This window comes from Paenibacillus sp. OK060 (assembly GCF_900101205.1).
GTDB lineage: Bacteria > Bacillota > Bacilli > Paenibacillales > Paenibacillaceae > Paenibacillus > Paenibacillus marchantiae.
In genome coordinates, this window is sequence record NZ_FNFR01000005.1 from 230,687 (window position 1) to 288,357 (window position 57,671).

Annotated in this window: 51 protein-coding genes and 1 pseudogene (2 of these 52 running past the window's edge); 13 read left to right on the top strand and 39 right to left on the bottom strand. The window is 47.4% G+C overall.

The window, feature by feature from the left end:
- The 7 genes from BLS14_RS19655 to BLS14_RS19685 form a co-directional block, all read right to left on the bottom strand.
- Positions 1-1,029: the 5' portion of a SpoIIE family protein phosphatase gene (locus BLS14_RS19655; RefSeq protein ID WP_090809859.1), read on the bottom strand. 816 nt of this gene lie to the left of the window's left edge; the window shows 1,029 of its 1,845 coding nt (coding positions 1-1,029); it begins with the start codon at positions 1,027-1,029; the stop codon falls past the left edge of the window.
- A gap of 40 nt (positions 1,030-1,069) precedes the next feature.
- Complete coding sequence (locus BLS14_RS19660) at positions 1,070-1,951, bottom strand: PP2C family protein-serine/threonine phosphatase (RefSeq protein ID WP_256336598.1); 882 nt, start codon at positions 1,949-1,951, stop codon at positions 1,070-1,072.
- Positions 1,936-2,469, bottom strand: coding sequence for an FHA domain-containing protein (locus BLS14_RS19665; RefSeq protein ID WP_090809857.1), 534 nt, complete (start codon positions 2,467-2,469; stop codon positions 1,936-1,938). The genes BLS14_RS19660 and BLS14_RS19665 overlap by 16 nt, the downstream gene beginning before the upstream one ends.
- A 42-nt stretch (positions 2,470-2,511) precedes the next feature.
- Positions 2,512-3,063, bottom strand: a complete 552-nt coding sequence (locus BLS14_RS19670) for an FHA domain-containing protein (RefSeq protein ID WP_090809855.1) — start codon at positions 3,061-3,063, stop codon at positions 2,512-2,514.
- Between the two features lie 42 nt (positions 3,064-3,105).
- Positions 3,106-3,567 carry a J domain-containing protein gene (locus BLS14_RS19675; protein ID WP_090809853.1) on the bottom strand — a complete coding sequence of 154 codons (462 nt, stop codon included), beginning with the start codon at positions 3,565-3,567 and terminating at the stop codon, positions 3,106-3,108.
- A gap of 126 nt (positions 3,568-3,693) precedes the next feature.
- On the bottom strand, positions 3,694-4,119 hold the full coding sequence (locus BLS14_RS19680; protein ID WP_053781361.1) for a hypothetical protein: 426 nt from the start codon (positions 4,117-4,119) through the stop codon (positions 3,694-3,696).
- Positions 4,120-4,301: 182 nt separating this feature from the next.
- Positions 4,302-6,470 (bottom strand): hypothetical protein, encoded by a 2,169-nt coding sequence (locus BLS14_RS19685; RefSeq protein WP_064636265.1) that lies wholly within the window; start codon positions 6,468-6,470, stop codon positions 4,302-4,304.
- A gap of 578 nt (positions 6,471-7,048) precedes the next feature.
- Between BLS14_RS19685 and BLS14_RS19690 the strand changes: the two genes are divergently transcribed.
- Positions 7,049-9,115: a VWA domain-containing protein gene (locus BLS14_RS19690; protein ID WP_256336599.1), complete on the top strand. Its 2,067-nt coding sequence runs from the start codon at positions 7,049-7,051 to the stop codon at positions 9,113-9,115.
- A gap of 182 nt (positions 9,116-9,297) precedes the next feature.
- Here BLS14_RS19690 and BLS14_RS19695 read toward each other — a convergent pair whose 3' ends face one another.
- The 12 genes from BLS14_RS19695 to BLS14_RS19750 form a co-directional block, all read right to left on the bottom strand.
- Entirely contained in the window at positions 9,298-10,890 is a 1,593-nt protein-coding gene (locus BLS14_RS19695) for an FAD-dependent oxidoreductase (RefSeq protein WP_090953539.1), read from the bottom strand.
- Complete coding sequence (locus BLS14_RS19700; protein ID WP_090953541.1) at positions 10,880-11,833, bottom strand: ROK family protein; 954 nt, start codon at positions 11,831-11,833, stop codon at positions 10,880-10,882. Before BLS14_RS19700 ends, BLS14_RS19695 begins: the two co-directional genes overlap by 11 nt.
- A 28-nt stretch (positions 11,834-11,861) precedes the next feature.
- Complete coding sequence (locus tag BLS14_RS19705) at positions 11,862-12,689, bottom strand: MurR/RpiR family transcriptional regulator (protein WP_090809847.1); 828 nt, start codon at positions 12,687-12,689, stop codon at positions 11,862-11,864.
- Positions 12,676-13,383: an N-acetylmannosamine-6-phosphate 2-epimerase gene (locus BLS14_RS19710; protein WP_231952726.1), complete on the bottom strand. Its 708-nt coding sequence runs from the start codon at positions 13,381-13,383 to the stop codon at positions 12,676-12,678. Before BLS14_RS19710 ends, BLS14_RS19705 begins: the two co-directional genes overlap by 14 nt.
- A gap of 17 nt (positions 13,384-13,400) precedes the next feature.
- Positions 13,401-14,954: a DUF4127 family protein gene (locus tag BLS14_RS19715; RefSeq protein ID WP_090953543.1), complete on the bottom strand. Its 1,554-nt coding sequence runs from the start codon at positions 14,952-14,954 to the stop codon at positions 13,401-13,403.
- A 27-nt stretch (positions 14,955-14,981) separates the two neighbouring features.
- The gene (locus tag BLS14_RS19720) at positions 14,982-15,800 is read right to left on the bottom strand and encodes a carbohydrate ABC transporter permease (RefSeq protein ID WP_083584785.1); all 819 of its coding nucleotides are present in this window, start codon (positions 15,798-15,800) and stop codon (positions 14,982-14,984) included.
- 26 nt (positions 15,801-15,826) lie between these two features.
- Positions 15,827-16,708 carry a carbohydrate ABC transporter permease gene (locus BLS14_RS19725; RefSeq protein ID WP_063567945.1) on the bottom strand — a complete coding sequence of 294 codons (882 nt, stop codon included), beginning with the start codon at positions 16,706-16,708 and terminating at the stop codon, positions 15,827-15,829.
- Positions 16,709-16,777: 69 nt separating this feature from the next.
- Complete coding sequence (locus tag BLS14_RS19730; RefSeq protein ID WP_240321577.1) at positions 16,778-18,091, bottom strand: ABC transporter substrate-binding protein; 1,314 nt, start codon at positions 18,089-18,091, stop codon at positions 16,778-16,780.
- A 251-nt stretch (positions 18,092-18,342) separates the two neighbouring features.
- Complete coding sequence (locus tag BLS14_RS19735; protein WP_090953545.1) at positions 18,343-19,332, bottom strand: serine/threonine protein kinase; 990 nt, start codon at positions 19,330-19,332, stop codon at positions 18,343-18,345.
- A 155-nt stretch (positions 19,333-19,487) separates the two neighbouring features.
- Positions 19,488-20,357: an alpha/beta fold hydrolase gene (locus tag BLS14_RS19740; RefSeq protein ID WP_063567947.1), complete on the bottom strand. Its 870-nt coding sequence runs from the start codon at positions 20,355-20,357 to the stop codon at positions 19,488-19,490.
- A gap of 195 nt (positions 20,358-20,552) precedes the next feature.
- Positions 20,553-21,215 (bottom strand): ribonuclease H, encoded by a 663-nt coding sequence (rnhA, locus tag BLS14_RS19745; protein ID WP_090953546.1) that lies wholly within the window; start codon positions 21,213-21,215, stop codon positions 20,553-20,555.
- A gap of 81 nt (positions 21,216-21,296) precedes the next feature.
- Positions 21,297-21,788, bottom strand: coding sequence for a HEAT repeat domain-containing protein (locus BLS14_RS19750; protein WP_161490660.1), 492 nt, complete (start codon positions 21,786-21,788; stop codon positions 21,297-21,299).
- A gap of 226 nt (positions 21,789-22,014) precedes the next feature.
- Here BLS14_RS19750 and BLS14_RS19755 point away from each other — a divergent pair, with 226 nt between their 5' ends.
- Positions 22,015-22,581, top strand: coding sequence for a DUF421 domain-containing protein (locus tag BLS14_RS19755; RefSeq protein ID WP_063567950.1), 567 nt, complete (start codon positions 22,015-22,017; stop codon positions 22,579-22,581).
- A 124-nt stretch (positions 22,582-22,705) separates the two neighbouring features.
- Here BLS14_RS19755 and ssuD read toward each other — a convergent pair whose 3' ends face one another.
- On the bottom strand, positions 22,706-23,866 hold the full coding sequence (gene ssuD / locus BLS14_RS19760; protein WP_063568423.1) for an FMNH2-dependent alkanesulfonate monooxygenase: 1,161 nt from the start codon (positions 23,864-23,866) through the stop codon (positions 22,706-22,708).
- A gap of 231 nt (positions 23,867-24,097) precedes the next feature.
- Here ssuD and BLS14_RS19765 point away from each other — a divergent pair, with 231 nt between their 5' ends.
- Positions 24,098-24,700 (top strand): TetR/AcrR family transcriptional regulator, encoded by a 603-nt coding sequence (locus BLS14_RS19765; protein WP_090953548.1) that lies wholly within the window; start codon positions 24,098-24,100, stop codon positions 24,698-24,700.
- 224 nt (positions 24,701-24,924) lie between these two features.
- On the opposite strand, the gene BLS14_RS19770 is transcribed toward BLS14_RS19765, so the two are convergent.
- Positions 24,925-25,692 (bottom strand): ABC transporter ATP-binding protein, encoded by a 768-nt coding sequence (locus tag BLS14_RS19770; RefSeq protein WP_063568424.1) that lies wholly within the window; start codon positions 25,690-25,692, stop codon positions 24,925-24,927.
- A 2-nt stretch (positions 25,693-25,694) separates the two neighbouring features.
- Complete coding sequence (locus tag BLS14_RS19775; RefSeq protein WP_205412067.1) at positions 25,695-26,771, bottom strand: FecCD family ABC transporter permease; 1,077 nt, start codon at positions 26,769-26,771, stop codon at positions 25,695-25,697.
- A gap of 274 nt (positions 26,772-27,045) precedes the next feature.
- On the opposite strand from BLS14_RS19775, the gene BLS14_RS19780 reads away from it, so the two are divergent.
- A complete protein-coding gene (locus BLS14_RS19780; RefSeq protein ID WP_063568428.1) occupies positions 27,046-27,468 on the top strand; it encodes a MarR family winged helix-turn-helix transcriptional regulator in 423 nt (140 codons plus the stop codon).
- 50 nt (positions 27,469-27,518) lie between these two features.
- Positions 27,519-28,352 (top strand): alpha/beta hydrolase, encoded by an 834-nt coding sequence (locus tag BLS14_RS19785; RefSeq protein WP_090953550.1) that lies wholly within the window; start codon positions 27,519-27,521, stop codon positions 28,350-28,352.
- 170 nt (positions 28,353-28,522) lie between these two features.
- On the opposite strand, the gene sigK is transcribed toward BLS14_RS19785, so the two are convergent.
- The 5 genes from sigK to BLS14_RS19815 all read right to left on the bottom strand — a co-directional run bounded on the left by sigK (position 28,523) and on the right by BLS14_RS19815 (position 33,367).
- Positions 28,523-29,224, bottom strand: coding sequence for an RNA polymerase sporulation sigma factor SigK (gene sigK / locus BLS14_RS19790; RefSeq protein ID WP_064636235.1), 702 nt, complete (start codon positions 29,222-29,224; stop codon positions 28,523-28,525).
- A gap of 130 nt (positions 29,225-29,354) precedes the next feature.
- Positions 29,355-29,534, bottom strand: coding sequence for a hypothetical protein (locus BLS14_RS19795; RefSeq protein WP_063565447.1), 180 nt, complete (start codon positions 29,532-29,534; stop codon positions 29,355-29,357).
- A gap of 407 nt (positions 29,535-29,941) precedes the next feature.
- A complete protein-coding gene (locus BLS14_RS19805; RefSeq protein WP_064636228.1) occupies positions 29,942-31,108 on the bottom strand; it encodes a DUF3298 and DUF4163 domain-containing protein in 1,167 nt (388 codons plus the stop codon).
- Positions 31,109-31,167: 59 nt separating this feature from the next.
- A complete protein-coding gene (locus BLS14_RS19810) occupies positions 31,168-32,418 on the bottom strand; it encodes an MFS transporter (RefSeq protein ID WP_090953554.1) in 1,251 nt (416 codons plus the stop codon).
- A gap of 25 nt (positions 32,419-32,443) precedes the next feature.
- Complete coding sequence (locus BLS14_RS19815; RefSeq protein WP_090953556.1) at positions 32,444-33,367, bottom strand: ADP-ribosylglycohydrolase family protein; 924 nt, start codon at positions 33,365-33,367, stop codon at positions 32,444-32,446.
- A 405-nt stretch (positions 33,368-33,772) separates the two neighbouring features.
- On the opposite strand from BLS14_RS19815, the gene BLS14_RS19820 reads away from it, so the two are divergent.
- Both BLS14_RS19820 and BLS14_RS19825 read left to right on the top strand, forming a co-directional pair.
- The gene (locus BLS14_RS19820; RefSeq protein WP_072734568.1) at positions 33,773-34,441 is read left to right on the top strand and encodes an HAD family hydrolase; all 669 of its coding nucleotides are present in this window, start codon (positions 33,773-33,775) and stop codon (positions 34,439-34,441) included.
- 47 nt (positions 34,442-34,488) lie between these two features.
- Entirely contained in the window at positions 34,489-35,661 is a 1,173-nt protein-coding gene (locus tag BLS14_RS19825) for a mannitol-1-phosphate 5-dehydrogenase (protein ID WP_072734569.1), read from the top strand.
- 138 nt (positions 35,662-35,799) lie between these two features.
- On the opposite strand, the gene BLS14_RS19830 is transcribed toward BLS14_RS19825, so the two are convergent.
- From BLS14_RS19830 to BLS14_RS19840, 3 genes are all read right to left on the bottom strand, one after another.
- Positions 35,800-36,687: a hypothetical protein gene (locus BLS14_RS19830; protein ID WP_072734570.1), complete on the bottom strand. Its 888-nt coding sequence runs from the start codon at positions 36,685-36,687 to the stop codon at positions 35,800-35,802.
- Between the two features lie 142 nt (positions 36,688-36,829).
- Positions 36,830-37,483, bottom strand: coding sequence for a YkyA family protein (locus BLS14_RS19835; protein WP_176854630.1), 654 nt, complete (start codon positions 37,481-37,483; stop codon positions 36,830-36,832).
- Between the two features lie 41 nt (positions 37,484-37,524).
- Positions 37,525-38,427: a polysaccharide deacetylase family protein gene (locus BLS14_RS19840; protein WP_256336600.1), complete on the bottom strand. Its 903-nt coding sequence runs from the start codon at positions 38,425-38,427 to the stop codon at positions 37,525-37,527.
- 229 nt (positions 38,428-38,656) lie between these two features.
- On the opposite strand from BLS14_RS19840, the gene BLS14_RS19845 reads away from it, so the two are divergent.
- Together BLS14_RS19845 and BLS14_RS19850 are read left to right on the top strand one after the other, a co-directional pair.
- Complete coding sequence (locus BLS14_RS19845; RefSeq protein WP_090953559.1) at positions 38,657-39,601, top strand: DMT family transporter; 945 nt, start codon at positions 38,657-38,659, stop codon at positions 39,599-39,601.
- A gap of 100 nt (positions 39,602-39,701) precedes the next feature.
- A complete protein-coding gene (locus BLS14_RS19850; protein WP_090953561.1) occupies positions 39,702-40,538 on the top strand; it encodes a sulfurtransferase in 837 nt (278 codons plus the stop codon).
- Between the two features lie 56 nt (positions 40,539-40,594).
- Here the strand turns inward: BLS14_RS19850 and BLS14_RS19855 are convergent, their stop codons facing one another.
- The 3 genes from BLS14_RS19855 to BLS14_RS19865 all read right to left on the bottom strand — a co-directional run bounded on the left by BLS14_RS19855 (position 40,595) and on the right by BLS14_RS19865 (position 44,331).
- Positions 40,595-41,182, bottom strand: coding sequence for an imm11 family protein (locus BLS14_RS19855; RefSeq protein WP_090953563.1), 588 nt, complete (start codon positions 41,180-41,182; stop codon positions 40,595-40,597).
- Between the two features lie 229 nt (positions 41,183-41,411).
- The gene (locus BLS14_RS19860; protein WP_090953565.1) at positions 41,412-42,452 is read right to left on the bottom strand and encodes an NAD(P)/FAD-dependent oxidoreductase; all 1,041 of its coding nucleotides are present in this window, start codon (positions 42,450-42,452) and stop codon (positions 41,412-41,414) included.
- Between the two features lie 91 nt (positions 42,453-42,543).
- A complete protein-coding gene (locus BLS14_RS19865) occupies positions 42,544-44,331 on the bottom strand; it encodes an AraC family transcriptional regulator (protein WP_256336601.1) in 1,788 nt (595 codons plus the stop codon).
- 510 nt (positions 44,332-44,841) lie between these two features.
- Here BLS14_RS19865 and BLS14_RS19870 point away from each other — a divergent pair.
- Positions 44,842-45,519: an ankyrin repeat domain-containing protein gene (locus BLS14_RS19870; RefSeq protein WP_256336627.1), complete on the top strand. Its 678-nt coding sequence runs from the start codon at positions 44,842-44,844 to the stop codon at positions 45,517-45,519.
- An 18-nt stretch (positions 45,520-45,537) separates the two neighbouring features.
- Here the strand turns inward: BLS14_RS19870 and BLS14_RS19875 are convergent.
- Positions 45,538-46,074, bottom strand: a pseudogene (locus BLS14_RS19875) (NAD(P)H-dependent oxidoreductase).
- Positions 46,075-46,273: 199 nt separating this feature from the next.
- Between BLS14_RS19875 and BLS14_RS19880 the strand changes: the two are divergent.
- The 3 genes from BLS14_RS19880 (at position 46,274) to BLS14_RS19890 (ending at position 48,552) form a co-directional block, all read left to right on the top strand.
- A complete protein-coding gene (locus BLS14_RS19880) occupies positions 46,274-46,636 on the top strand; it encodes a winged helix-turn-helix transcriptional regulator (protein ID WP_063565429.1) in 363 nt (120 codons plus the stop codon).
- 44 nt (positions 46,637-46,680) lie between these two features.
- Entirely contained in the window at positions 46,681-47,400 is a 720-nt protein-coding gene (locus BLS14_RS19885) for an SDR family NAD(P)-dependent oxidoreductase (protein WP_063565428.1), read from the top strand.
- Between the two features lie 294 nt (positions 47,401-47,694).
- The gene (locus BLS14_RS19890; protein WP_090953572.1) at positions 47,695-48,552 is read left to right on the top strand and encodes a type II CAAX endopeptidase family protein; all 858 of its coding nucleotides are present in this window, start codon (positions 47,695-47,697) and stop codon (positions 48,550-48,552) included.
- Between the two features lie 368 nt (positions 48,553-48,920).
- On the opposite strand, the gene nagZ is transcribed toward BLS14_RS19890, so the two are convergent.
- The 5 genes in view from nagZ to BLS14_RS19915 are tightly spaced (at most 59 nt apart) and all read right to left on the bottom strand, a layout consistent with a single transcriptional unit that may run on beyond the window.
- Complete coding sequence (gene nagZ / locus BLS14_RS33230; RefSeq protein WP_256336602.1) at positions 48,921-52,355, bottom strand: beta-N-acetylhexosaminidase; 3,435 nt, start codon at positions 52,353-52,355, stop codon at positions 48,921-48,923.
- A 16-nt stretch (positions 52,356-52,371) separates the two neighbouring features.
- Complete coding sequence (locus BLS14_RS19900; RefSeq protein WP_256336603.1) at positions 52,372-53,529, bottom strand: N-acetylglucosamine-6-phosphate deacetylase; 1,158 nt, start codon at positions 53,527-53,529, stop codon at positions 52,372-52,374.
- Positions 53,526-54,308 carry a glucosamine-6-phosphate deaminase gene (locus BLS14_RS19905; protein ID WP_090953573.1) on the bottom strand — a complete coding sequence of 261 codons (783 nt, stop codon included), beginning with the start codon at positions 54,306-54,308 and terminating at the stop codon, positions 53,526-53,528. Before BLS14_RS19905 ends, BLS14_RS19900 begins: the two co-directional genes overlap by 4 nt.
- Positions 54,309-54,347: 39 nt before the next feature.
- Complete coding sequence (locus BLS14_RS19910) at positions 54,348-56,624, bottom strand: Ig-like domain-containing protein (RefSeq protein WP_090953575.1); 2,277 nt, start codon at positions 56,622-56,624, stop codon at positions 54,348-54,350.
- Positions 56,625-56,683: 59 nt separating this feature from the next.
- Positions 56,684-57,671, bottom strand: the 3' portion of a protein-coding gene (locus BLS14_RS19915) for an extracellular solute-binding protein (RefSeq protein WP_090953577.1). The gene runs 572 nt beyond the window's last position; 988 of the gene's 1,560 nt are visible here — the last part of the coding sequence; its start codon lies beyond the right edge, outside the window; it ends in the stop codon at positions 56,684-56,686.

A 57,671-nucleotide genomic window follows, 5' to 3' on the forward strand; every position in this document is an offset into this window, starting at 1 on the left:
AACCAATGTCTGAGCAGCAGCCATCTTCGAAGTCAGCAACTTTTTGTGCACAGGGTCCTTTACTTTGATCGAATTGTTGCGAGCAAGACTGTAATCTGAGACGGCCTTGGCGTACTCCTGTTCCTTCACGTACTGGTCAGCGTTCTGTTCGTATTGCAGCATATCTACGACCAGCTCGGCTTTTTTGGCTGCGCTTTTCACCGCGTAGAATATGCCGGCTCCGCCAAAAATCAGGAGCATAATCAACATGATGGCAATCCGTTTAATCCATTTCTTACGGTTCTTGGGTTCTTCATGAAAAATCTTGTTCACATAGATGGCTGCCGCACTATAATTCTCGATTCGTGAACGTTGCTTGCTGAGCATCACTTCTTCCAACGTGTCGGCCAGCGCCTGCGGGTCATTGGCACCTTCCACCGCATCAATCATCTCGGCATCCTGCACGCCTTCCCATAATCCAGGGGTGCATAGAACAAGCACATCACCATCGGCAAGCTTGACCTTATCGGATACATACGGTTTGATCATGCCAGGTTTGCCCGCGTATTCATTCAGATTGCCGCGTTCATCATGCTGATCCACACGATCCTCTGCAATCTGGCCTTCCGCTGCCAGTTGGGCAGCTACACTATGATCCTTGCTTTTTAGTGCAAGCCTATTTCCCCGGAAATGATACAAGCGGCTATGTCCGGCCGATGCCCACACCATGCGTGTATAATCCGTTACAACAATAACGAATCCCGCTTTGAGTCTGACCCGGCGGCTTTCATACTGCAACCATTCATGTGCGATCTTGATATATTCCGTGAGTCTGCGTTTGGACATGGTTGGCTTTTCCAAAAAGGATTCCAGAATGGTCTGTACTGTGATCTGTGCACTATTCACTTCCGTATCGGTATCCAGACCATCTGCAATGACATAACAAGCCCAGTCTTCCAGTTCAACGCAGCCGTAGAAATCCCGATTTTTCAGGAAAGACCCCGCCTCTGAGACAAAAGCCGTCTTGAATTCACTGTTCTCCTTCCTCATCCGTCTCCCCATTTCCCGTCCCTGTGCGTTGCCCGATCCGTTACCATCCTTGCTCCAAAATGATAATCGTGGCGTTATCCTGATGCACGAGCTGTTTTTCTTCAATTAAATCAATGATGGCCTGGGCTGCATCAAATGGCGGAATATCTTGCGCCAGAATGGTCTCCAGTTCCATCTCCGTGAGGGAGTTGTATACCCCATCACTGCATAACACAATCTTGTCCGCCGGCTGCAGTGCAAACGGCTCGTCCGCGATTTCCATTTGTTTAAAATGGTCGTACCCCAAATAGTTGACCAGCCTTTTGCGCTGCGGATTGTCAAGTGCCTCCTGCTCCGAGATCTCTCCAGACATATACTGTTCTTCAAGTTGACTTTCCAGTGTATGCTTATGATTGATGGCAAGCAGCTCTCCATTGCGAAACACGGCCAAGATGCTGTCTCCTACCGCACCCCAATACAGATCCTTTCCCTTGATCATGGCAGACACCAAAGTTGTCCCTCCGGGAACGCCCAGCAAATTCCGAAGGATGGCCTGATTTGCCGCATGGGAACAAGCATCCCAGAACTCTTCCGGATCAGGAAACCGCTCCAACTCTTCAAACTCCCGGATAAATGTTTCCACGGCAGTCGTACTCGCCACTTTTCCACCGGACAATCCACTGATCCCATCGGCAAGTACAGCAAGTACACCATGTGGCTGCACGGCACAGGCAAAATAATCGTCCTGTTCATTGCGAGCACCAATGGTCTGTCCATTGCCAATCTGAACTCCAACCGGTCTATCGTCACGCTGCCTTACCGGAATCCGGCTTCGTGCGAATAACAGCAACCAAATCAACAAACAGCCACCCGCAAGAACCCAGTAGGGTGTTAGCTCCTTGTCGTTCCACAAAATCATGAAGGTGTTCACTGTTGCTCCCATTCAAAGTGCACACCGCACAATGGAATGAAAATGAATTTGCTGCGTCCCAATTGAATAACATCGTAGGCAGCCAGTTCCACCGGAGAATAGACTGCTTCATTATTGTGATATGCGAGGCCAGAAGCATCGCCGGGCAGCAAATAGAAATTCCGCTTTTTGGGATCGTACACAATCACCGCGTGATTACGCCGAGAAATCGTGTTATCCCCGAGGATGCGAACATGCATCTCTTCCGAACGTCCAATAAAGTTCTTTTCAGCCATTATTCGATAATCCTGGCCCATCTGCGGACCCTCGATGCACACCATCCATCCCGTTACCGGTTCGATTCCTGTCGTTTCGCCCAGGTATGGCATCGTTCTGTCATCCTCTGCCGTACGAGGTGCGCGTGGGATTGCACCCGCTGCCTCAACATTACTGGTAGCTGGCGATTCAACGGCCAGATTGCAATATGGACACGTATTGCCGTGTCGTCTCGTGCTGAACATATGTCCGTTTCCACATCTAGTCAGACTCATTTCGTTTCATTCCCCCGTAAGCTTGTATGATGTACGCCAACGTTATTTCACCAAAATGCGGGTATTGGCAATATAAATTAAGTCTCCTGCCTCAATCAGGCTGGGTTCTTCGATTTCCAATTTGGATGCTCTGCTTTGATTTCCTTTACGTACACCTACCCCACTGGCCGAGTCGATATCCTCGATAAACCATTGACCCGAGGCTTTGTTCAATACGGCGTGTTGCGAGCTAATGAGAGACGCATAGGGTGTATCGGACAGATCAATGTCAGCCTCGCTGTTCTTCGAACTTTTCCCGATCAAAACACTCGTTTCGCCCTGAATATACCATTCCTTCACACTTGTGCCGTCGTCGTCCAGGAGGACTAGCTTCACGACACGCGAAGACAATTTCTTCTTTTCCACCTTGGTGGCTGGCATGTATTTAAAAAACAGGTATGCTCCTCCAGAGAGGACCACGATAATTCCAGTTACCCATTGGGCACTCATATCCCGGTTGATGATAAATATGTAATACAGCACGGCTAACGAAATCATGGCGACGCAAGCGTCAAGCCCCATCGTCAATACCGACCTTCCTCGTTTCACTTCCATAACCTCCGCCTGAACCGGCTTGATCCATAACGAGCTACCGGTCTACTTTTTTCGAATTCCGAAATATCGGTCAAACATGGCGGACATATCCATTCCTTTATTGGGACCGGCTTTGCCACCGTTTGGACTTTCCTTGCCTTTGGGGTGATAGCCAAAAAATTGTTCGAACTGTTCCTGCATCCGCGATGGATCCGACCACACCTTCTCGGCATTTGCACTCCCGGACTTCGCATTGCCTTTACTGGATCTGGCTGTATCGGATGCTGAACCCTTCGCTTGACCTGTATTACGTCCAGTGTGAAGCTGCTGATCATATGCTGCTCTAAGCTCGGAATTTCCGAGTGTACTGTATGCCTCATGTACTTGCTTGAAACGCGCTTCTGCCTGTGCATCTCCCCCATTGACATCCGGGTGAAATTTCTTCGCCAATTGACGATAAGCCTTCTTGATCTGCTCCGGAGAAGCTTCACGTTCTACACCAAGCACGGCATAATAATCTTTCATGGTATTCTTTCCTGCCTCCCTGCCGTATTCGGGCGTAAATAAAGATTAAGGGGCACCAGGGCCCCTTAACTTGACAGCGTTGTTCTGGACCAAAACGAACTGGCCCAAGACAACAGTTGTTCCCTTTTATACAGGGAAGCCGCCCTCAATTTTAGTGAATTCAGTTTTATCTTTTTTCTGTTTGATGAACAGGCTGAATTCACCTACGCCTTCGGTATCACCGAAGCGCTCTGTGTAATCCACAACAAATGCGTTAGGCAAGTAAATTTTGCGTACCACTTGATCTGCTGCAACCACTTCCAGGGTTACTTTGCGGTAGCAATCCGCTTTTTCAGCAGGCACGAGGGACCACAAAGCAAGTTTCATCGTGTCATCTGCATTGTCACCGTCGGTTGCAGTGATAATTTTGCCGCTGATGCGAAGTGTTGCGCCTACATCTGTGGATCTAGCGTTGGAATCATCTGGTGTATCCGTGTCATACACAACTGTACGGATATTATCCATTCCCAATTCGATTGTTTCTGCGCCTTCTACTTTCAATACAAAACCCATTAATAAAAACCTCCTTAAGATTAGGAAAAAATGTGCCCGGTATGCTCCCCATCTCGGGAGAGGTACCGGAATATATGTATAAAGGCAAGACGATGAAGTCTGCCTCTAACACCAAAATAAATGTCTATAATACGTTGTTTGATGAATCATATTTAATAATCAGACTTGTTCCAATGGTTTTCTTACACTTTCATCGCGCTGGTGCCTTTGGTAATCATGACCTCCAGGTTCTTCACGTTGCCGTTAAATACCAGGTCAATATGGCACATGTTGCTCTTTTCATCGATGATAAAGCTCATATCGTCGCCTTCCTGAATGATCGAATTGATCGACCCTCGAGTTCCCAGCCACCGGCTCTTCTGACTGCTCGGATTGTTGCTGAAGAATTTGACGATATTTTCATGCTTGAAATCACCGGTTTGGAAACGGAGCAAGCGCTCAATGTAAGTACTCACAAGTGTTTTGTACAAGGAATCAAAACCATCTTCGGACATCGCCATGCTTCTCGCTTTATAGACCGTAATCCGTTTGATGTCGCTATCCTGGATTTGGGCATTTTCCGATGAGAAAATAAATCCAAAGTTTTTTCGGTTAATCAAATCCTTGATGGTATTTGTAAATCCGGAAATTTCTTTGGTCATCGTTGTTACAACACGCAAGCTGTTGTCCCCTGCCTCAATGTCAAAACGCACACCTGGATAATCACGGTTGACGTTCTTGAAAGCCCCTTTCAGGTATTCCGGACACTGATACGCAGCAACAATCCCTGCAGATACATAGGACGCTCCAACATACACGCCTTCAATCCACAGTTTCAGAATGTCTTCCTTCTCCTTGGAAAGTTCCACACCATTCTCCGTCTGAAGCATGCGGCTGTCGATAACGACACCCGATTTCTCCTTGGGAATAATCGTGAAGTTTGGAGCACTCGGAATGGCAAATTCGCTATATTCCTTACGGGTCAACACTGAACATTTATCGATATACTTATCAATACCTGCGGTAGCCATGCTGCTGAAGGTGGTTTCTTCCCCGGATTCAAAGCTGAAGAACACCTGCACCTTGTAATCCTTAACAACTTGCAGGAGCATTGCCAGAGATTCCATGCTGTTTCCGTCTTGTTTAACCACTTTCTCGTTACCACGGAAACGGGCACGGCTGACTTTGACTTGGCCTGTATTTTCCAGTTCTACGGAAGGAACGATACCGAACCAGATCGTATCGGTAAAATCATTCTTCGCGTTGACAGTGTTGAGATATGTCTCAAGCCGCGGAATATTACTGCTCTTGACGAGCATATCCAGTTTGGCATTGGAGATCAGCATGGAAGGAAGCATGCCTTTGTTCTTAATCGCATATTGGTCAAAGAACATTTTGACACCCAATATTTTCTCGACCAACGGTTTTACCGTTTTCACAAAATCATCCTTGGCGTTTTTGTAAAACTCCAGGTATGTATTGTAATTCTGCACTTCAACAGCAGTATCCACTTCAGACTGTACCGCAGGAAGCGGGCAGAATGTGCGGACCACCAGATCCTGTACATACGGCGAAGGTGTCTCGGAAAGTGAATCGTAATCTTCGGCAAATACTTGCGTCAAATCAGTGCTTGTCGCTTCATCAAGAAGCATCAGCTCGTTGTTATCACTCTTCGGAGCTTCGATAATTTTCAATTCTCCGCTCTCACCAATCGTAAGTTGTCCTACCTGAATCGCTTCGGAAGAAGTTTCTTCTTGTGCACGGCCCAGCAACAAACGGGTCTTAATATCTTCAATGGCGAGTGGAAGCATGGCCATGACATTGTTATAGTTCCGGCTTGCATCTTCAAACATGACATTCAGCTTATCCCCGATATCCAGCTTCTTCGGATCGCCGTCATCCAGCTTCTCATGCTGGCCATACATGTAATGGATTTCCTTACGTACCTGACGAATGTCATCCATAACTTTTTTCGGTGAGATCATATCAAGCAGATTTTCAAACTTGAAATCAACGTTCGTAATACCTTGACTGCGTTTGGTATCAATCAGGGTGAACAGCATTCTCAGAAAGTCGTTACTATGGTCGATCTTGATCTCTGAGATAGCTTCGTCCGGGATACCTTCCGGCTTTTTAAGCGTATACATGACTTTCTGGTTTACCGCATTAAAAAAGGAGTACACGCTAGGTGAGAACTTGTCCAGGAACTCATCGAAGCTGCGAACAAGCAAATGTTCGTTAATCTCCTTGATCTTATCGTCACTCAGACTGTCGATGCCCTTCACATCACCAACAATGGTGATCAAGTCCAACTTCTCGGGATTGATTTCTTCAAAAAGCATCGTTCGGTTCGTTTGATTAATAATGTCCATTCAGGCAACATCCGCCAAGATGATGATCCATTCGGGCGAATGCTTCCCCCCCTCCATCAATTTTTGACACTCCGCACGTCTCTATCAGTCTTCGGTCATGATCCAGGAGAATCACTATTCCCAGCAAACACAAGACCAATAGAACGAGCTGTCAACATACGACTGGAACTTATGTACCAGATTATGCCGTTTGCTTTGGAGATTTATGGAATTCATCTTAATCATCAGCGATATGTTTTGTCAATATTACCCACTATAGGTCTAAAAGCTCATTTTACAACCTTCGATATACCTATAGAACTAATTTTTGGAATTCGCTTCACTTCCTTACGGATCATGCCGATGATATAGAATATCCTATAATTTGGATTAAGTTGAATGATTTAAGACTAGTGGGGTTTTCCCCCTAATCAAGAGTAAAAAGACTGAAAGTATGCGCTGTTGCATTATTCTCAATCAATGAAAACTACGCATAACGGCGTTATATCGTGATTAAGCAAAAGTTTTTGAAAAAAATTTAATATTCCCCAAAAAGTGTACCGAAGTTTTCAAACCAGAAAGGAGATTCGAAGCCTCACATGATATTAATTAAATGCAAAAAAATACTGCTTTCCCTATTGGTGATTAGCATTTTGATTCCTGGAGGGAACATTGGCAGCATGTACGCGGAATCATCTGTCAAGACCCACGCGTATGAAGGGCTCGATGCCATGTTTGTCCTGGATGTTAGCTACTCTATGAATGAGACCGACAAAGATCGCATCGCCGAAGAAGTTATACATATGTTTATGGATATGAGTAGTGGACCTAAGACCCGATTGGGATTCGTAGCTTATAATGATCAAATCACTTCATCCGTACCTCTAATGGATATATCATCCTCTGGGGCACGAAATAACCTTCGTAGTCGTGTTGATGGCTTAAAACGCTCAGGGTATACAGATCTTGGACTTGGCTTGCGCCGAGGTGCGAGCTTGCTTGAACAGTCCCAGACGGACAAACGAAAGCCATTTATGATTTTGCTCTCTGATGGGGAAACGGATTTGCGTGGCTCGTCGAGCAGAACACCAGCTGATTCATCCAAAGATGTAGACAAGGTGATTGAGATGGCTCAAAAAGCTAATTATCCAATCTATACCGTCGGACTAAACCGGGATGGTACGGTTAACCCCGCTGAACTGGAGCGAATTGCTCAGGAAACGGGTGGATCTTCCTTTATCACGGGAAGTGCAGACGACTTGCCTGAAATTTTCAACCGGATTTTTGCAGATCAGATTCAATCTGTTCTTGTATCTGTGGCAGCAGTAACAGCAACAGGGGCAATGCAGGAGGTAACTGTGGACATCCCCAATTCAAGCATGGCGGATGCCAACATTATCATGCTCTCTGATCATGCTGTCTCTGAAGCTCAGCTGTATTATCAGTCCAGCAATGTCAGCTTCATCCGATCTGATAAATATGCTCTAATGAAGATCATTCGTCCGGTCAAAGGACAATTCAAGCTGAAATTCAAGGGGCGCAGCGGAGATTTGGTGAAGATCAACCTACTTGGAAACTACAACGTGTCTGCGGTTGCACATATGGCAACGGAACCGCCAGTAAAGGGGAAAAACATCACATTTGAAGCCTCTCTCTACGATCAGGCTGTGGACCCTAAACCCATTCAGGATTTGAATGTTTACAAGGGACTTGAAGCAGAACTCATTGTCACCCCGTCTGATGGAAAAACAGAGCGCATCCCTTTGACTAATACAGGCAGCGGATTTACGGGAAAATACACTTTTCCAAAATCGGATCTATACACATGGGGTCTTCGGATTGATGGTCCTGACTTTTATCGGGAGATCACTCCGGTTGAAGTAGATATTACGAATCAGGCCCCCGTAGCAACCGGGGAGTCCATGGTGTTATCCAAAGACGATAGCAATACAGAAGTTGACCTAAGCAACTATTTTAAGGATGCCAATAATGATCCATTAACGTATGCCCTCGCAGAAGGTGGGAGTGAGCGCAAACTCGGAGACGCTGTCATTGAAGGTAATATACTGCGTTGGTCTTCGCTCCACACCGGTAGTTCATCCATTACGGTGACCGCCACGGATTCTGAAGGCGCGAGTGTAACCGCAGACATCCAGTTGAAAATTCATTCTTTACGTGAAAAGATACTTCTATATACGGGACTCGGTCTCCTCGCAGCCGGGGGTATCTTCGCCCTGTATTGGTTTGTGCTGAAACCAAAACCTGTATTCCGCGGAAGGCTGGAAGGATATTTCTTGGCCACTGCAAACGGAGAAGATATTCCCGTGACGAATTGGCCACTGACTTCATTGGAGCGACGAAAAGTAAGTCTCAGTGAACTATTTGATCGTATGGATATTGGGGTTAAGGTACCGGAGTCAGGACGAATCTGGCTGGAGGCTGGTAAAAAGGAAACGTTATTGGTACGGCATGATACGAACTGCACAGTCGTCCGGGGACGTACACCAGTGAAGCCCAGACATACAGAAGCTCTGGAGTATAATGAAAAGTTGTATATTACATTTGAGGATGGAGTCACAGAGATTGAAATTCGATACAAAGCCATCAAACCAAGTACTAATATCTATGTAGGACAAAAGAAAGACCCACAGCAGACCATGGGATAATCATCGCAGTGTTGATGAGAACGATCATCTGCAATGACACTATTGTAAAAACAGATGCACAAAGAGAATTAATCGACTTATAGAAAATGATTCCTGTTCAGAACAGGAATCATTGTTTTATCCCTTTGGTATCTCTAGTGCTTATGTGTTCTGAAGATAGCAACGTTCTCTTAAAAGTCTGTCTAACACTCCCCTGCCAGCTCCACTTCTGTCCAATGAAGCTGAACACCCTGCCGAATCAGCTGTGTCTGATAGGCATGAAGATGCTTCGCCGAAGCCCTCACCTCTGAGGGCTCTACTTGCTGTGCAATCGCATAAGCGGCAAGGGTTCCGGCAGCCTCGCCAATATTCCATTCGGTGGGATGCAGACGGTAACAACCGTTCGCAATCTGGGTCATGGAGATATTTTTGCAAGCTGGAAGCAAGTTCTTGACTCGCACCGGGATGAGTGCACCCAGCGGAATCTCATAGGGATGATTCGGTATATAAAAAGTCCGCTGACTCACGGTTGTTGGATGGAGATCCAGATGATAACTGCCGACACCTACACTATCCTCGTAACGTTTGGCTCCCTCTGCTCCGCGCAATGCCTTGCTCACATCCTGCTCGGTAATGGTATATACGCCTCGGATTCGCCGTGATTCCCGAATATACGGAGCTTTCGCGAGACCGTCTCCCGTACCGAGCACATCTCCACGCAGCCTTACGCCCGGATAACCCTTTCCGCCGTCCAGGCGGGGAGCTGCTGTCTGAAGCCAGTATACTAAGGAAAGAGTTAGTTGCCTCGCCCCTTCCAGATGCCGCTCTCGTTTCTCCGGCGATACGCCAATGATTGGCCCGGCGTAATAATCGTTCAGTGCCCAGTTGAGCAGCGTGACTTCACCATCATTCAGTGACTCTGTCCATATAGCCGGGTCAACGATCCGCCGATAATCCCACAGGGAGGTTATGCCCTGATCATTCGGGAACATCGTGAACTCTTTCAGCTTGGAGGTATCATTGGCATCCGAAGCGTACCAGCTCAGGATCGGATACAGTGAGAACGAGGGAACATACTGACGCCAGTAATCATAATCCCTCGGACGAGGGATCGTGAAGTCTCCTCCCGGCACATAATCCACTGCCGCCACATGGGTAATCGACTGCATGTCTAGCGGATTCGCTTCATCCAGGGCATGTGGCTCACCCGTATCCCGCCGAGATTCCGCTCCACTTACATACTCTACTCCCGCAAGGGGAAGCAGATCACCGCATTCTGTAGCATCGAGATAATAGGCACCCTGGAGCTTAATTAATCCCCCATTTCGCTCTTCACGCACAGTCACGCCAGTCACCCGGTCACCTGCTGTATCTACCTGAACTGGCACAGTATGATAGAGCACCTCGATTCGACCGGTGTTCACGTAAGGCGCAAGCATCTCGTGCAAAACGGCAAGCGCGACCTTCGGTTCATGCGCCAAGCGGCTCACCCAGCCATTGCCGGGGTTAAGAACAGGATCGCTCTTGGCGACATCCGTAAGCGGGTAGTTCCGTCTGTAGTAATCTCTGACTCGGCTGCGGAACTCACGATACGATGCTGTACTGCCAGATTGTTCAATCCAGCGGTGTTCATCTGGCGGTACTGCCTGTGAGGTCAATTGACCGCCAAGCCAGTCCGTCTCTTCCGTCAAAAGTACCCGTTGCCCTGCCTTGGCTGCAGCCAGCGCAGCTGCAGTCCCGCCAAGACCACCGCCAATAATGACGATATCACTGTGTTTCTCCTGTTCAATCCCCATGCTTTGTCTCCTCCCTGTCACTGCCTTCAGACCAGCCAACGCCGTCCTTACGTAGACGTTCCAAGGCCAGCTGCGCCGCCCCGATACAGCCTGCCCAGTTACCGAGTTCAGCCACTGCAACCCTGTCTGCCAACCCGACACTGGACAACTTAGCGGTAAGCATCGGCCACCATATAGCCTGATCATGGGTCACACCGCCACCAAGAATAATCAATTCCGGATCTATCGAGGCAGATATATTCGCAATAACCAAGGCCAAATCAGATATGTAACGCTCTAGAATGCACAACGCTATTGCTTCTCCCTGGCTTGCAGCGGTCATAATCTCTCGGCCGTGAGTACACGTGTTGCCCTTCTGTTCCTGCGCCAACCGCATCAGTGCACTACCGGAAATGTATTGCTCCACGCAGCCGCGTTTGCCACAATTACAAGGCCGACCGTCAGGCACCAGCACACTGTGCCCCCAGTCCCCACCGCGCCAGTCTACTCCCCGTAACATCCTGCCAAATGCCATATTGACCCCACCGACCCCAGTTCCGAGTGTCAGCATAACCAGGTTCTGCTTACCGCGGCCGGTACCAAGCCACGCCTCGCCGAGCAGTGCAGCATTGGCATCGTTATCAGCAGTTGAAGGTAGGCCAAATTCCGCTGTTGCCCACTGTGTCAGTGGCATTCCCTGCCAGCCAGGTAAATTATTCGTTGCGTGGATCACTGCACCCGTTTCCACATTCACCCTTCCTGCCGAGGCAATACCCAGTGCCTTCACTTCTTCACAGCTAGACAACAGTTCACTTATTAACCCGCGCAGCTGGCCAAGTATGGCCTTCCGGCCCAACCGGGCCTCGGTTGCACATGTAGCCTCCACCAGAACGACTCCGGCTTCATTGACTACAAGCCCTTTAATGCCTGTGCCACCTACATCCACGCCAATGACCTGTGGCATATGCTTTCCTCCTATTCACACAAACCCTTCAATAAATACGGTCGATAACTGCCCTGGCCGTTAATTCTTTCATCTTTTTGGTCTCTTCGCCATGCTCGCGCTCCAGCCCCTGGCAGAGCAAGTCGATAATAAACAGCTGAGAGATTTTAGCTCCTACAGAACCGCCTTCAAGGGGAGACTCCTTCCCCGCGGTCAAGAGCAAGATATCCGCAATAGAAGCAATGGGGGATTTGGCATAGTTCGTCATGGCAATCACCTTAGCCCCGTTTTGTTTGGCCTTCATCAGCATATCGTTGGTATCCAGCGTACTGCCGGACACGCTGATGCCAAAAGCCACGTCACCTTCTCCCATCGTTACCGCCATCATGGACTGAATATGGCTGTCGGAATTCGCTTCCGCACGTCGGCCGATGCGCAGAAAACGGTTCTTGGCATCCATAGCGGTAATGCCTGACGAGCCCACGCCGAAGAATTGCACATGTCGTGCGCTGTCCAGAAACTTTACTGCCTGCTCCAACTGGCTGCGATCCAGCATACCCAAGCTGGATTGCAGCACACCCACCATCGCGGTATATAAATGGTCGGCGTAATCGTCCTCTCCCTGCTCGCCGTCTGGCTGGTTCTGCCGTTTCGGCAGCCCTTGGGCCAGCATCAGCTTGAAATCCTGATAGCCTTTAAACCCGATTTTACGGCAGAATCTCATCACCGTGGTCTCTCCGGTACCAGCAAAATCAGCCAGCTCAGTCACAGACAAATAGATTATATTATCCGGATTGTCCCGTACGCACCTGGCCACCTTCTGCTCCGACTTGGTCATGGAAGGATAATACGTATTAATTCGGTCATTCATCTCCATTACTCTTCATCCTCGCTTTTTGGGTCACTGCTGCGAACTGTCGGGTAATTAGCTGTGGCCGAGTTATTGCGGAGCCCACCACAACAGCGTATGCCCCCAGATCAAGCGCCTCTTCTACCTGAGAGGGTTTACTAATCCGCCCTTCGGCAATGACCGGAATCTTCAACCGCTGTGCGCACATCCCCAGCAGCTCCAAATTAGGCCCTTCCTGCTGCCGGGAATACGGTGTATAACCCGATAGTGTAGTCGAAACACAGCTGACTCCAAGTGACTCAGCGTATACAGCTTCCTCCAGAATGGAGATGTCTGCCATGGAAACCACCCCATTTGCGTTCAGATAGGCGGTGATTTGCTCCAATGTATAATTTTCCGGCCTGCTCTGGCGGGTCGCATCAAATGCAATGATATCCGCTCCGGCCTCCAGCAGCTCGTCAATTTCTCTGAGGGTTGGGGTGATATATACAGCAGAATCCGGGTAATTGCGTTTCACGATGCCAATAATCGGCAATGAGACGGTCTGCTTGATCGCACGTACATCTGCTGCCCCATTCGCCCGAATACCCCCGGCCCCTCCTTCCTCCGCAGCAGCTGCCATACGAGCCATCATCGCCGCGCCATGCAGCGGTTCGTCAGCCAGCGCCTGGCAGGAAACAATTAGCCCCAAATGCAGTTTCTCCAGCACTACCTTTGTCAGGGTTTCCACCCTCTCTCTTATATTCTGCTTTCCTTACCTGGGTTGGATGGTACGAATCGTACAGACAGGCCCACTTCGAACATCCGGTTCCATGGCATATAACAATCGGTAATCTGGATACTCCCTGCTGCAGTATCGATCCGCACAGTAAGCTCTTGTCGCAACCTTTCCTCTACTCGGGCAGCAACAAGGCCACGAGACCCATCCAGCAAGTACTTGCCATATCCCATCTCCTGCACCGGGCCATTGCTAAGTTCTCCCCGAACGACTGAACAATAGCAGACATCCTCAGCATAGCGGAGGGCGAGGAAATCAAGATGCGACGGTGTACGACCATAGAGCAGATAGATCATGGCCTGCGAAATGACGGTTCCTAGCGAGTTGGAGCTGGTATTCCAGGCGGCATATCCAGCCAGATCAAATAACATGTCTTTTTGCCGCAGCATCTTGACCAGCTTCTGATCCCCACCATTGGCATATCCCACATCCGCTACAGCCACCGGCTTGTTCTTGCTCCTGAGCAGAAAGTGTCCATATTCCACCAGTTCCATCAGGTTTCGGTATACATCATAGCTGTAAAAAGAATGCTGCTGCGACACCGCTTCCGCCATCGTCTCTCCGGGTGTGCTAATCAACAGCACCAGATCTGCTTCAGTCGCACTGGATGCAATCAACCCACCTGCAGCCAAAATCTGATATTTGAGCGTCTCATAGAAAAATCGATCCTCGAATAGCGGGGTAACAAACGCCCCCTGAACAGATGATAATCGTGGGTACACCAGCGGCATCCGGCCGCGAGCCTTATTCATCATTCTGGAGAGCAGTACGCAACCAACTTCGTCCGCACCAGGATACATGTAGACTTTAAGTTCCAGATCGAGGGCGGTAATCCGGGCTCGCACTTTCTCCTGATCCTTGGCTGTATGTCCATAAGGCGCCGAATCATCCTGCGGCACAATCATGAAGTCGATAATTCCTTCCTGGACCAGAGCCAGCACTTGCTTGTTAGCTTCAATATTTACGGCCCTGCGTCCCAGGTAATCTTCCAGCACTTCCATTGGTAGACGGTTATCGATATCGGCCAGCTCGCGGATCTCTTCATCCGTCGCAATCCCCAGCTCCATCCGATGGCTGATGAAACCTTTGCGAAAAATCTCTCTTCCCCAGTCGGCGTAATAATCCGGCTCCTCATCGGACAGGGAATATTGCGGGCAGCGCATAATCAGTTGGAATGCATACAGGGTTAGCTGCGGGTACTGCTGCTTGATCCCCCGAAGGCGCTCCAGACGGGCCGTCAGTTCATCCGGCTTCAACTGATGCAGCCGGGAAGGAATAATCCCGCCGTAGAGAAACGTATCCAAGGCAACGATTGCTCCATCTGCCCTTGCACAGCTCTCCTCAAACCAGGTCCATAACTGTTCCACATCGCCCGGACGTTTTTTTAGGCCCATGATTTCAAGTGGGGGACGCTCCACTGTGAATTCCGTTCCCTGTGCCAACAAATAAGGAAACTCATAATTGCAAGGCCGTTCATCTAACGGAACAAAGGTTAACTTATACTGCTTCGGCATGATTGCGTTCACCCTTTCTGTATTTTTTTATCCTTTAATCGCTCCGGCGATGCCTTCCATATAGTATTTTTGGGTGAAAAGGAACACGATGATAATCGGCAGCACCGAGATCATGGTGCCGGCGGCAATCCAGCCGAAGTTATAGGAGAACTGACCGTTCAGATACGTCAGGGCCGCAGCCAATGGATATTTCTGCGGATCATCCAACACCACAATCGGCCACAGGAAATTGTTCCAGAATGCCATGACTTCAAGCAAGCCAATGACGGCAACCCCTGGTTTCACCAATGGCATGACAAGCTGCACGAAGATACGGAACTCGGAGGCTCCATCCATTTTGCCAGAATCCCGAATATCCGTCGGTATGCCCAGAAACGTTTGTCGCATCAGAAAAATGTTAAATACCGACACCGCGGCCGGAAGCACAACCCCAAGAAACGTATTGCCCAAGTGAAAGGCCTGAATCGTTAAATAATGCACAATCATCGCCGTTGCCGAAGGGATAATCATGGTCGAGATTAGCAGCGTGAACACCAGATTACGTCCCCTGAACCGAAAGGTCGCGAGTGGATACGCCGTTAGGCAGGACAAGAAGATGTTAAACACTACCCCAAGGAGCGTAATCACCACCGTATTTATGATGTAGCGTGGAAAATCCATGAACTCCCACACCTGCACGTAGTTATCGAAAGCGATGAAGGTAGGGAGAATTGCTGGTGGATTCGCGAACACATTACGACCAGGCATCAGCGATACGCTGAGCAGCCACAGAAAAGGACCCATCATAAACACGGCAAGCAAAATCAACAGTACATAAATGATCAAATGACGAAGGGCTTTTTTCATTTTTTTAGACGAAAACGTACGCCGAATCAATAGGTATTCACCCCGCCTCTCCGGTTCAGCCGGAACACCAACACACTGAGCGCTGCTACCATCACACTGACGATCAGGCCAAGCGCCGAGGCATACCCGAAATTGAATTGCTCCAGCCCTTTTTGAAAAATATATACGCTCGAGGTCAGCGTGGACGTTCCCGGCCCGCCCTTGGTGAGAATATAGACCTCATCGAATACACGTACGGCCCCCATCACCGAAATTACGGTGCAAAAAAGAATATGCGGCCGCAGCAGCGGAAGCGTCACATGAATAATCAGTCTCAGCGGTCCAGCTCCATCCACTCTGGCGGCTTCATACAGATCTGCCGGAATACTTTGAAGCCCAGCCAGATAGAGCATCATGTAATAGCCGAGACCCTTCCACATGGTGATGAACATCAGCACATACAGCGCAGTACTGCTCGTGGAAAGCCAGGAGACCTGCTCACTGAGAATGCCAACCTTCAGCAGCAGGTAATTGACCACGCCGTTATTGCCCAACAGCCAGCTCCAGATCAGCGCCACTGCGACCATGGAAGTTACAACCGGTATGTAGTAGGCTGCCCTGAACATTTTGACACCTGGAATTCGGCTGTTAACCAGAATGGCCATGAGGATCGAAATGATTTGAATCACCGGTACAACCAGCACATACACCAACGAATTCCACAGCGAAATCAGGAAATTATGATCTTGAAAGGCCCGGGTAAAGTTATCCAAACCAACGAAATGTGTCTCTGTAATGACAGAATAATCGGTTAATGAGAGGGGTATCCCGTAAATAATCGGCCAAAAGGTGAAAACCGCCAGAAACAACAATCCCGGTGCCATAAACGCCCATGCAGCAAAAGATTCGGATCGAATCGCCTTGTACACGGCTACGCCTCCCTCTCTTCTAGGATTGAGGGGGAGTACTCCCCCCTCATCAGACTGTACCGCTTAAGTTCAGGAATCTTGGTTAAGGATTTGGTTAACTTCCTTCTCCACTGCGTTCAAGGTTTCTTTAATATCTGCTCCGTTCATCAAAATTTCCTGCAAGCCCCGTGCCAATGCGGAGTTGATATCTCCTGCATTCGGTACGCCGACCATGTAATCAGTGGCTTTATCTAGACTTTGAGAGGAGGCTACCTTGGCTTCGGCTTCCAGCGATCCGTCGGATTGCGTAAAGAACGGATCTTCAATGGAGGCTTTGCTCGACGGCAGCGTGTTGGCTACCTTGGAGAAGGCAGTCTGGTTCTCTGCATTGGTAATAAAGGCGGCAAATTCCACCGCTTGCTCAGGGTTTTTGGATTTCTGTGGCACGACGAGATCCATGGAATTGGAGAGCCGCAGGTTCGCTTTGCCCGTTGGGAGCGTTACCGCAATCGTATTCTTGTAAACATCCGGTGCAGATTTCTTGATAAAGTTAATAAAGGTTGGACCCGACAATTGAAAAGCGACCTGCTCCCCGGAAAAATACTGGATCTGCTTGCTGAATTCCGCATCCTCCTTCAGCACCACGCCTTCGGCCATCAGATCACGCATTTGAGCGATCATCGCCTCTGCTTCCGGCGTATTGAAAGCGGCGGCCGTTTTGTCCTCATTTAAAATCGGAATGCCGTCGATTGGAAACAGCTTGGAAATAAGCTGTTGCGCATAACCGGCCACTCCGGTCTTTTCATGGACCTGACGGGCCCACTCCACAAGTTCCTCTCGGGTCTGCGGCGGATTTGCCGGATCAAGGCCTGCCTCCTTCACCAGCTTGGTATTCATGAACAGCACTTCGGTACCTGTGTACCAAGGAAGCGCGTAAGCTTTGCCATCCAAAACAGTAGAATTATAAATGCCTTCAAAGTAACTCTTCGCTTCCTCATCTGTCAGGTATTCGCTCAGATTCAGCAGCGCTCCCTTACTTCCCAATTGACTGGCGAATTCGGTATTGAGATTCACAACATCAGGACTTTTGCCACTGGCCGTGCTGGTCAATAAACGTTGCGAAATGGCATCATATGGATAGTCCTTCCACTCGACCTTCACGCCAGGATGACTGCTCTCATACTTGGCAATCAATTCATTGAAGTAATCGTTGAACGTTGGCTGTAAAGCAATCGTCCAAAACTCCAGCGTAACCGGCTTTCCAGCTTCCGTACCCGTCTCCCCAGTGCTTCCCGGACTCGGCGTACCAGCCGTATTGTCATTTCCTCCGCAGGCGGCAAGCAGCATAGACATCATAACGACTAGCAGCAAAGATACTGTGAAGCCCTTTCTGTTGGTGGTCACACAACATTCCCCCTCAGTTTGGTATAAGACGGGAGCCGGCGCTTACGTCAGATTTCCTGGCTAATTACTCCATCTTTCCAATGGAGTATATGCAGACCCTGGAGTTAGAATGAAGTATTCTTCCAGAAATAAATAAAAAAAAGAAATAATTTTTCTTTTAGGTTAAAAAAACACAAAAAAAGCCAGTTCGATCCGTGTAAGGACCAAACTAGCTTATTTGTTACGACTATATGTATAAGACAAGGCTACAATCAAGCCGTCTCATGCTGTTTCTTCGACTCTGCTGCATAGACTTGCGTATGTTCATTCTCAGCTAAAACCCATTCTACCGTGCCAGGTTTGCGTATTTTCCACATCCAGGCCTGTACTTGAAGTGATCTCTTAACCCATGCGAGGGACGCACAACGTTGCTCGGAACGAACTGTTAATCCCCAGTGAATCACGCGTGCGAGCCACCGGTTCACATACTCATTATGAGAACGCACAGATGGCAATTCATCGCGGAACAGTCGCTGTTTAACATCCATAGGGGGCTGCCCACATGTCCAATAATGAAGCAACGCTGCCAGGCTATATATGTCTGACATCGGTCCCTGACTGGATTTCTCGGAGTAGAACTCAAGCGGCGAATACCCGGCCGATGTAAAGATCGCCTGTTTTTCCCCGGATTGTACAGGCCAGCGAGCCGCCGAACCGAAGTCCAGTAGTTTGGGCGTGCCGTCTTCCATCACCATAATATTGGATGGCTTCACATCACGATGAAGAATTCCCTGCTTATGAATATAGTCCAGTGTATCTACCAGCGGAAGCAATGTCTCCGTAATAAATACCGCGTCCAGCGCATGATTTCGCTCAATCAGATATTCGGTTAAGGTTATCCCTGTGCAATATTCCATAACAAGATACCCTGTGTCATTTTCTTCGAAATGATCCACATACGACACAATATGAGGATGATTTAGCGTGGATAACAGCTCTCCTTCTACCAAAAATGCAGCAAGAAGTTCCTGATACTGACCACTGAACCCCCGTGAAGAACAGAACACTCCCCGTTTGTCAGCCTGACGTGCTGCCAGCCTCTGGGGGAAAAACTCCTTGATTGCTACTTTTGCACCTGTATTCCGATCTCTTCCTGCATATACAATAGCCAGCTCACTGCTAGCCATGAGATGTCTTACCTGATATGTATCATTTAAAATTACATTGCGTTGCAATGCCATTTTACAATTATCCTTTTTCATAACAGACCCTCTTTTCAACCTTGTCGATCGGAAGACTTGCCGCATGTTGCATCATTCGGTCCAACCAGACAGGCGTTTCATCGCCAACCATGTATATAAACCAAATGATGCAATTTGAATCACAACCATGCGGAAATATTGAAAAATTTCTAAATTTAATAATTCTTCTGTAAAAATTGCTGAATTTCTTGGTTCATCTGGATCAACACGTCTTGAGACGGGAAATGACCTGTGTCGTATTTGATTGCTTTGACATTCGGAATAATCTTCTGAGCTCTTTCAATGACCTTATCTGCTGGGAAAAAGACATCCTTCTCTCCCACCAATAGAAGTGTTGGCGATGCATAATTCACCAATTCCTCCTGCTCCGTAAGCTTGGGCATATCCTGCTCCAGACTGACGTATTTGAAGATTTTCCCAATTATATTTTTATCTATTTCTTTCATACAACTGCATGACATGATATCCGCGATCTTTTGCAAAGAAGTTGGAGAAGAAGTCATTTTGTACGTTACAAGTGGCAACACGATATCCTGAGCCATCTTAATTTTGGATCCCACGGCCAGTCCAGCGGGTGCTACCAGAACAGAACATGCAATTCGGTCCGGAATGTAAGTTGCCAATCTTAGGATAATTCCGCCTCCAAAGGAAGGACCGATAAACGCACTTTTTTCGATCTTGTAGTGATCCAGCAAATCAGAAATCCACAAAGCCAAACTATCAAACCTTGCCGAAATTCGTGTTTCTTCACTGTAGCCTGGATGACCGATCGTATCCGGCGCGATAATCCGGTAATCTTTGAAAAGAGAAGAGAACCATGACAACGTCATCGGATTCACACAATTTCCGCCCTGGAGAATAAATAGCGGCTTACCGTCTTCTGGACCTGTTAATAAAACATGCGTTTGTCCAAAACGTGTCTCGACGTACTCTCGTGTAAAACCTTCGCCCAATTGCTCAACATACGCTTCGTATTCCTCAAGTATGCTGCTCTTGCCTTCTTCACTTCTATAAATGGAACTCATGTCTGCCTCCTGCAAAGTATACTCTTTCAAGATTTTATGGATTTTAAGGTCCATAAATATAAAAGAGCCCGCTGATGACAGGCTCCTTCATATGTGTAACTTATCATAATGAACTGATTATAGAATGGAAACTGGAAATTGTAAACATCGTTTCTCATAGAAAATTAATAATACAGAAATTGTAGAGAATTAGGGCTATTTTCGGCCGTAATCTGCCTTGATTTCGCCCCACTGCTTGGTCTGCCATTTTAGCACTTTATTGCTATACGTATTCGTTCGGAGCCACTGCTCAGCACGGTCAATCATCAGCCAGATCTCTTCGGTGGAAGCATCCCTTGCAAGGGTGGTGGACACCGCTTTTTGCTTCAACCATTTCATCGCATTGACGGAGTCCGTATAAACCGTCTTACTACTGCCCTCTTTTTTGAGATACGCCAAGGCATGTACGATGGCCAGAAATTCCCCAAGGTTGTTTGTACCTTTGGAAATTGGCCCAACGGAGAAAATAATCTCACCCGTGCGGGTATCTACGCCTTTATATTCCACCGGCCCTGGATTCCCACGCGTACCAACATCAACCGAGATGCTGTCATAGTCAATTTCTGCGGAGGTCTCCATGCCCGCACTTCTTCTGCTACTGCCAGACTTCGTCTTCGAAGAAGCGCCTGAACCACTGGCACCCGTACCCCAGTTTCCTTTCCATCCTGCACGATATGCCTCTTCGGCGGCAGCTTTCGATTCATACGATTTATATTTTGCTCCGGTAAAATGATCCGTTTGTGCTTTGCATTCCGCCCATGTGCTGTATACGCCAGGCTGCTTTCCTGCCCAGACGACATAGTATTTCTGCTTTGCCAATATGACCCGCTCCTTCGTTTGCTGCATTCAATTCCTTATTGTAAACGATAGGGAGGTGAGATTGAAAGAAGCGTGTTTATCTTATTCCTGCACTTGATACCTCCATTTCTTCAACATGTCTAATGCTACTTCCAGAAGCTTGCTTTGGTTATGTGAGATTTGCATTTCAATAATTGTTTGACACCTAAGGTTTTGTAAATCCGATAACTTATCCATCATTTGCTCCAGCAACATGAATGACTGCGCGCTCACTTCCAGACTGGAATCACCGATAAATGGAATAATGTTCTCAATATGTACTATGTAATTCAGGTTTTCAAGAGCGTATAGCAATGTGCCTCTGCTTCCTGATGTCTTGGAGTCTGTGATGACTTCAATTAACGGTTCGACTGCTCGATCATCTCCAATGTCAGATAAAGCGATAGCAATTGTGTTGCGTAGTATGGCGTTGTCCGTAGATTTCAGGAGTTCAATCAAGAAAGCGAATTGAGTTATATCCTTTTTTTCACCAATATATGATATTTGTTTAACAACGCCTTCCATATCTCCTTGGGAAAGATGCTTTTGTATCATGTTTGTATACATTGTACGTTGTATCACTCCTCATTTAGTTAGAAGAAAGCTCTCCATAATAATATCGGTCATTTCCTTATTTTAGGATGTAGTATAATGGTCCTTATCATGCCGGGACTATTTTCCTTATCCACATCTCTTGTCCTAAACAATTGTATATTTCAACCAGATCAGGAACAGGCTAAGAAATACGACACATGATTTGGTACAGAAAGGAATACAACCAATGGACTGGATATGGAAATCCATCTTGCTTGTACTGATTGGCATGATTCTGCTGCGGATTGCTGGACGTAAATCCATCTCGCAGATGAGTGTAGCCACAACGGTCATTATTATCTCGATTGGTACAACGATCGTGCAGCCCATTGCGAACCATGAGTTAGGCAAAGCGATCGGGTCAGCGACGGTATTTATCCTAATGCTTCTGATCGTTGAACAATTACAATTGAAGTATAATTGGTTTGAAAAACTGATGAGCGGAAAATCGAAGGTTGTTGTGGAAGATGGGAAGTTGAATCTGCCGAATTTGAAACGCATGCGCTTCTCCGTGGATCAATTGGAGATGCAGTTGCGGGAAAAAGGGATTACAAGTATTGCCGATCTGGAAACGGCCACGATGGAACCAAACGGTCAACTCGGTTACGTGCTCAAACGGCACGCACGTCCAGTAACCATAGGCGATTTGGAAGCACTCCTGAAGCAAGGTACGTGGCCCATGGAATCCAAGGAACTGTTCCAGGAGGTCATCCAGGATGGACACTCGCGTCCAATTGACTCCAAGATACAGTAAATGAAATAGTTGAACAGATATAGAGATGGCTGGCCGCAGGTGGCCCCTTTCTACAGCATGTAAAAAAGACACCCGAATGCCTTCAGGTGTCTTTTTTTGCCTTAATCTGCAATCCGTTATGAAATTAGGATTTGGAGGTAACTTCCGTTTTGACCATGTGGTCCGGAATGTTGTTATTGGCAATGATTTCTCCAAATGGTCCAATAAAGGAATGATCGCCACTTTCTCCATGTTGCGAGTACTGAAGCTTTGGAAATAACAGCTCCGCGGTACGATAACATTCTTCCAGATGCGGATAACCGGATAAAATGAAGGTCTCGATCCCCAGTTCTTCATACTCTCTGATTCTGGCTGCGACCTGATCGGGATCACCGACAAGTGCGGTTCCGGCACCACCTCTAACCAAGCCGATGCCCGCCCACAGATTGGGGCTAATCTCTAGGTTGGAACGATCACCATTATGCAGCTTGGCCATTCTCTGCTGTCCTACGGAATCCATGCGAGCATAGATCTTCTGGGCAGCGGCTATCGTCTCCTCATCCAGGTGGGAGATCAGTTCATTTGCGGCCTTCCATGCTTCATCTGCGGTCGGACGCACAATAACATGCATGCGTATGCCAAAACGAATGCTTCTTCCTTTTTTCGCAGCCAGCTCCCGCATTTGATGAATTTTGGCTTGTACCTGACCCGGAGGCTCACCCCACGTTAAATACACATCGACATGGTCTGCTGCCACTTCCATTGCAGCTTCCGAGGAACCTCCAAAATAGAGTGGTGGATGTGGCTTTTGGATGGTCGGATACAGGACGGAACCACCCTTAACCTTCAGATATTTGCCTTCATAGTCAACCGCCTCTCCCTCCAATTCCTTGCGCCAGATGGTCAGAAATTCATCGGCTAACGCATAGCGCTCATCGTGATCCAGGAACAGCCCTTCTCCTTCAAGCTCAATTGGATCTCCACCAGCCACCACATTGATCAGCAGTCTTCCTCTGGAGAAACGATCCAGGGTTGCAGCCATACGTGCAGCTGTGGTTGGCATCATCAGACCTGGACGCGCAGCGACAAGAAACTTGAGCCTGTCCGTGGAAGAAATCAGCGATGAAGCAACAATCCAGGCATCTTCACACGACTTTCCCGTAGGTAACAAAACACCGGCATATCCAAGTTCATCCGCGGCTTGTGCCACCTGCTTGCAATAATGATAACTGACCGCCCGAGCCCCTTCTTTTGTTCCAAGATACCTGCCATCCCCGTGTGTGGGAATAAACCAAAACAGTTCCATAGGTATGACCTCATTCCTATTTTTTATATTTTATTTTTCCGATTGATTTGGTGTGTTTTATTTATTATGATAGCTATTATCCTTTTGATATCAACAATCAATTAGGCAGAATTTGACGGTTAAGCAACGCAATTGACCGATGTGTTGCGAAATGTCTTGATATTCTACATTCCCAAGCCATTTGAAGGCTCAACAAAGTTGATCAATCCGTTTTTTTTGAGGTGATGAGAAGTGAATGAATCCCGTGGAGTGGATCGAAGAATTTTACGGACCCGTGTGATGATTTCCAAAGCTCTCCTGAAAATTTTGCCACAGAAAGCCTTTACCGAAATTAGTGTCGTAGACATCGCGGAACAAGCGAATATCAATCGCTCTACCTTTTACGCCCACTTTCTGGACAAGGATGATTTATTGGATAGCATGGTGAATGAGAAATTTCAACTGCTTGAGCAGTTACTAGCGGAACGGAATTCCCACCTTGGGAGTCTACCTTCATTTAACGAGCCAGATCCCATTTTTGCAGTATTGTTCGAGCATATATTGGAGCATGATGAATTCTATCGGGTGATGGTACTCATTAATCCTGCCGGGAATTTCAACAGCCGGTTGAATGAAGTGATTAGAGAGAGGTTTTTGGATCGGATATCCCAATTAGGTATGGAACAAAAAGAAGTGCCTCTGGATATTTTACTGGATCACATCAGCTTCTCCACCATTGGAATTATTCACAAATGGCTTGCTGACAGTAAGGTAAACTCACCTCATCATATGGCTCTTCAATTAACCCGCATTGCCCTGTTAGGAACATATAAAGCGATGGGAGCATCGGTTTAGAGTGAGTGGCCCATCCTCTCCAAAAAAAGTGATACATGGCATCTGAATAAACGTGACATTTGATACTTGAGGCTAGAACAAAAAGAACTGTCATTTAAGCATATATTCCGCTTAAAGACAGTTCTTCTTTTACTACTTATTCCATAATTGCCTGTGCAACCGGAGTTATAGTGGAAGAGATAATGAGAGAACATGTGTGAGTTTCAGCTAAGACAGTCCTTGTCTCACCGTGTACTCAAATAGGCAATACCCAAGCCACCGGTAACCGGATTTTCATAGATTTCACATTCCACGTCGAATACTTCACCAATCATTTCACGGGTCAAGATATCGGCGGGTTTGCCATGAACCACAATCTGTCCCTGCTTCACAACATAGAGGTAATCGCAATACTCTGCGGCGAGTTCGAGATCATGAAGGGCAGCCAATATGCCGATATCCAGACTGCGCACAATGTTGAGGATCTGAAGCTGATATTTGATATCCAGATGATTGGTAGGCTCGTCCAATATCAGAAATTCGGGCTGCTGCGCCAGCACTCGTGCGAGGACCACACGTTGCTTCTCCCCGCCGGACAGGGACACGTAATTGCGGTCCGCATGTCCGGTTAGATGTACCTTTTCCAACGCCTGTTCCACGATTTCATAATCCCGTTCATTATCCGTCTCCAGCAGCTTCTTGTGAGGAGTGCGACCCATCATAACCATTTCACGCACAGTAAAATCAAAGCTTAATTCGTTAAACTGACCCACAACGCCCATGTGCCTTGAAACGACCTTGGGACTGGATTTCAAAATGTCCGTATCATCGAGAAATACTTTGCCTTGCTGTGGTTTGATCACTTTATAGATGCTCTTGAGCAGCGTTGATTTGCCACAACCATTCGGGCCAATCAGGCCGACGAATTGCTTGCCTTTTACCTGTAAAGAAATGTCCCGGATAATATCCGTGTTCAGCACCGATATGGATACATTTTCTACATTCAGTTTCATGTTTATTTTCCTCCAAAACCGTAGCCTTTTTTGACTAACATATACATAAACATCGGGGCACCAATCATCGCTGTAATGATCCCGATCGGCAATTCAACGCTGGAAATCAGTGATCGTGCAATAACATCCGTCCAGATCAGGAAGATGGCACCGAATAGTACGGATACAGGCATGACTTTACGATGGTCCGATCCAACCAGCCCTCTCACAATATGCGGAATAATCAATCCAACAAAACCGATCATGCCGCAGCTTGCCACCATTACGCCGGTGACGAGAGCCGTTAACAGCATATACAACCTGCGATATACACTGAGATTAATCCCTAGCGTAACCGCGGCTTCGTCACCCAGCAGCATCGTATTAAGGACCCGAGATTGCAATAGGAAGAACAGAATGGCTACGAGCACAACGATGCTAATCAGCGGAAGCTTGTTCCATCCGGATGAGGCAAGACTGCCCATGGTCCAGAATGTTACGGTCTTGATGCCTTCGGCATTGTTAGCAAAATATATGATAAAGTTCGAAAAGGCACTGCACAGCGCATTAATGACCATTCCGGCAAGCACCAGCTTGACCGATGTCATTTTCCCCCGAATACCTGCCAGAGCCAGGACCAGCAAGGACGCCCCCATGGCACCGGCAAATGCCCAGAAAGCCACCCCGGTCTGACCAAGCCAACCAATTGCGCCGAATCCAATCAGAATGGCAAACGTGGCCCCGAGTGAAGCTCCTGAGGAGATCCCCAGTATATACGGGTCTGCAAGTGGATTCTGCACGGCAGCCTGCATAACTGCACCACATAAAGCTAGCCCGGCACCGATAAACATGGCCATCAGTACACGCGGAAAGCGAATCTGCCAGATAATATCCGTAAAAGACCCCGCCTCAATCGGCGTAGAGCCGAATTGAAATCCGGTTAATTTGTACAACAGAATGCGATAAGACTCAGCGAGTGGAATGCTCACCTGTCCAATGGATACTGCAATTCCAACCGAAATAACCATTACGATGATTAAAGCGGCAATCAATACTGCAAAACCGGATTTGCTGTAAATCAGGGACTCCCTTTTTCCCATACGCTGCTTCTGAATTTGAGCCGTCTGTGCCATCTCTTCCCCCATCAATTCCACTTGAATTTGAATAATAAAAATTTAGCTGTTTACAAAGCATTTTCTCGGATTATAATTGAGAATGATTATCTTTGTCAATTATAAATATACAAAAAAAGGGACATTCGAATACAACCAAAAGAGCAGGTGATTATTCTAGCTGCTCTTTTTTTATCTCCTTTACACACCAATATTGAAATCCGAGGTTGACATTAGTTTGATAACAAACTATATTACAAATATGAAAACGACAGACGCTATATCACTCATATCCAAAATTAAAGAGAAGGTCAACCGCTTCATTTTATCCGAGATGGCTGAGCAGGGAATTCAGGATCTGGCCACGTCCCATGGGGATATCATTTACGCCCTGTACAACAACTCCCGAATGACCATGGCTGAAATCGCCAAAAAAATCGGCAAGGATAAGTCCACGGTCACAGCGCTTGTCGACAAATTGGTGCGCAACGGTTATGTCGCCAAAGAACGTGATGTAACAGATTCACGGATTGTCCATGTGACATTGACTGCAAAAGGAGAACAACTTAAACCAGCCTTTGAAGATATCTCGCAGCGCTTGCTAGACGCGTTTTATGCGGATGTTACTGAAGCGGAGAAAAAGGAACTGCTTCGAATTTTGATGAAAATTCACGGCAACTTCTAATTTTTTGGAGTGATAGTTTGATATAAAACTAATTTTGGAGGATTGTCCTAATGATCGATTTTACTCAATTGCTACCTAAACATGAAGTCAAAACGATAGGAAAACATGATTTGTACCTTGAAATATATGAAGGTGATACGGCTCCCCACTCTGTAAATTCAGTAACAAAGCCACCTCTCTTGTTTGTTCATGGCGCATATACAGGCAGCTGGATGTGGAGCAAATATATCCCCCACTTCGTTGAACAAGGCTGGAACTGCTACGTTATGAACCTCAGAAGTCATTACAAAAGCCGGGTAATGGACATGACGAAAATTACGTTTGAGGATTATTTGGAGGATATCCGCGAAGTTCTGGCAGAGTGCACAGCACCTCCTGTTCTCATCGGCTTCAGCATGGGCGGAATACTCAGTCAGAAGATTGCCGAGACGATTGCGTTAGCTGGATTGGTCGTGATTGATTCCAGTCTAAGCCAGGAAGTTCATCAATTGATTCCCTATCCTGAGAATGATCGAATTACACCTGACATTGTCCTCCCTCCCCCGGCCCGTGAAGAACATAGCAGTATCGATGAAACTGCGGAGGACATTGCATTTCAGCGTAAATATCTGCAGATGGAGTCATCGAAGGCATTTCTCACGTTCTCGGCGGCATTTGGGTCAAGCGGCGGTGTATCCATCAACGGCAATTTAATTACATGTCCGAGTCTGGTCATCAAAGCCGTAGAATCCGATGATGAGGAGCGAAGAGGTCAATTGACTGCAGAACAGATTGGCGCTGAATATGCAGGGCTGTGGGATACAACCCATACCGGGTTGCTCGTCGGCCAGCGATATTTGGAAGTTGTGGAGATCATCCTGAAATGGTTAAATCGGATGAATTAAAATCAATGCGACTGAATATAACGCGCAAATCCCTGCCACGTCTCCAGTGGTACGCAGTACTCGAACTCGTTGATTTGCGCAGCAACTAAAACAAAAAAAGCAACTCATCCGCAGACAAGTCGCTTCCTCTAAACGCTATTGTTATCAGTACTACCTTGTAGCTTATTATCTCACTGCTTTGCCTTATAAAACTCGTGATACAGCTTCATTAGCGCCCTCTTCTCAATCCGTGATACATAGGAGCGTGAGATGCCAAGTTCCTTGGCAATCTCGCGTTGGGTGCGTTCTTCCCCGCCTGCCTCCAGGCCGAATCGTCCAATAACAACTTCCTTCTCCCGATCATCCAAGATGTCGAGATTGCGGTAAATCTTGCTTTTTTCAATCTTGAGTTGCACCTTATCTACAACGTCGTCGGCTTCTGTTCCGAGGATATCTATAAGGGTGATCTCATTGCCCTCTTTGTCCGTTCCGATTGGATCATGAAGGGAAACGTCTTTGCGTGTTTTCTTCAAGGAACGCAAATGCATAAGTATTTCGTTTTCGATACAACGGGCAGCAAACGTAGCGAGTTTGGTCCCTTTGCCTTGTTGAAAACTTTCGATCGCCTTAATCAAACCAATCGTTCCAATCGAAATCAGGTCTTCCTGGTCTTCGCCAGTATTGTCAAATTTCTTGACGATATGCGCGACGAGGCGCAGATTGTGTTCGATAAGCAAATTACGCGAATGTGCGTTGCCTTCAGCCATAAGGCGTAAATGTTTGGCTTCATCATCCTCAGCCAGTGGCTGGGGAAATGCATTATTTTTGACATACGAGACGAGCAACGTTAACTCTTTGATGAACAGGGCAATTGCGGTAAACAATCCGGGCACAGATGACACCTCCTGCAGTTTTACAACGATCTGGCCTGAGCACATGTGGGAACAGGGTCGATTTATTGTATGTAGGCGTGTGCCCAGAAGTGCACGTACACTTGAAAAAGGAAATGTTTCCGCGAAGATTTCATACACTCACTGAAACGATGGAGCCCACCTTTTGAAGGATGAGGAATTCTTTCTCGACACTATCAATAAAATACTTCTTCTCACCAAATATTACGACATCATTCTCGGCTAATTGAACATCGCTTTTGAAATAAATAAAATTGTCCGTTTCTCTGAACGCACCTTTGTAGTAGTACAAGTTGTCACCTTCTCCTTGGAAAAATGAATGATATCAACTGCTGTAATTACTATTCTTTTCGTTTAAAACACACCTTGTAAAGCATAAGCCCCATACCAGATGAACAAATAAGATATCCAAAGAACAAGAACAGTAAATAAATACCATGAAGATCTTCAGAAATCTGATTTACACCTTCAAACCACGCAGAACGAATAGGATACAATAGCGCTACCCAAATGATCAGCAAGATCAGAATATAATTAATTATTTTTCTCACAGTAACGATCCTTTCAGGTTCGAGTGGAAACTGGAAATAATAAATAGCAGCTCTTACAACGAAAGTAAAAAAGCCGCTAGATTAGCGACTTTCTATGGTACAATGTTTCCGCCCCGACACTTGGAGAGTACAAAATCAGCATCTTTTTCTAGTAATGTGAGATTGTTATGCCATGAATGATTCCCTCGGTTGAATTGGAGGCGAAATGGACCCGGGTATCCCCAAAACGATAGGAGAGTAAATATTCTTCTTGAATATCAGGGTTCACACCCTTTTGACCTTTTCCCAATATCTTCTCAATGTCACTGAAGGTTTTCATAGGGAGAGTTTTCCAACTCAAATAAATATGGTCAAGACGGTCTGTGTCTCCCTCCCCAAAATTAAAGGAAGCATACTCTACCCCTTCAAATATCCAGAAAAGTCCTCCCATTTCCGGTTCATAATAGGGTTCACGATCTGAACTTTTCAGCGCTTTCGATACTTCTGCTTTCGTTTGTCCAAAACTTATATTTTCAAACCCCGGTATTCTCCCACTCTTCAACTCTTGAATGGAGTTTTTATTTAAATCAAAAAATGGTCTGCTCAGTTCAGACTGAATTTTGGAGAAAGGAACTTTTACCTCTATAAATCCGGCCGCATAAGGCCCAACTTCGTATGGATTAAATACCAAGACAATTCCTGTGTTTTGGTAGTAAAAGCTAGATGTATTCGACAAGGGAAAGTTATAAAAACTTTCCGGGAAAACATTCTCATTACTCTTTAGGTCTGATTCAATACCCTCAGCTAGATTAACAGCTTGTTTATTGGTTTGAACCACCTGGTTCAAGTAGAGGCGTTTTCCTGTTGTTAGATCATAATTATAAGTCGTTACTTCTTCATACCCGTGCGCGCCGCCTCTGAAATTATAATCTGTATATACAATAGATAGTAGGTTGTTTTGATTGTATTTAGTCTGTGCAGTGGTATTCCAGTAAAAGTAATCTTGCTGTTTTTTTAGATATGTATTCTGTATAGCGGCATTTACGGCATGGATTTTGAGTGTTTTATTTATTTTATCAATTACCTTTTGTTCGCCGCCAATAATTTGAACATACTTTTGCCCTTTATACGAGTAAATTTTTGTCGTTACTGTGCTCGACCCGGCTGCATTCGCATCACTTATTGGGATTATAAATAGAAACACTAATAAGAAGCTTATTAACATAGCAAATGTTTTGTTCAAATTGAAATCCTTCCTTCTAATTATTATGATATACCAATAATACTGTAACTTGGCTGGTTTGTCTTTTTCTAGTTGGAACTGTAATTCTTCCATAGAAAAGCCTCCATCCCACACGTTAATGCGGAGTGAAGGCTGCATCTACCTGTCTATATTTAATTCACTGGTGCCGGCTCTACAGCATCGGCGATTTCCGGTAACCTCGTTTTGCGTTCCATTGTCACGCTAACGAATAATCCCACAAGTCCAAGTGCTGCAATAACTGCTGCATATAACGGTACCGAGATGAGCCCCGTATGCGTAATTGCAAACCCGCCCAAATAGGCACCACCTGCGTTGCCCAGATTAAAGGCTGAGTGACTCGACGTTGTCGCCAGCAGCGGTGCTTCGCGAGTCATATTCATAATTCGAATTTGCAACCCTGGCATAATACCAAAAGCCGCAACGCCCCAGCAGAAGATGGTGATTACCGCGTGATACGGATTATCCAGCGTCAACGTTAAGGCCGCCAACAGAACTGCCAATATACCGAAGTTAACCATCAAGGAAGGCATCAGCTTCCAGTCTGCCAGACGACCACCAAGTATATTACCCAAAGTAACGCCGACACCGAACAGTACCAGAATCCAGGTCACGCTCTGCTCAGCAAAACCACTAATATCGACAAGCATTGGTGTTATATAGGTGAACACAGCGAACAGACTTCCACAGCCCAGCGCACCAATCAGCAATATTAATAACACTTGGGGGCGAACCAGATTCCGGAATTGCTGGCCAAGGTTTGCTGGCGGTCCCTGCTGAATCACCGGAATGAAACGAATGATACCAATCAATGAGATGATGCCCAGAATGGTAATAGCTCCAAACGATGACCGCCATCCTAGCTGCTGCCCAATGAAGGTACCAAACGGCACACCGATAATGTTGGCAATCGTTAATCCAGCCAGGACTACGGATACTGCCCCTGCCCTTCTCTCCGGTGCAACCAATCGTGTTGCCATCAGCGAGCCTACACCCAGAAACGTACCGTGGGCAAATGCCGTTAGAATACGTGCCGAGATGAGCAACCCGTAAGTTGGTGCAATAACAGACAATGCATTACCGATGATAAAAATACACATCAGCAGTACGAGCAGTTTTTTCTGGGGAATCTTGTGCGTGAACACGGTTAGTATAGGCGCACCCACCGCCACACCAAGCGCGTAGCCCGTAATTAACTGCCCTGCTTGGGGGATACTCACATTCAAATCCGTCGCTACATTGGGCAGAAGGCCCATAATAATAAACTCTGTCATGCCAATGGCAAAAGCCCCTACCGTCAGACATAAAAGGGATAAAGGAAACGCCCCTCGTTTAGCAGATTTCGTAACTTGCGATTCCGTTTGAGATGAATCTGTCTTACGCATATGATGTTCTCTTCTCCTGTCTCTTCTATCTAGCTTCCGCCTTTGACCACAATGCCTCTGACAATTCGCCCAGCGTATCCTGCATGGCCAGCTTCTCTCGCCAGTGTGCCGGAATGCCGCTTAATCCATAATACGCTCCGGCGATTTGCCCATATACCGCTCCCGTGGTGTCCGCATCATCACCCAGATTCACTGCGAGCAGCGCACCCTCTTCGAAGGTCGATGATCGATGGAATGCCCATAACGCTGCTTCAAGTGAACGAACAACATAGCCGCTTCCCTGAATATCAGGCGGTACTTTATCCCGGTATGATCCTTGGACAATTTCTTCAATCGCTGGCGAAAAAGATTTCTCTTCCCTCCACTGACGGCAGGTATCAGGCCGTAACATGACATCCTTGTCCGCTCCGCGCAGTCCTGCAACCAATATTGCCGCCAGTACTTCACATGCTTCCACACTTTCAAGGGCGGCATGTGTCGTTCTGGAACTCAACCCAGCATACCTCACTGCTTGATCCGGCTGGTTGGCATATGCCATGGCTACAGGTGCGAGCCGCATAATTGATCCATTCCCAGCAGTCATCGGGTTGGTTGAACCACTATACGCTTCACCGGTTGCTGCAAACCTTTCAAGGGCACTGCGAGTAGCCCCGCCAATATCAAAGCAGGTTCCCGTACTGCTCATATAACCCACCTGATACCAATTCGTATATCTGCGCATCTGGTCCCCGGGATCAAAGTTCTCTTTTCTCACCAAGCTTTCTGCCAGACACAGGGCCATCGACGTATCATCCGTCCACTGTCCAGGCGCCAGATCGAATACCCCGCCGCCCACAATATCGGTAACAGGCTCAAATGTGCCGGGACTGCTGAATTCCACTGTGGTTCCCAGTGCATCTCCCGCGGCAAGCCCAATGAAACAACCTTGGAAACGATCCTTATGCAGCATCGTCGATCCCTCCTCCGCGATTTAACTCTCAAATAACTTCTTCCATTCTCCCACATGGCTTGATATGGCGTAAAGAATTTTAATAGGTTCACACTGAAATACAGGTTTTTCAGTACACCGCTTACACGCAAAGGGTATAACGCTTTTCCACTTTTATCATTTTCTGAAAACATCTCATCCATGTGCAAATTTTCCATGTAAACAATCATAACGCGCTTGACCCTTCCGTTTGTCCTATGTTACGGTTTTATTAGCTTATACACCTGTTTTTTCCCAAATTAATATTTATAACTTTGCTTTCACGTCAACTAATGTACCGCAAGTTAAAAGATTACGGTGTGTATTTGCAGAGAAATTCATTTAGCTTTATCCCAAAACTAATTCTGAAACAGGAGGAACAAATTTATGATTAAGGCACTGATTTTTGATTTCGATGGAACGATTATTGATACGGAGACAGCATGGTATGTTGCTTTTCGTGATGCCTACAAGGAACACGGCGTAAACTTAACCCTGGAGATGTACTCGCAATGCATCGGTACCAGTCTGAAAACATTTAATCCTTATGAGTACCTCATCACAGATTTGAATCTTCCGATCGATCGGGAAGCGTTCAGGGAGTCTGTTCAGCTGCATCATGCAGCATTAATGAACAAAGAACAGGTAAGACCCGGTATCCAGAACTACCTTGATGCTGCACGCAAAGCTGGATTGAAACTTGCTGTCGCTTCAAGCTCCAAACGAGAGTGGGTTGAACAGCATCTGGAGCAGCTCAAGCTGAAGGATTACTTTGAAGTCATTCGCACCGCAGATGATGTTGCCCATGTGAAGCCTGATCCTGCATTGTACAATCAAGCACTTGAAGCCCTTGGAGTAACTGCAGACGAAGCCGTAGCGATTGAGGATTCACCTAACGGCGCGCGTGCAGCTGCTGCGGCTGGTATTCACTGCGTTGTCATCTCGAATACCATTACCGGGACACTTGATTTCGATATGCCTCACCAACGGCTGTCATGCCTGACCGACCTCGAATTTAACGATTTGATTTCGAAACCACTCGTCACTACGGTCTAAAGACTGAACGAATTTCGCATTTCAAACTTTAAAGGGGGAGTTCACACATGAAAGCTGTACATTTTGGTGCGGGCAATATTGGCCGCGGATTTATCGGTCATATGTTGTCCGCTTCCGATTATGAAGTCTGCTTTGTCGCACGTAACCCGAAGAAAATCGCCATGCTTCAAAAGAGGCAGGAATATCCCATTACCCTCGCAAATGCGGATCAGGATACAACGATTGTGAATAACGTAACCGCCATTAGTGTCGGCGAACAGGATCGCGTTGCTGAAGTGATTGCTTCAGCAGATCTGATCACAACAGCCGTCGGTGTATCGGCGCTGGAAGATATCGCTGAACCGATCGCCAAAGGCATCTATCTGCGTATGAAAAATAATAATTCTGCACCACTTCACATTATCGCTTGCGAAAATGCCATCGGAGGCAGCACTCGGCTGAAAAAACGGGTATATCCGTTTCTGGATGTAGAAACCCGTGAAAAAGCAGAACGTTATGTCTCATTCCCCAATGCAGCGGTTGACCGCATCGTCCCCGCTCAGGATCATAAAGACCCGCTGCAAGTTACCGTTGAGCCTTTCTATGAATGGGTGGTTCATCGCCCTGCACTGCTGGAAGGATTTAAGGAAATTGAAGGTGTGCACTACGTGGACTCTCTTGAACCTTATATTGAGCGCAAAATGTTTACGGTAAATACCGGTCACTGCGTTGCCGCATACTTCGGATATCTTGAAGGATTTAAGACGATCCGGCAAGCTATGAGTCATGCACCTCTTCGTGCCAAGGTACGCAAAGTGATGGAAGAAACCGGAGCCATGCTCATCGCCAAGCACGGTTTTAATCCACAGAAACACAGCAAATATATCGATACGATTCTCGAACGTTTTGCCAATCCGAACCTGACGGATCAGGTAACACGGGTCGGACGTTCGCCCCTTCGCAAGTTATCGCCTTACGACCGGCTTGTTCGCCCAGCGATGCAGGCCAGCGAATTCGGAATTGAAATTCCTCATTTAACTTCCGCTATGGCAGCCGCGATGCTGTTCAATCATGAACATGACGAGGAAGCCATAAAGCTCCAACACCTGATTCGCGAAGATGGCGTCTCTGCCTTCATTCGTGAGCGCATGGGAATTCCCGACGAACATCCCGTTCATCAGCATGCCGTTGCCCGTTATGAAGAGCTCAAAGGGCGACAGGAATCAACCATCTTAACCTGATTAACAATAGGTCAATGGGTTTGATCCCGCAAACTGAATAGACATACGAACAAAAAGCCGGGAGGAACCTATGCTTATCGCATCGTTCCTTCCGGCTTTTTCAAATTCACGACATACCTATTTAATATCGAAGCACGCTTACTCGTTCATGATGGAATTGATGGAGGCATAAACCATAGGCAGGAAGCCCTCTGAAGGTTCGCCAACCGGTGCATGGATATGGAAAGCGAAGCCATTGCCATCCAGCTCTTTTACGATGAAATACTCTGTTTTCTTATTGTTTTGAGACATCATGAACAATTTTGCCTCTTTCATCGGGCCGTTGCTAAGCTTTTCCTCACTTAATTGCTTGACCGCTCCGGTTTCTGACAGCTCTTTCTTCGCATCCACTTTCAGTTCCTTCAGGTTATAATCCGAAGGCAGCTTGTCAATCTCTACCTCGTAATCCGGATCAATCTTCATGGTCAATTCATGATCATCCGCATCGTAAACCATTGGTTCAAACACATATAATGAATACCCTTTGCCTTGAGCCAGTGTAACCGGGCGCTTTTCGGTCATGCCTTCCACGGTCACTTCCAGCTCGGATGTTTTGGCACGATTAGATGTAACATTACCACCTGCATTCGTACCGTTACCATCATTGGACTCGACCTTGGCGATTTCCGTAAGCACCAGCTGTTTAATCGTTGTATCGCCTTGAATGGCTTTCTCTACATATTTGAATTGAACGGAATCTTCATCGTCAATGTCATCCAAAGATTTCTGCAGATCTTCACCCACCTGGAAAGACATCGGTTCCTCTTTCACACGAATTTCAACCGTGTGCGGATCTGCCCATCCGGTCAAAATGCCTTCCGCTTCAATCACAGCACTTTCCTCAGGCTGCTTCCCTGGTGCCGGTGTCTGTTCTTCTGTATTATTCGCGGGTGGCTGAGCAGTAGGGCTACTGTTGCCGCAGGCCACAAGCGAGAATCCCATAACCAAAACAAGTAATGATGCACTAATATTCATAGTATTTCGCATATGAACACCTCCGTTAGCTTATACGCAATGATGTTTGTCCATGTTGCCTGACTTGTTAACTTGACAGCTTAGTATTACTTACACGGCTGACCCGTCGCTCAATCATCGAAAGTGTTCAATGCTTCTTTGACACCATGAATACTCAGCCGGCTTGCTCCATTTGCACAAGCTTCGCGTTGGCTCCGTTAAAAGCTTTTGTCTGCTTGTTGAACTGCTGTCTTAACTCGGCAACTTTGGCATATTGGCTGTTCCGTTCCCGAATCGCACGTTTGATTTTGACCAGATTGGGCTCCACACTGCCTCTCATCAATCCATATAACTGCTCGTCCGCATCAAGGCTCTGCCTGTAGGAGGCAACAAACGCTTCAAATGACGCAGCTCTTTGCTCATACTGATCCAATACCGTGTGGGCTTGAGCCAGGTTCTCTTCCTTCTCAAAAGATAACTGATTCAACGAAGTTCGCAGCTCTTCCATCTGTTCTTTAGTCCGGCTCATCACCGCTTCAGCTTGTTCCAGCAGTGTTCTTCGCTCGGCAATATGTCCGTCTGCCTGATCGAGCAAGGCCTCCAGATTACTGTTTTTGTTCTTTCCTTTACTCAGTATCGATCCGTATAATTCCATGTCTTCCCGTTCATGATGAACAAGTTCCTTCAGGCTCTGGTTCATCTCCTGATCGGTAAGAATCAGTTGATTAACTTGATTTGCCGCAGGTTCCTGCGGCTTTCCGCAAGCACTGACAAGCAGAGCCAGCAATATGCTGACCCCGGCCAGAGCTATCTTTTTTCTTCTAAGCACCTCGGGGTGCCTCCTCTCTTGCAACTGCTATGTTGTTATTCTTACAGGCGGGTGTCTGCGCTAAAATTGGATACCCAATGAGCATTCGGATCGTAGACCTCAAACTCATAACCCCGATCTTCAAGCAGCTTCAAAATGCGTGGCAGTGCCTGTACCGTTTGCTCGCGCTCATGCATCAGAATCACTTCCTTATCCCGATGCACACTGCTGCTAACCCGCTCCACGATTTTGTCCGGCTGACCTGGAAGATTCCAGTCGAGGGAGTCGGTGGTCCAATCCCACAGTTTGAATCCGGCCGCAGCAATGTCGCCCCTGAAGTCTTCTCCGATCTGTGGGCTACTGCCATACGGAGCACGAATCAGATGCGGCGTAAAACCGATCAGATCCTGGACCATCTTCTGCTCCTTTTTGAACTCCTTCACAAAGTTAGAGGAGCTTCCGCTCTTATACAATTTGTTATAGTTATGTGTCATGCTGTGAAGCCCAGGATAACTGCCCTCTTTGACAAGCCGCTCCACTGCTTCCTTGTGTTGATTCAACTGACGTCCAATCATGAAAAAGGTTGCCTTTGCCTCATGCTGTTTCAAAATATCCAGCAGTTGATCGGTATATACACTTGGTCCATCATCAAACGTTATGTATGCCAGCTTGCGCACCTGACCCTGGAACCGCGCAGGCTCCTCTTTGGACTCCGGTGTCATTTCAATCATGCCAAGCTTGGTTGGCTGTTCAATCGCAGCTACTGGCGGAGGTGCTACATAATCCTTGATCCAGTGCGTCATGCCAATGAATGCATATGTTAAACCGATAATGAGCAGTGCCAGAAGCGCCAGCGCAGCACTCAGTCTCCCATACCGGATTTTTCTTCTTCCATGCGTCTTGGTTCGGCTTGTTCTATGCGGAATGCCGCCACTCTCTCCCGCTCTCTGTTGTTGAACTCTCACTTCCAGGCCACTTCCTTACTTTCATTTTTTCCCGATTATTGGTACATTATATCGTTTCATGTCTCTATATAGAAGATTAATAGAAAAATGGCCCTGGAGAATGACAGAATAGTTACAAGCCCGGTTACAATCTACTTATCTATTTCTTCTCTTATACTTTTCCTGCAGATGCATTCTCCTGTATAATAAATTGATTTACGCCATTTGACTTCAAGAAGGAGCTACATCCATGACTAGCTTGAACCGTGCCGGCAGATCGATCTTTCTGCTATTCTTTGTCGGCATTATTGCCATTTCGTTTTCTTCCATCTTTGTACGCTGGTCCACAGCCGACGTCGCCGTCATTGCAATGTACCGACTGTTCCTCACCAATCTGCTAATGCTGCCTTTTGTGTGGAAATACCGGCGCGAGATGATGCGTTTAAACTTCAGACAGTGGGCTTTACTGCTCGCATCCGGCGTGATGCTTGCACTGCACTTTCTGCTCTGGATGGGATCGCTTCGGCTTACGAGTGTAGCCAGTTCAACGGTCATTCTCGCTTTGGAGCCTATATTGATTCTTGCGGGTTCCGTCTGGCTGTTCAAAGCCAAAATCAACCGCATGATGATCATCGGTATGGGCGTTGCCCTGCTTGGATCGATCGCTATTGGAGCTGGAGATTTCCAGTTGGCAGGCACAGCGCTGCGAGGGGATATTCTTTCTTTATTCGGAACGATCGCTGTGGCGGTACACATGCTGCTTGGACAGTTTTTACGTGCCGGACTGAGTGCATTCTCCTATAACTTCTGGGTATTTTTCGTAGCTGCCTGTACGCTTGCGGTATATAATCTGGTTAATGGTCACCCGTTTGGTGGTTATGCGGCTTCCGAGTGGGGAATTTTCCTGTTGCTCGCAATCGTGCCAACGATCTTTGGACATTATCTCTTCAACTGGCTGCTTCAATATATGAATGCTACGACGGTATCGATGGGGGTACTGGGGGAACCTGTATTTTCCTCTCTACTGGCCTGGATGCTACTCGGTGAATCCCTCAACGGGCTTCAGTTGTCTGCCGGGGTTGTCATTATTTTCGGGGTATGGATCTTCATTCGATATGGCAAAACCAAACCACAACCCATCCCCTCAGATGCTCCTGTATCTGGAAAAGGACCAATCGAACCTACAGCGGTGTAACTTGCATTTGTATTCAGATATTTTTAAATAAACAACTGGGACCTGCATCACGCAGATTCCGGTTGAATCCATCCCACTACATATAAGGCGGTGTGTTTTCATGAAAAATATTGTATCCATGCGCTGGCTGCTCGCCAGAATGTATGAACCAGATGTCGTCATTGCTGATTGCCGATTCCTGCTCGGTCAACCGGATGCCGGAAGACAAGCTTACGAGGCTGGACATATTCCAGGTGCCGTTTATCTCGATTTGGAAAAGGATCTGTCCGCTCCTGTATCTACGCACGGAGGGCGTCACCCGCTTCCAGATCCGACTGAACTGGCAAGTCGTCTCTCCAAAGCTGGCATCGGCTCGAATGCACGCATTATTGCCTACGATGACCAAGGCGGCATGAACGCATCGCGGCTGTGGTGGTTACTTCGTTATCTGGGACATGAGCAGGTGTATATCATGGACGAAGGCTTCTCTGCCTGGCAGAATGCCAAGTTTCCAGTGACTACGGATGTGCCGGTTCAGATCCCGGCTTCGTTTAAGGTGAATGTGCAGCCAGGACTGTTGGCAAGTGTAGATGATGTACAACAAGCCTCTGCTGATGGCTCAGCTGTACTAATCGACTCCCGTGATGCTCGCCGCTATGCGGGTCTAGAGGAACCCATTGATGCCAAGGCCGGACATATTCCGGGTGCGGTGAATTATTTCTGGAAAGATGTGTTGGATTGGGATGGACGTTGGACAGATACTGGGGTGTTAGAGGAGCGTTTCAGCAAGCTGGACAAGGATGATGCAATTATCGTGTATTGCGGTTCCGGTGTCTCCGCATGCCCGAATGTGATTGCGCTCGAAGAAGCGGGATATTCGAATGTGAAGTTGTATTCCGGAAGCTGGAGCGACTGGATCAGTTATGAGGAGAATCGGGTAGCTACGGGGGAAAAATAAAGATTAAGAGCCCACGTCAAACGCGGGCTTCTTTGTGCTTTCATCCATGTAGAATTTTAGATGCTTACATTTCCGACTTCTGTAACGTTCAGATTCAGTTTATGTTTTCGGCATACCTCGTAAAAATCTTTTGAAATAATGGGTTTGAAGATATTTATATAATTCAGCATAAAAAATTCATGCTCGCCAATTCGCTCTTCATGAAGGCAGATTCGAGCTACAACTTTGACGATCTTACGTGGAGGCTGTTGTACAGATGCAGCAATGACCGTTTTGCGTCCATATTCCGAACGTTCATAATCGAAAACATCCAAACGCTCAAGCTGATGTGCAGTCCAATAGGTTTTTTCAACCGAACGACCGTCGTGGTAACACACCGTTGTCGGAATAAACTGTGTATTTGTTTTAGTTTCCTCCAACAGCGTTTTAAAACGATCTGATACGTGTCTCGTTCCTGTGATCGTCTCAAAATAATCTACATTCAGGTTGCGCACCGTAGACAGTAACTCAACATCTGCCGTTGTCCCCTCTGGCAGCGGATTCTCTATCGCCAAATAGTTCATATCTAATTCGGGAGTGAAGGTCGTTCCGCCACTAAAAAACCCTCGACGTGGATATTGAGATTCCAGAAAATAATAGTTCATAGAATGATATCTCCTTTCCGAATGAAGTGCTTTTCAATCAACTACAAAGAGGTTAAATGGCAGGGTTTACGAACATGGAGTTGTATTCCGAGAGCTGGAGCGAACGGATTAGTTATGAGGGGGATCCTGTGGCGACGGAGGAGGAATAGCAGAATTAAGCAAATATATAGTATGTAATATAGAGTACATCTGTCATGTGGCGATGTACTCTTTTATTTTTCGTATAGTCCTAAAATCGGGAGAGTCGACAAGGGTCTAATTCACTTCTTGATTCCCGATCGATGATTTCACTTGCAGCCAGACGTGCAATCAACGGTGCCAACGTAATTGCAGAATGCATCACGGTTAGATAAAGTCCCTTTACGTGATCCTGGAAACCCACAATCGGATAGCCGTCTTCAGGCATAGGTCTCAACCCGACCTTTATGCTTTCCAGTTCCAGTTGATTCCCATCTTTCAGACTACGACGCAACGTGTCGAACGCTCGCTTACCAACCGCCTCTGGTCCGTTTTCCTCCGACTCGTCGATATAATCTTCCGCAGCCAGCAGCGTATATTCTGTCAGTTGACGCGCTTCAAATTGAGCATTTGAGATTAATGTATGTATCAATTTATTCGTCGATTTCATCCGAATCAGAATGGAAGGCGACGACGTAACCGGCACAGGACAACCTAACGGGTTGCAAAGTTCGGGAACGCCTGCACCTGCGGCCAATACTACGACATCCGACTCCAGAAAACCGTTGGACGTATGCACGCCGACCAAGCGGGAACCTTCTTGCTGAAGCTGTGTAACGTTGGTATCGAACTGAACCTTTGCTCCGTACTCCCTCGCTTTGTTCAACAACAGCTCGGTTACCCCTATGGGGTCTACCGCACCTTCTTCGCTGACATACATCGCTTCGTCCGGATAGTCCAGCAGATTCGGCTCCAATGCCTCAAGCTGCTCCCGGTTTAATTTTTGAAAGTGGGGTTGCTCCCTTAGGGGTGGAGTGTCCCAAGTTAGCGCTCCATGCCAATGAATTTTCAGTTCGGGTAACTCTTGCTGAAGCGTATGATATTCTTCCAAAGATGCATCGTACAAATGCCAGTAATCGGGAGCCACCCTATGAGTAGTATGTATCCAGGCAAACGATTTTTCCGTGACTTCACGCGCCGCTGCAGGATGTTGTTCAATAACGGTTACATCTTGATTTCGTTTGGCCAGATGATAGGCCATGGATGCCCCGACAATCCCTGCGCCAATAATCACGATTTTTTGTTTATTCAATAATGACTCCTCCTTTTTCACCCTATTGTAACATAGGCGTTAATGAGTTCAGGCTCTATTCACCTTATCCAACAGAAAGATGATTCTCCAATTAATCCACGGTTTTAAGCAAGCTATCCACAATAAAGTCAAGCTGTTTGTCTAGCGAATATATATCATTGTAGAAAAATAAACCAAAGCTCATATCAATCAGACGTCCTTTTTTGACTGCTGGGAGGTTGTTCCAAATGGTATTGTTCGAAAGATCTATCATTCCTTCAAAGCTAGAACGGAATATATAATCACCTACATATTCATGTAATACTTCATAAGAGACGTCCTTGCTAGTCGCATCGTTCCTTGCGTTTTCAATTTCGCGTTGCAAAACTTCAGGTGCTTTCATCCCTAAATATTGATAAATAATCTGCGAACCCCGTCCATAACCCAAGCCTGTCATTACAGCCATAGAACCTTTGTTGCTTTCCATAATAGTCGCGGTTTTATCCAAAATACCTGCTTGTTTAAGTTTTTCCTTACTTTGCTCAACCTTTTTGCGAAAGTTATCCAGCATTTCCTGAGCTTGTCCCTCTTTACCTAGAATTTCACCAAGCAATTTCATACGTTCTTCTACTGGCAGATCATAAGGAATGTATACTGTAGGGGCAATTTTTTTGAGCCCCTCATATATTTCTTCATTGGTAACGATAATGAGATCGGGATTAAGCGCAGTTACTGCTTCCGGGTCTGGTTTGAATGCACCCAAGGAGGTAACACCATCCAGTTCGCTCGCAAAAGCTGCTCCTTCTTCTACAGAAGAGATCCCAACAGGATTTACACCTAATGCAAGTAAATCACCCATTAAATACAGGACAACTATTCGTTGTGGATTAATCGGCACTTCAATATCCCCTTTTATGGTGGTTACGGTCTTCGTTTGAGATGTTGTAGCTGTAGGATTGGAGCTGTTGGCCTCTACCTGGTTCGTTGACTTTCCGGTGCCTTCATTTGCTGAAGGACTCCCTGCCCCACCAGTTGAACACGCGCTGAGCAATAGGGTTAAACAAAGTAATAATGTGATAGCTAAGGGTGTCTTTCTACTTCTGTACATCAATAATTCCTCCTCAAACATATGATGATTATGATAATCATTATCAATATATAAGGAAGTCTCATCCTCTACAATACCTAATCGTGCCACTGTGGATGGTACATTAGGACTTGCATGCTGCTTTCGATAACGAATGGGTGCAATACCCATATATTTTTTGAACATTTTAGCTAGATAATATCCATCCGGATAACCAACAGCCTTGGCAATTTCTTGTAAAGTAGCATTTGTAGCAAGCAGCAGTTCCTTCGCTTTGTTCATACGGATTTGAATGACAAAATCAATTGGACTATGACCTGTCTGGCGTTTGAATAGTCTTGATAAATGTCTTGGACTGGTGTCCATGAGCTCTGCTAACAAGTCCATTGTAATGGGTTCAGCATAATGTTCCTGCATATAGTATTTCATTTGTGCAATCAGGTCTGGCTTTATTGTAGGTACGCGCCGATTGTGGATTTGCCATAGCAACTCGTATACAAATTGATAAAATAATGACTTCACATGGAACTGTTCCAATGGTCCTTGCTCTTCCCATGCTGTCATCATGTATTGTACTTTGTCGGACAAGGAAACAGGATGAGCTGGTGCAAAGCCATATTGAAGACGGAAGGGATTACGGTGTTCCATCATGTCCAGAATGTCTTGACGTTCAGGAAGTGGGATGCTGGCTTTGTAATAAATCATATAATAATCAAGGACTTCTTCAACAGGCAAAATATTCAGGCAACAGCCCTTTCCACCATGCAAAATATGGAATCGTGTGACTTGATGATCATTTCCATCCAACTGCATAACTGCATTGCCACGCACCGTGTATAAGAAGCAGCTAGCAGGGAACCGGTAGGCGTGAAGGTCCTCCTTCATTTGCATCGTGATATGGCGAATATCCATTATTTTAATAGATGCCTTGTTCCATAGTAAAAGATGTTTATTTAAATGTAAGATGGCTTTTCAGCTCCTCAAATGCAGTAAGTATATTATTATTATTATTATTATTATTATTATAACTATAACTCTCAACGATCGTAGTATGAGGTCGAAAAATAAACCTTGATGTAGTTGGGTAGGTACACCTCTCCCCAGGACATTATAATCATTCCACGAATATGTAAAGTACAGCGAAAATTTACAAATAGCTAAAATGAATCGTTTTGGTTTAATCTGAGTATTTATTTGGAAGGGGAGTTGAGTATGGAATTTATTTACGAAGATGAACGACTTGCAGTGAGCGTTGTCCAAGCGATTCACACTGGGGATATTCCATCGCTAAGGAGACTACTCGCAGAAAATTCAGGGTTGGCCATGACAAGAATTATTGAAAGAGATTCTAGCAACGAAGGTGAGAGTTCTAGCATATCTCGAACGCTGTTGCATGTGGTGACAGACTGGCCAGGTCACTTCCCACATGGATCGGATACCGTAAAGTTATTAGTTGAGTTCGGTGCAGAAGTGAACAGTCGCTTCATGGGTTCGAACAACGAGACACCACTTCATTGGGCTGCGAGCTCAGATGACATTAACGTGCTTGACGCGCTTCTTGATGTTGGCGCCGATATCGAAGCGTCCGGTGCAGTGATCGCCGGTGGCACGCCACTGGACGACGCAGTAGCATTCGCTCAGTGGCGTGCAGCACGTCGATTGGTTGAACGGAGAGCGATTATTGCACTTTGGCATGCGGCTGCGCTTGGACAGATCGACGCAATAAAGGCCCATTTTAAAGGGGACAAGCTTCCTGAGCGCTATCCTTGGGGAGCAAGCAGCTCTTTTCCTCCCGACAAGGTTACCATCGCCTTCTGGTGCGCTTGCCACGGAGGACAACGACAATCAGCACAATATCTCCTTGAACAAGGTGCCGAACTGAACTGGATATCCACCTGGGATGGGTTAACACCACTGGACACAGCAAAACGTAGTTTTTCTCATGAACTAATTCAGTGGCTTGACCGTCAAGGCGCTAAATCTGCAAGCGAACTGGATTGATATTTGGGGTTACAGCAGTTAAGGTCTACCTTGCTCATAGACATATCGTATATAATCTTGTGCACTTTGGTTAATTTCTTCATCGGTTGCTTGGAATGAGGCACCGAAGACTGCAAAATACGGTAAAGCTACGGCGCCAACATGATTTATGCTGGCTTTGAAAGGCGTAACCACCTCATCTACGGTAAAGGATACAGAACCATCCCTCGTGTAACTTTCCTTCTTGTCGCCAATGGATATGGCCAAGCCCATCTTTTTCCCATGCAGTTTGTTACCTGTTGATCCATACGCCCATCCATAAGTAAAAACATCATCTAGCCACTTTTTTAGCAAAGGCGGATAGCTGTACCAATATAACGGAAACTGCAAAATAATATGATCATATGCTTCGAGTAACTTCTGTTCTCTGGACACATCGATGTTCCAATCAGGATATGCTTTATAAATCTAATGGATTGTAATCTCGCTCGAGTGTTGCAGCAGCTCCTCTTTCCAGCGTTGATTTACTCTTGAAACCTCTATATTGGGATGCGCCAGAATGACGAGTGTTCTCATATTTACATTCCTTTCTCGGTTCAGTTTCAGACTTCTTTTTCGAATATGACCATTATCATATAAGCCTGAAAAAAAGAAAATACACACCCGAAAGTAAGTTGGTTACTTCAAAGTGTGTATGGACTTCATCAGCCATATTGTGAGAAAATAATTAGTTATAGCACATCAACAAGATGTAACATGAACGAGGTGATATGTCATGAAGCAATATAACCTGGGAATCGAAGCGACACTCGAAATTATTGGCGGCAAATGGAAAGCGCTAATCATATGTTTATTAATGTCTGGCGTGAAAAGGACAGGCGAATTACAGCGCAGTATAGACGGTATCTCGCAAAAGGTCCTGATCCAGCAATTACGTGAGCTTGAGAAGGACGGCCTTGTCAGAAGACATGTTTACCAACAGATGCCGCCCAAAGTCGAATACAGCCTTACAGAGTATGGAGTTACCGCCAACAAGATTGTGGATGTGATGTGCACATGGGGGCGGGAAAATATAGCATTAAGGCAACAACAAGGAGAAGAAATTATACTATTGGAAAATAAAGAGCCTGCTCTTTGAACTGGTACCCATAGAACGACACTTTGAAAAGAAGGAGACTAGAATTGAAAAACTATCTTGTATTTGGTGCTAGCAAAGGATTAGGAGATGCATTTGTCAGGGGTGTGCCCGAGCAAGGCGATAAAGTCTGGGTCGTGTCTCGCACGAAACCTGACAACTTGAAGCTGGACGATGGCGTAGAACGCATATGGATACAGGCAGATCTGTCTGATCTCCATGCATCCAAACAGATCTGCGATGCGCTTCAGAACGAGACTTTGGATGTTCTCATTTACAATGTGGGCATTTGGGAAAAAGAGGGGTTCGAGGACCACTATACGTTCGATAAGGACACCCCCGCCGACATCAGTAATCTGATTCATGTGAATGTAACATCCACTATTGTGTGCATTCAGGCCTTATTACCCCACCTCAGGAAATCAACAGCAGGCAAAATCATTCTTATTGGCTCGACTGCGGGTCTGAGCAATGCGAACAGTACTCAGGTATCTTTTGTGGCCTCCAAATTTGCCATTCGTGGGGTTACAGAAGCCTTGAGAGAACATACAAGAAAAGACCGAATCGCGGTTACGTGTATCAACCCGGGGGAACTCGCAGCCGAAGTTCCATATAAAGATGGCATTGACCGCGCTCTTTCCGAATATAATGGTACACGCATCCCTCTTCAGGATATGGTTTCTATCGTAAAATGCATCGTCAGCCTGTCCAATGCAGCCTGTGTAAAAGAAATTAACATTCCGGCAATTACGGATTTGAACGCTTAATTAAAATTTCAACGGGATTAAAAAGAATTTCCATGACAACCAGAGAAGAATAAACATAAAGAGCGCGTTGGAAACGTGCTCTTTGTGCTGCCGCAAAGGAAGCTAACATTTTATTAAATGGACTAACAGATGGCTTAAATCATTTCAATTTTAAAAAACCTCACTATACTTTAGTCCTGCCCTTACTGGGCTAGGGTCTTGGACAAAGACTGGGCTTGAGTTTGTTCTGATTAGGATATATCCACTGCTATACTGCAAAGCGATATACATATTTTGATAAAAGGAGCTATCACAATGAGAACAGATTTTAGCACCATGCCCAGCACGAGTTCAGAAGAGGAAAAGGTCCAAAAAGCCAGGCGAGGACTGCTCGTTTTCTTTGCCATGCTCATTCCTCTCTCCATCCTTAGTTATGTACTGATCATGAAAGCACCGATTTTCGGTCTGCTCCTCATGTGGACACCCGGCTTATCCTCCATCTTCGCCCGTATAGTCCTGCATGAAGGCATCTCGGATATTTCCCTGCGGATCGGCGGGAAGCAGACACTGAAATCGTTGCCTTTCATCTTGCTGTTTCCAGTTGTTATTGGTTTATTTGCTTATGTAATCGCATGGATTACGGGGCTGGTTCAGTATGTTACACCGGACTCATTCATTGAAGGCCCATCTGGTGTTATCCTTGCAGGAACGATACTCTTTCAAATGTTTGCGGGTACAGCAATCGGTATAATCAGCAGTTCAGGAGAGGAGCTCGGCTGGAGGGGCTATATGCTCACTCGACTTATTAACGCCCGTGTACCTAGACCCGTGCTGACGAGCGGAATTATTTGGGGGGTATGGCACCTTCCCGTAATGCTTTTTGCAAATTATTATTCCGGTCCATATCCTGCCTTATCGGTTATCCTGTTTATGATTTCAGTGACCTCTTTCAGTTATCTAATCAGCCGCTTGCGCTTAACAACGGGCAGCATATGGCCTGCGATTCTCCTCCATGCATGTTGGAATGCCGTGATTCAGGATGCCTTTGATATATCTTCCAGTGGCAAGAACGTTCTGCTATGGACTGGAGAATCCGGAATATTAGTGGCTCTCGCCTTGCTGATTGCAGCATGGTTGATGTCGAGAAAGCCTCTTGTCATAAGGCAGCTATAAACTATTGCTATAGGTGAGGATATATAAAACTTTTTGAGAAGACGACGTTGTTGTAGTCTAGTTAGCCAACGGGTTATGGCCCATTATCCTAATAACGTCTTTGCACAAGAAGCGAGTTACGGAATTCGAAGCTAAGTGAACGTGTTGTCTAGGGAAGAACATCAAAGTCTTAAAATTGACAAAAGCCCGCAAAGTAGCGGGCTTTTCGATTTTCCGTCATTGGATCCTGGCTTTCAGACTAGGTCGCTTGTAAGAATAAAGGCTGGCAAATACATGCAAGCTTTTGTGCTTTTGTGCTTTTAACAGTTTGAGTTTTTGTGCTTTTGGATATGTTTCATTACCCTATTGAACAGCTCATCATTGAAAAGTCACTTTGATGCTGTCATGCACTCCACCAGTGCCCGCAGGGAGTAATCGGAGGTGGAACACAGCAGAATGCATGCGGCTGTCTGTGGCAGTGCGGTGTCATCATAGGGATTGCGCAGCACCAGATTTAGCAGTGGCTTAACCGCAGCCAAAGCCTCAGCCAGATCCAGCTGGCCTGTGAATAGATGGGCATTAAGGGTGCCCTGGATAACGACATCCGCATTAGAAGCTTGCAGTACCAGGGACTTTATCTGCTCGGCATCCGGCTTCATTGCGCAGTAGCGCGTTTGCACAGCCAAGCCTTCATCCCTCAATAGGGAGGCTAACCTGATCTCCGCAGAACCACTATTATCGGCCTGGGTAAGCTGCTCCTGCAGCGGCAATATAAGCAAATATTTCAGCGAATCCTTTAGTGGCACCAGGCCCTGTGGGTCCCGGCTAACTTTCACGGTCATACGAGCCAGCTTCAGTGCCGCCTCTTCCCACTGCTCTCTAGGAATCGGCTGTGCAGCCGCCTGGTACTGCCGGAATTGGTCATACAGCTGCCGAATACGAAGAACCGACTCGTCGATTTGCTCCTCATTGATTCTCCCATCCCGTACAGCTGACAGAATACCCGCGATGACCTGGCTCTGAAACTCCGGCGTATGGCACATCAGAATCATATCGTTCCCCGCCTGAACGGCCAGAACCCCTACCTCTTCCGGGCTGAATTTTTTGCGAATTGCCCCCATTTCTATATCATCCGTGCAGATCACCCCCGTAAAGCCCAACTGCTTCCGCAGCAGTTCCGTGGCAAAAAAAGGACTGAGTGAGGCCGGAAGTTCGCCCGATTCCGGAATGTTAGGAAACACCAGATGACCCATCATGATTGAATCCACACCGGCTTGAATTGCTTCAACAAAGGGAAGCAACGGACCCTCCATCAACTGTTCAATCGTCAGCTCACACTCGGGCAGGACAATATGCGAGTCTCCGCTCACTTGCCCGTGGCCGGGAAAATGCTTTGCCGTCACGGCTACACCTGCTTCATGCATCCCCTGAATATAGGCGCGGCCGAATTGGGCCACCAGCTGCGGGTCCTCTCCGAAGGAGCGAACACCCACAACCGGATTATCTATATTCGTGTTCACATCTAGCACTGGTGCCCAGTTCATGGGAATACCAAGGGAGTGCAGCTCACTGCCGATGATTTTACCGAGCAAACGGGCGGCTTCCGGATCTTCACTTAACCCGGCTGCCCTGTTGCCAGGGACGTAGGGAAAAAAGGACTTAAACTTGGATAGGGTTCCACCCTCTTCATCTACTGAAACGTAATAAGGCAGAGGACTACCACTCTCTCTAGCTATGTTCTTTACTTCTGCAAGTAGCGCATGAGTCTGCTGCTCGCTCTCAATATTATGGGGAAAGATGCCGATTCCCCCGAATCGGTGCTGTGCCATTCTGCCGCGAAACTCCGGCTCGGCCCCAGTCGATGGTGTGCCTACTACGCACATCAGGGCTATTTTGTCTTCCAGACTCATTGTCGTCAGATCAGTTTGTGGATGGATTGCGTTCAGACCCAGTTCTTGATAGAGCGTGCGCTCCAGATAATCATGCAGATAGAACCTTGATTTCACAAAGTGCTCCGCCATATCATAAGGCTGGTAACGCTCCAGCGCAGCCTTCATCCGAGGGACGACCCCCTCACGTCCACGGCGGTTTCTCGTATAATTGTTATGGAGTGAGCGCCACTCCGCATCGTCTCCGGGATACAGCTCCCAGCGGTAAGCATACTTATGGATTGCCCGTGAACGATCTGTCGCCACCTCAAAATCATGCATGATCGCAATCAGTTCCGCTTCTTCCTTGTGCTCGCGCACTTCGTCCATCAGCTTCCAGATCACATCATAATAATCCTCCACCCTGTAATTGCCGAGAAGGTTGTGTCCGGTAACAGGATCAATGCCATGAAACTGTTCCAGAAACCGGTCGATGTAGGTGGCGGTATTCGCTTTGCGGTTCCAGGCCAAATCCGCGTGCAGTAGCATGGGATACCAGGTAGTTTCAAAAATACCATATGGAACACCGAGGCTGAAAGGCCCCGTCCAGTTGGTAGCAACTACACAGTCAAGATTCAGTTTGTCGGCCGTCTCTGCCCACTGAAGCAAGTTATCTGTCCGGTTCAGCAGTACCGGATAATTCTGATGTTCAGCCCAATCAAAGCTGCGGACTGCTGGCGCTCCCATAACTTCAATGCCGAGCGCCCTGAATTTATTGGCATGCGAAGTAACTTCCGCTTCGATATTGCGCCCGTTGTAGATCCAGATCATGGCGACACTTCGCTGATCCAGCTTAGACAGTTCCTCTGGCGGGCATTTATCCAGCATGTCATGCCAGAAAATCGGCTGTTTTCCCCGTTCTGCCGTAAATGCAATCAGACGGTTCAAAAAGGCGATAAAAGCTCGTTCCCGCACGCCTCCAAACTCGGTTTTGCAGCGTTCGCACTCGCATAGGCTGTAGACCTCGTCACACCCGAGGTGAATATAACGCGAATCCGGGTGGGCGTCGATCATCTCTTCGAGTAGAGTGGTTATCAACCCAAAGGTTTCCGGATGCGATGGGCAGATCTCCCCGGTGGACTGCTCTGTCTCGCGAAGATGCCGCCAACCTTCGTGGCGTAATACATATTCCAGATGTCCAAAGCTCTGCTGGAGCGGAATAATCTCTATAAAGTGATCGTGGGCGCTCCGCTTCAATTCTTCCAGCTGTGAACGACTTAACGCATGTTTTGGATGTGCGAACTCGGGATGCGACTGAAATGGGAACTTATCCTCATATTCAATCAAAATCGCGTTCGTCTTATAACGGGCGAATTCAGCCAAATACTTCGTCAACAGTTCCGGCTTGGAGAACGTCTGACGCAGGTCAAAGTTCATTGCCCGCATAGGTGTATCCGGCCAGTCGGTTATGGACACCGCCGGGATAACCCCATCGGGTCCATTCAGTTGTACCAATGTCTGCAATCCATAAAATAGACCCGCCGCATCCAGTGCGTAGACTTCAGCCCTTCCGGCCGACACCTCCAGCTTATACCCTTGTGGACGTCCGTCCAACCCAGTCAGATCCGTTCTGTCTTGTTGAGTAAACGAACTGAAACTAGGGATGGTCGGGCTCTTCTGTTGTGTTCCCAGGACTTCATGAATGGCAGGGGCTCCATGTTCCTCATCAACTACCTGCTGCGTTTCCTGCCCTGAGAGACTTTCGATTATTAACAAATAACCCTTTTCTATTCTGGAGCATGTATATTCCATCCCCGGAAATGCCCGGCGACAATGAATTTCCAATCTGGGATCATCCTGTTCCATGAAAAGACTCCATCTTTCCTCGCCATTCAGCCGCGAGGCTTCTCCTTCGCTCGCTGCAATCTGCTTCGGTTGTGGTATCAAGCTCTGCATCGCTCTCCTCCTATTCTCAGCTCTGTGGACTGATCCGGCCATTCTTCCAGCACTGCAAGATACTTAACTTTCCACCATCCATGTTGAAGCTAACGATATCGGCGGGTCCTCCAACCTCAAGGCCAGCAGCCTGTTCAAGCCCAAGCAGCCGGGCCGGATGCACCGATGCACAGTCCCAGGCATCGGGAAGCCCGGACAACCCCGCTTCCACAAGATACCCCACCTGATCCGGAAGCATCATCGCCGAGCCAGCCAACAGCTCCGGCTGGCCGGCGAGGTGCAGCCGACCTTCCGCCGTCAATACCACATCACCACCAATATGCAGGTGGTAGGAACCTGGTGGCATACCGCTCAGCGAGACGGCATCACTGACCAGTATGGCGCGGTTCCGTTTCATCCGGAGAATTACTGCTAGCACGGACAGCGGAAGATGATGACCATCCGCTATCATGCACCCATACAGCTCATCGGCCGCCAGCTGTTCCCACAGGTAATTCGGATGACGCGGAAGCATCAGGTGTGCACCATTACCAAGATGTGTAGACATCACCGCTCCTGCGGAGACCGCTTCCCTGATCTGCTCTGGCGTTGCTGCCGTATGTCCAATCGAGACAAGAATGCCGGATTCGCAGCACCGGGCAATAAATGAAGCTGAACCAGGCCACTCGGGTGAAAGGGTAATAATGCGAATTAATCCATCGGCGGCATCCTGCCAACGGCTGAGCGCCTCCCAATCAGGGGGAACAATATGCTGCTTTGGGTGGGCGCCGCGTGGGCCATCCTCCGGCGAGAGGAATGGACCTTCCAGATGAATGCCCACAATTCCCTCGGCCGCATCCCGGTTCAGCCGAACGGCTTTTGCAATGATGGAAGCCGCCTCAGCCAACCTTACGGAACTGTTCGTAATCAACGTCGGGCAAAAGCTTGTAACACCTTGACTTTTCAGCTTCCGGGTCAGCTGCACTACCGTATCTGGACATAGCGGGGCTGTGTTCAGATCCAGCCCCCATCCGCCGTTCACCTGTAAATCCACCAGTCCAGGCGCAAGCCAGGGCAGGCAATCTCCGGGAGGCGACATTTCAAGTTCAGTAACAGCAGTGATACGTCCCTCTCTGATCCCGACCTCAATGGGCAACCCTGTTCTGTAGTGCTTCCCGATCATTGACACGCTCACAGGCCGTAGGCTTCCCGGTCTGTGAACATCGTGATTCCGGGATGGGTACGCAGGATGGTGGCAGGACACGCCGTGCTGATCGGATCATGTAAAGCTGCCGCAAGTGCACGCCGTTTGGATCCCCCAGGCACAATTGCGAACAGATCCCTTCCAGCCATCAACGTTGGCACAGTCAGGGTCAACGCCTCCGCAGGCACATCATCCAGATGGGCAAAGCAGCCATCGTTCACCTGCTGACGGCGACAAGCTTCGTCCAGTTTTACCGCTTTGACGATCCTCGAGTCTTTAAAATCGGCAACAGGCGGATCATTGAAGGCGATATGCCCATTTTCTCCGATCCCGAGGCAGACGATATCAATAGGAGCTGCACGCAGCAGTTCCCCATATCTCTGACACTCCTGCTCCACATCGTGTAGCCCATCCAACAGCTCCACCCGCCCAGGCTGCACCCGATTGAACAGCCGATCCGTTAAATATTGGCCAAACCGCTGGGAAGCCGTATCCGCCAGCCCCATATATTCATCCATATGAAAGGCACAGACCCTTGACCAATCAATACCTTGCTCCCGTACCAGACCTTCATACAATTCGTTTTGCGAAGGAGCAGCAGCGAACACCATGCGTACCTGACGCTCCGAATCCTGAAGCAGCTGTCTTAATCTGGCCCCAACCGCAGCTGCAGCCGCTGCCCCCATCTGATTCCGATCAGCATAAACCTGCACAGACATATGCTCAACGATATGAGTCTTGAGCGGTTCCACCAAGTCATTCACATTCATGTGCTTCCTCCTCCTTCAAGCCATTTCTCGTCTACTTGTTCAATTGATGGCATTCAACATCAGCAGCGTTGTATGCGGCGAATCATGACCTACTGCGTAGTAATAGCCGTTGTAACGGATTCTGCGAGGTTCAAAACCAACCTGTCTGCCCGGTCCCACCGCTTCCGAGATAAGCGTCACGCTCCCATCCACTCCGGTTGTCCCGCTGGTGTAACGCCCCGCCGAATAAGTAAATCTCCCCTCGACTTTCGCCCCCGCAAGTACCGCGCCTGTATCATAATCTCTGACCTTCAGAGTGACAGATACCCCTGATCCGCCATAAACCAGATTCATGTCCGTTACAATCAGTGGCTTCAATGGGGTGCTACCAGTGGTCGCCGACACTTCATCGGTGAGAGGCCCGATATTACCACGCAAATCACGCGCCGCAATACGATAGTAGTATGTCGTATCCGGCAGCAGTCCCTTGTCCTGGTAATTCAGGGCGCGGGCGAGTCCAACGATATCCGCAGCGACAGGCGTGAACCCCTGCACGGTACTTCGGTATATCACATAGCGTTCCACTTCCATGTTATCCGAAGCCATTCCATAATTCAGATGTACAGTCTGATAATCAGTCGCCTTAATGGAAGGAACCCCTGAAAGGGCGGAAGGAGCTTCCTGATCATCCGGCGCTGTCCAAACTACACCGCCCGGCCCCCAATAAGAAGGAAGTGCCCGGTAGGAATCATAGTGATGGACGGCAATACCGCCAAAGGCGCTGCTCTGCCCGTAAGCTGCATATACCTTATCTAGCTCGGCTTCCATGTGGATACGCCCCTCCTCCCAGAAGGTAATGGTCTCCGGGTCTCCGCTATTGGCGATATCCAGCGTTTCAACACCAATCACCACGGAATTCGGCTTGCCGATCTGATCCGCGTAAGCCAGCTCTCCAGCAGCCCCGGCAATAATGCCAGCGGAGCCATCCGCCGTATCCCGGTAATCCATAATGGAGATATAGTCGGAGATATCTTGAACATGCTCAGACAGCCATTTGCTGGATCCATTCCATGAAATATTCACTGCTTGATCCGATGTGTCATACCACTTGGGCACAGCAGGGCCGAACGGAAGCCGAATACCTGCGGTATCCCGGCGATCAATCATCTTTTGCAGGCCATCCAGGTATTCCTTCTGCAGGAAATGACTTGGGTCTTTAAAGTCGGGAGAGATATAAGGCTCAATATCCACATTGATGCCGTCAAACTTCTCCGTATCCCCCGCTGCAAGGTTGTAATTGATCACCTGCTCCATTTCCTGCACAACATGATGGTGATATTTCTCGTAAGCGCCCATATAGGCCGGTGTAGTGCCGCCTGCAATTAACGCATGCACCTGCAAATTTTTGCTGTGCGCCCAACTCACGAAAGAGCGCAACTCCACTTCCTGGGCTTCCAGTGCATCGTATCCGACATAACCGCCTACTGCAAGATAAAGCGTCTGGACCGGTGTTTGGCCAAATGTCTGCGTATCGGTGATGAATGACTCCAGCACTTGGCGCGATCCAGGGTTCAGCAGCAGCTTATAACTCTCCGGTTCCCAGATCCACATGGCCCGCTCCTGTACAGGAAGAAGAACGGCAGACTCATGCGTCCCGGTTCCAACCTGAGCATACACCGTCGGGCTATAACCATAACGCTCCGGTGCGCTGGCCGCTCTGGCCTCCAGACTGACCGTACGATCGCCAAGACCCGCCGTGTCCCAGGTGTATACATATGCAGGGCCTTGCTGAACAGCTTCCTCCCATGGCCCGCGGTTCACCCGAACCTCTACCAGCATGATCGGAAGTGGAGAGCTGGTCTCGACAGAGATCTCCACCTGGCCGCTAAGAGAAACGCCCTCAGATGGTCCCGTGATGGTTACTACAGGAACAGCACCTGCCGGGTTATTAACGGTAAGGATGGCAGGCGCTCCCCATACCCCGTAACGGGTGGACGTATCCAGTCCACGAACCACCAGTTCCACAGTCCCGTTATAGGCTGAGGTATCCAGCATATAAGACCATGTGCCGCTGTCATCCCCATCCGGATCATTTAATACCACTTCGAATTGAGCCGTTCCGTCCACAAACAGTCGAATGTCATACAGGTCGGTATAACTGCCCCCAATTTCCACCAGCCCTCCATCCGATACATATCCGCCCGCAGGCGCGTCCAGTGAAATTGAACCCGCCGCTTCTGCCTTGCCAGGGACAGCTATTCCAATCGTCACCATACAGATCAACAGAAACAATCCCAGTTTGAATCCGGAGTACACACGCAGATGCTGCTTTTTCATAAGCGAAGCCTCCTTTTGCCATTCTGTAATGGTCTAGGATTCCTGTGCCGTACATTCGCTCATTTCGCGCTCAGCTGAACATTCTGAACACGGTCATACGCTTCCTTATAGGTGTTCAGCAGCTTATCTACCCCAAGATTGTTGATTTCCTCTACATACTTCTCCCAATCCGCCAGACTCCGGGAACCCGTAACAAATTTGGCAAAACTCTCGTCACGGTGCTTCTTGATCGCTTGACCGGTAATGGATATGACCTCATTTTCCACTTCTGTAAAAGCAGGTCTTGGCTGCATTGCGGGAGGATCATATTTGACCGCTTCTTCATAGGCATGCTTCAGATCGTCCGAGAACAGCGACAAGTGCGCGTTGAAATCAATCCAGGTATAGGTCCCGCTGGTCTGAAGCCCTGTCTGCTTGCGCATTTCAATGACATCGTTATACTCCGGCTTGAACTTGATCGTATCGCCTTCCTTTATAAAGGTCTCTCCCTCTACACCCCAGCTGCTCAGCGTACGTCCTTCCTCAGAATAGAAAAAGTCCATGTACTTCATCACATCATCAATGTTCTTGGAGGTCGAGGCCACCGTCAATCCGCCTTCCATATAATGAAAATATGGATTCAGCTGTGTGCCCCCTGAAATGCCTGCTGGAGGGGCCAGAAACTGCATGTTGAACTCCGGATTCTCCTGCTGCATGGCATTGTTAAAGAAATCAATCCGGCTGATATAATCAATGGTCACAAATGATTTTCCAGTCGAGACCATATCCTGCCACTGTTTGGTTTGCAATGATAAGAAATCGGGCGGGACCAACCCTTCATCATAAAAGCTTTTCCACATCCCTACCATAGCCTTGTAGTTGTCTTCAGTCGGTCCATAACGCCATTGCTTCTGGTCAAAATCATAATAAGCACCCTCACCCGTTCCGTAGTTCACCGTCATATTGGCATTCATCTCATCCGGGATCTGACCGTAGCGGATCGAGAGCGGATAACTGTCCGGGTATTTCTCCTTCAACGTCTTCAGCGCTGCATGCAACTCTTCATAA

What these genes read in the sequence shown, in the direction of transcription:
- BLS14_RS19660 (WP_256336598.1), bottom strand. Translation starts at nt 1,951, where the DNA reads ATGGGAGCAACAGTGAACACCTTCATGATTTTGTGGAACGACAAGGAG.
- BLS14_RS19665 (WP_090809857.1), bottom strand. Translation starts at nt 2,469, where the DNA reads ATGAGTCTGACTAGATGTGGAAACGGACATATGTTCAGCACGAGACGA.
- BLS14_RS19670 (WP_090809855.1), bottom strand. Translation starts at nt 3,063, where the DNA reads ATGGAAGTGAAACGAGGAAGGTCGGTATTGACGATGGGGCTTGACGCT.
- BLS14_RS19675 (WP_090809853.1), bottom strand. Translation starts at nt 3,567, where the DNA reads ATGAAAGATTATTATGCCGTGCTTGGTGTAGAACGTGAAGCTTCTCCG.
- BLS14_RS19680 (WP_053781361.1), bottom strand. Translation starts at nt 4,119, where the DNA reads ATGGGTTTTGTATTGAAAGTAGAAGGCGCAGAAACAATCGAATTGGGA.
- BLS14_RS19685 (WP_064636265.1), bottom strand. Translation starts at nt 6,470, where the DNA reads ATGGACATTATTAATCAAACGAACCGAACGATGCTTTTTGAAGAAATC.
- BLS14_RS19690 (WP_256336599.1), top strand. Translation starts at nt 7,049, where the DNA reads ATGATATTAATTAAATGCAAAAAAATACTGCTTTCCCTATTGGTGATT.
- BLS14_RS19695 (WP_090953539.1), bottom strand. Translation starts at nt 10,890, where the DNA reads ATGGGGATTGAACAGGAGAAACACAGTGATATCGTCATTATTGGCGGT.
- BLS14_RS19700 (WP_090953541.1), bottom strand. Translation starts at nt 11,833, where the DNA reads ATGCCACAGGTCATTGGCGTGGATGTAGGTGGCACAGGCATTAAAGGG.
- BLS14_RS19705 (WP_090809847.1), bottom strand. Translation starts at nt 12,689, where the DNA reads ATGGAGATGAATGACCGAATTAATACGTATTATCCTTCCATGACCAAG.
- BLS14_RS19715 (WP_090953543.1), bottom strand. Translation starts at nt 14,954, where the DNA reads ATGCCGAAGCAGTATAAGTTAACCTTTGTTCCGTTAGATGAACGGCCT.
- BLS14_RS19720 (WP_083584785.1), bottom strand. Translation starts at nt 15,800, where the DNA reads ATGAAAAAAGCCCTTCGTCATTTGATCATTTATGTACTGTTGATTTTG.
- BLS14_RS19735 (WP_090953545.1), bottom strand. Translation starts at nt 19,332, where the DNA reads ATGAAAAAGGATAATTGTAAAATGGCATTGCAACGCAATGTAATTTTA.
- BLS14_RS19740 (WP_063567947.1), bottom strand. Translation starts at nt 20,357, where the DNA reads ATGAGTTCCATTTATAGAAGTGAAGAAGGCAAGAGCAGCATACTTGAG.
- BLS14_RS19750 (WP_161490660.1), bottom strand. Translation starts at nt 21,788, where the DNA reads ATGATACAAAAGCATCTTTCCCAAGGAGATATGGAAGGCGTTGTTAAA.
- BLS14_RS19755 (WP_063567950.1), top strand. Translation starts at nt 22,015, where the DNA reads ATGGACTGGATATGGAAATCCATCTTGCTTGTACTGATTGGCATGATT.
- ssuD (WP_063568423.1), bottom strand. Translation starts at nt 23,866, where the DNA reads ATGGAACTGTTTTGGTTTATTCCCACACACGGGGATGGCAGGTATCTT.
- BLS14_RS19770 (WP_063568424.1), bottom strand. Translation starts at nt 25,692, where the DNA reads ATGAAACTGAATGTAGAAAATGTATCCATATCGGTGCTGAACACGGAT.
- BLS14_RS19775 (WP_205412067.1), bottom strand. Translation starts at nt 26,771, where the DNA reads ATGGGAAAAAGGGAGTCCCTGATTTACAGCAAATCCGGTTTTGCAGTA.
- BLS14_RS19780 (WP_063568428.1), top strand. Translation starts at nt 27,046, where the DNA reads ATGAAAACGACAGACGCTATATCACTCATATCCAAAATTAAAGAGAAG.
- BLS14_RS19785 (WP_090953550.1), top strand. Translation starts at nt 27,519, where the DNA reads ATGATCGATTTTACTCAATTGCTACCTAAACATGAAGTCAAAACGATA.
- BLS14_RS19805 (WP_064636228.1), bottom strand. Translation starts at nt 31,108, where the DNA reads ATGGAAGAATTACAGTTCCAACTAGAAAAAGACAAACCAGCCAAGTTA.
- BLS14_RS19810 (WP_090953554.1), bottom strand. Translation starts at nt 32,418, where the DNA reads ATGCGTAAGACAGATTCATCTCAAACGGAATCGCAAGTTACGAAATCT.
- BLS14_RS19815 (WP_090953556.1), bottom strand. Translation starts at nt 33,367, where the DNA reads ATGCTGCATAAGGATCGTTTCCAAGGTTGTTTCATTGGGCTTGCCGCG.
- BLS14_RS19820 (WP_072734568.1), top strand. Translation starts at nt 33,773, where the DNA reads ATGATTAAGGCACTGATTTTTGATTTCGATGGAACGATTATTGATACG.
- BLS14_RS19825 (WP_072734569.1), top strand. Translation starts at nt 34,489, where the DNA reads ATGAAAGCTGTACATTTTGGTGCGGGCAATATTGGCCGCGGATTTATC.
- BLS14_RS19830 (WP_072734570.1), bottom strand. Translation starts at nt 36,687, where the DNA reads ATGCGAAATACTATGAATATTAGTGCATCATTACTTGTTTTGGTTATG.
- BLS14_RS19845 (WP_090953559.1), top strand. Translation starts at nt 38,657, where the DNA reads ATGACTAGCTTGAACCGTGCCGGCAGATCGATCTTTCTGCTATTCTTT.
- BLS14_RS19850 (WP_090953561.1), top strand. Translation starts at nt 39,702, where the DNA reads ATGAAAAATATTGTATCCATGCGCTGGCTGCTCGCCAGAATGTATGAA.
- BLS14_RS19855 (WP_090953563.1), bottom strand. Translation starts at nt 41,182, where the DNA reads ATGAACTATTATTTTCTGGAATCTCAATATCCACGTCGAGGGTTTTTT.
- BLS14_RS19865 (WP_256336601.1), bottom strand. Translation starts at nt 44,331, where the DNA reads ATGCAGTTGGATGGAAATGATCATCAAGTCACACGATTCCATATTTTG.
- BLS14_RS19870 (WP_256336627.1), top strand. Translation starts at nt 44,842, where the DNA reads ATGACAAGAATTATTGAAAGAGATTCTAGCAACGAAGGTGAGAGTTCT.
- BLS14_RS19880 (WP_063565429.1), top strand. Translation starts at nt 46,274, where the DNA reads ATGAAGCAATATAACCTGGGAATCGAAGCGACACTCGAAATTATTGGC.
- BLS14_RS19890 (WP_090953572.1), top strand. Translation starts at nt 47,695, where the DNA reads ATGAGAACAGATTTTAGCACCATGCCCAGCACGAGTTCAGAAGAGGAA.
- nagZ (WP_256336602.1), bottom strand. Translation starts at nt 52,355, where the DNA reads ATGCAGAGCTTGATACCACAACCGAAGCAGATTGCAGCGAGCGAAGGA.
- BLS14_RS19905 (WP_090953573.1), bottom strand. Translation starts at nt 54,308, where the DNA reads ATGAATGTGAATGACTTGGTGGAACCGCTCAAGACTCATATCGTTGAG.
- BLS14_RS19910 (WP_090953575.1), bottom strand. Translation starts at nt 56,624, where the DNA reads ATGAAAAAGCAGCATCTGCGTGTGTACTCCGGATTCAAACTGGGATTG.